Here is a 49,607-nt window from a genome sequence, read left to right as displayed (position 1 = left end):
GTGGAGTCGCCGAGAGTCGAACTCGGGTCCAAACAAGCAACTAAAGAGCTTTCTACACGTTTATTTTCTGATTGGGTTTTCGATATTTTGCTAGACCAGAAACAGCCACAAAACACTTAGCTTCTTAAATTTTCGTAACAGTCTCGTAGCGCAACTATTCTTAGGTTTATATTTACGATTTACCTATACCGACCGCCACAAACCAAAGCTTTCGAGGTAAATCCTGCTTTCCTACCTGGTAGGACGAGGCTAATCTTACTATTAATTCAGATTATGCAGCAAGAGCGTAGTTTCCTTCGCCGTTTATATTTTTGTACCTTTGGATTTACGAGCAAAAAGTACAATGCTCGACGTGCTTACTGTTCAATTCGACTTGCTGTCAAAACCAGTCGACCCCATTTTTCAGATTTTGATTTTCTGTTCTCAGTTTTCAAACAGAAAATCGAAACCTTACGGCAAAGATAAGCTATTTTAAAGCTGATGTCAAGAGTTTTATTCTTCCCCGTCCTCATGAAGTTTAAATGGATAATCACCAAAAAGTGAGGCTAACCTTTTCGTTTGATAGGTCTTTTTAGTAAACTTATTAGATAACGCAATAATGGATACTTTTTCTTTTCGCAGGGTTATGAATGAGGAAGTGTTGCCATGCCACCAACCATTATGATAATAGAAGGGTTCAACTTTTTCAAATTCAATCATCCGCACACCAAGACCATAATTGCGCAGTCCTTTACTTTCGTGGCTGTATCCTTGGTATACTTTTTTGAGTAACTTAGGGTTTAGGAAAAATGGGGAATAACGCGCTTTGTCAAATTTTAATAAATCTCTAGGCGTAGAATAAATATTTTTGTCGCCATATATGCCATCCAGATAATCTATACCGATTTCAACATTATTTCCTTTATAAGATGGCGCTATTATATCTTTATCTTTGGTGATATTAAATACAAAAGTATTGGTCATTTTTAGGGGATTAAATATCATCTCTTTCATGGCTTCTGGATATTTTAACCCAGTAATTTTTTCGATGATTAAAGCCAACATGGCATAGTTGGTATTGCAATAACTGAAACGAGTATCTGTTTTAGATTCTAAAGGAATTTGTTTATCTACCATCACCTTTACAATATCTTTATTAGTTAAGGTTTGTTTTTTATCCCAATTATTGTTTTCGTAAGTAAAATAAGAATAATTTTTCATTCCGCTTCTGTGGTTAAGTAGGGTTTGAATAGTAACATCAGGATAGGGAAAATTAGTAATAATGGTATTTACTTTTTGATTTAAGGATAGTCTTTTAGTATCTACCAACATCAAAATTGCAGTTGATGTTAAAACTTTACTTACAGAGGCAATATGAAGAGGGGTGTTTTTCGTTATGGATACATCTGTACTTCTATTAGCAAAGCCCAAATAGTTTTCATATATGATTTGACCATTTTTGGCTACCAAGAAGGCTACATTATCATTTTTCTCAGACCATGTTTTTTCAAAATATCGAGAAACTTCATATTTTTTTTCTTTGATGTAAGAATTGGATAATTTTGGTATTACTTCCTGTAGGGGTAGCATCACAGGTATTCCATTATTATTGACTTTAACAACGCTATTTTCATTTTTTTCTTGCTTTGTACAAGATGTTACTACTAATGTTGTGGCAAAAAATAATAATATGTAGCGGGTTATTTTGAAATACATTTTTAGTTTATTGGAAAACAAATATAAGTATTCAACAAGAGTATTAAACCATGTGGTTAGAAAGCTATCAACATGTTTTTCACAATTTATGGTATAGTTTTTTGTGACCTATTTAATGTCAATTAATGCTTTGTAAAAGATACTATTTTATTTTTTATAAAAAGTTTTGAAAACGTTTTCGTTACTACTACTTTTGATGCAAATAAAATACCTCATGAAGTTTGGAATTATAAAAGAAAGAAAGATACCGATTGACAGAAGAGTTGTTTTTACACCTCAGGAATTAGTAAGGTTACAACACAAATATCCAGATGCCGTGATAAAAGTAGAAAGCTCGGACATCCGTATTTTTAAAGATAAAGAATATACTGATTTAAATATTGAAGTTTCCGATGACATTATTGATTGTGATGTTTTCTTTGGCGTAAAAGAAATTCCGATAGATTACTTAATTCCCAATAAAAAGTATTTCTTCTTTTCGCATACTATCAAAAAACAACTGCATAATCGTGAATTGTTAAGGGCTATTTTAAAAAATAATATTGAATTATATGACCACGAAACCATAGTAGATTCAAGTAATAGAAGATTAATTGGTTTTGGTCGCTATGCCGGAATTGTGGGCGCTTATAATGGCTTTAGAGCATTTGGCATCAAATATGATTTATTCACTATTCCAAAAGCAGAAACATTACATAATAAAGAAGATCTGATTACACGATTGAAAAGACAAACCTTGCCCAATGTCAAAATTGTATTAACTGGGAATGGTAAAGTAGGAATGGGTGCTAAAGAAATCTTGGATGGCATGAAAGTAAAACAAGTTACCATTGATGATTTTCTAACAAAGATTTATTCGCAGCCAGTATATTGTCAAATAGATGTTTTAGACTATAATAAAAGATTTGAAGGACAAGTTTTAGATAATAATGATTTCTATAAAAATCCTAAAGACTACACTTCCAATTTTGAGCGTTTTACAAAAGTAGCCGATATCTTTATAGCAGGACATTTTCATGGTAATGACGCACCAGATATCCTAACACGTGACATGCTCAAAGCGCCAGATTGTAAAATAAAAGTAGTAGCAGATATTTCATGTGATGTTGATGGACCTATTGCTTGTACTATAAAAGCTTCTACTATTGTTGAACCATTTTTTGGTTATTTACCAAGTACAAATGAGGAAGTCCCTTTTACACATCCAGGTTCTATAATGGTTATGTCAGTAGATAATTTGCCATGTGAATTACCTAAAGACGCCAGCGAAGGATTTGGCGAAATGTTTATGGAACACGTTATCCCTGCTTTTTTTAATGGTGATAAGGATGGTATATTGCAGCGTGCCAAAATAAGTGAAAATGGAAAATTAACCCCACGATTTGCTTATCTTCAAGATTATGTTGATGGAAAATAATTCATGATTTGATAGTAAAGGATAACTATCTTTATTTTTGAATATTAATCTTTTAAGGATGTATATTAAATGAAACTAAAATTCACACTTTTACTTCTATTCTTTTTTGGAATGTTTTTGTCTTATTCTCAAAAGAAAAACAAACCCATAAATAATACTCCAAAAGAAATTTTTATTTCTGATTTGATTTCCAAAATGACGTTGGAAGAAAAATTAGGTCAGTTGAATTTGCCTACATCTGTTGATATTACAACTGGTCAAGTCAATAGTTCAAATGTTGCAAAAAATATCGAACAAGGAAAAGTGGGTGGATTATTCAACATCAAATCCATACAAAAAATAAAAGAAGTACAAAAAATTGCCGTAGAAAAAAGTCGATTAAAAATTCCATTACTTTTTGGAATGGATGTTATTCACGGATACGAAACTACATTCCCAATTCCGCTTGCATTATCGTGCACTTGGGATATGAACTTAATAAAAAGAAGTGCTCAAATTGCTGCTCAAGAAGCCAGTGCTGATGGTATCAATTGGACATTTTCGCCAATGGTCGATATTTCTCGTGATCCACGTTGGGGAAGAGTTTCAGAGGGTTCGGGCGAAGATCCTTATCTAGGAAGTCAAATAGCCAAAGCTATGGTTACTGGTTATCAAGGAGATGATTTATCTAAAAATAACACTATTTTATCGTGTGTAAAACATTTTGCCCTTTATGGTGCGCCAGAAGGTGGACGTGAGTACAATACGGTTGACATGAGCAAAATCAAAATGTACAACGATTATTTTCCTCCGTATAAAGCTGCAGTTGAAGCAGGAGCAGGTTCAGTAATGGCATCTTTCAATGAAGTTGATGGAATCCCAGCTTCAGCAAATAAATGGTTGATGACAGATGTTTTGAGAAAGCAATGGGGTTTTAAAGGATTTGTAGTTACTGATTATACTGCAATTATGGAAATGGAATATCATGGAATTGGCGATTTGCAAACTGTTTCTGCTTTAGCACTAAAGGCAGGAATTGAAATGGATATGGTAAGCGAGGGTTTTTTATATACATTACAAAAATCATTGAAAGAAGGAAAAGTTACTATCGAAGAAATAGACAATGCTGTTAAATTAATTTTAAACGCTAAATATGATTTAGGATTATTTCAAGATCCATTTAAATATTGTGATTTAAATAGAGCAAAAACAGAAATTTTCACACAATCAAATAGAGCGGAAGCTAGAAAAATTGCTTCTGAATCTATGGTTTTGTTAAAAAATAAAAATCAACTTTTACCTTTAAAAAAATCAGGAAAATTTGCTCTTATTGGTCCATTGGCTGATGCCAAAGAAAATATGGCTGGAACCTGGAGCGTAGCTACAAAACAAGAAAATTCGATATCAGTACTTGCTGGTCTCATAGAAGCCGTTGGAAATTCTGCTAAAATTTTATATGCTAAAGGCAGCAATCTTGACTATGATGCAGCTCTAGAAGAAAGAGCCACTATGTTCGGCAAAACCCTGCATAGAGACAAAAGGACTAAAGAAGAATTGTTGGATGAAGCTTTGACAATAGCTAATCAGTCAGATATTATTATTGCTGCACTTGGTGAATCTGCCGAATTAAGCGGTGAGTGTAGCAGCCGAACCAATCTCGAAATTCCGCAAGCTCAAAAATATTTATTACAAGCTTTATTAAAAACAGGAAAACCTGTTGTTTTAGTCTTATTTAACGGAAGACCATTAATTTTAAACCAAGAAAACGAAACAGTTCCTGCTATTCTAGACGTATGGTTTGCTGGGAGTGAAGCAGGTTTGGCTATTGCAGATGTTTTGTTTGGCAACGAAAATCCATCTGGAAAATTAACGACCACTTTTCCAAGAAGTATTGGTCAGGTGCCAATTTATTACAGCGCCAAAAACACAGGAAGACCACTAGGAAACAAAGAAGGTGTTTTTGAAAAATTCAAATCCAATTATATAGATGAACGCAACGAACCGCTATTTCCTTTCGGCTACGGATTGAGTTATACTACTTTTGAGTATTCAAATTTTAAAGTTTCTTCCACTAAAATGTTGGCATCAGAAACTTTAAAAGTAACTGTTGATATAACAAACACAGGAAATTTTGACGGAAAAGAAGTGGTACAGTTGTACATCAGAGATTTAGTTGGCACAGTTACACGTCCAATTAAAGAATTAAAAGGCTTTCAGAAAATAGCCCTTAAAAAAGGTAAAAAGGAAACCGTTACATTTGAAATTTCAGTTGAAGATTTAAAATTCTATAATTCAGATTTGGAGTTTGTTGCTGAACCTGGCGAATTTGAGATTTTTATTGGAAAAGATTCAAATGTGAGTACAAGCACAAAAATTGAGTTAGTTAAATAGATATTTTGATTATTTTTTAAAAACTCTTTAATTATTTAGCTAAATGAAAGCTTTTAATAATAATGGAGTAGGACCAAAAAGTGAAATTAAAAAGTAGAATAAATATCAAAATAAACATAAAAATTACATTTCAAATTACGACTTTTATAAATTAATTTAAAAACTAAAACAATTATAAATAACCAATACCAAACCAATCTATGAGTACATCAACAGCAAAGACCAATTGGGCACAATTTATTCCTTTAGTAACTGTTTTCTTCTTTTGGGGATTTGTTGCTGCCAGTAATGACATCTTAATTCCAGTTTTCAAAAAAGCATTTGATTTAACCCAAGGACAAAGTCAGTTGGTTTCAGTTGCTTTCTACGTTGCTTACACGGTAGGTTCAATCATTTATATGATTATTTCGTATTTGACAAAAGGAGATTTAATTAATAGAATTGGATATAAAAATTCTTTAGCTTTAGGATTAGTGATTTCGGCATTGGGAACATTATTATTTTATCCTGCAGCAAATATGCATTCATTTCCTTTAATGTTATCTGGATTGTTTACTGTGGCTTTAGGATTTTCTTTGCAACAAACGGTAGCCAACCCATTAGCAATTGCGTTAGGACCAATTACTACAGGTTCTCAACGATTAACATTAGCTGGCGGAATAAATAATTTAGGAACTACAATTGGACCGCTAATTGTGAGTTTTGCCATTTTCGGAGCTGCAACCTCTACCAATAACGAAATGAGTATTGAAAGTGTGAAAACACCTTATTTGGTATTAGGCGTTGCTTTTTTAATAGTAGCTGTTATGCTCAAAATGTCTTCAATTCCCGATAAGCCTGTAGCTGTTATTGAAGCTGAAGGTGATTCTAATGCAAGCCGCAGTTCGGCATTAAAATATCCTCAATTGATTTTAGGTATGATAGGAATCTTTGTTTATGTTGGGGTTGAAGTTTCTACAGCTGCAAATTTACCAGCTTATATGGAAAGTAAGTTAGGTTTTGCTATTGGCGATATTGCTCCTTACATATCTTTATATTGGGCGAGTTTAATGATTGGTCGTTGGACTGGTGCTGTTGAAGCTTTTACGGATGATATGAATAAACAAAAAGTACTTCGTTTTATTGCCCCTTATCTAGCATTTGGCGTTTTCTTATTTGTTAATGCTGTAGCAAAACATGATTTAACTTCTTTCTATATATACGGATTAATTATTTTAGTTTTAATTGCAGCTGATATGGCAAGCAAAGGAAATCCTGCTAGAATGTTACTTATATTTTCAGCTTTAGGAATTGTAGCTTTATTTACTGGGATGACAACAAGCGGCATGATAAGTGTTTATGCCTTTACTAGTGTTGGTTTATTTTGTAGCACACTTTGGCCTTGTATTTTTACTCTTGCCGTAAGCGGTTTAGGAAAAAATACTAGTCAAGGAAGTAGTTTTTTGATAATGATGATAATGGGTGGGGGTATTGTAGCCTGGCTACAAGGCGAAGTAGCTGGAAATATCGGTATTCAAAATAGCTATATTGTGGGTGTTTTTTGTTTTGCTTATTTAGTTTTCTATGCCTGGAAAGTGAACGCTATATTGAAAAAACAAGGAATCGATTTTGATAAAAAAGTTAGTAGCGGACATTAATCCTCTGATATTTATAAAATATAAAATCCCGCATCGTTTTTCACTTTGCGGGATTTTTTCATCAAAACCTAACCATTAATCTTTAACTAACCTAAATTATTTTCTTTCTTTATCATCTTCAACTTTTGCTTTCGTACCATCAGCTCTGTAATAGTAGAAATCGCTGTTATTATCATTATAGCTTGATGCTGCATAATTATAATCATCATAATGATTGTTATAGTTGTAGGTGTATCCAGAGTTATAATAACCTTTCACTCGTCCAATGGTATCAACAATTTCACCTCTTCGATTGTAGATAATTTGCATTCCTCCAATATGTGTTAATGCAAATCTGTTGTACCTCATATAAACACTTCCAATACGATTTACCCTATCTCTGCTATCATAATTGATAAATGTGTTACCAATACGTCTTACTCTACCAAAACTATCATATTCTATTCGAGTACCATAATTCATCGTTCTTCTTTCTTGACAATTTCCTCTTTTCCCGGTAGTTTTATAAAAGTAATAACCTTGACTGTCTTCCGGACGAGTATTAAAATCAAAATCTCCGTTAGGGAAAACGAAAAACTCAATACCTCTTTCCATAAATGAGATCGGTTCTTCAAACTTACAATTTGTTCTGAATTCTGATGCGTTTAGAATTCCACATGTAATTAAAACGCTTGCTACTAAAAAGGTAATTTTTTTCATGTTCTTTAAATTTATACGTTTCGCTTACAATTTCGATTTTCAGCTTCTTCGAACGGAAATCATTTCCGTTATTATCCCTATTTCAATTGGCGTGCCACAAAAGGTAAATTAGTTCTTAAGATTTGATTAAAAAGGTTTAAAGGCTTTGTTTTTTAAGTGTTTAGAAGAATGTTTTGTTTTATTGTAATTAATAAACAATTTCAAATATGTTATTTTATTGATTACATTTGTTATCTATTTTTGAATTTAAAAGAATTTGTAATATCAAATTATTAATGAAAAAACTACTCTTTTCATTTTTCTTATTGTTTTGCATTTCAAAGGGATATAGCCAAAATTATATTCCTTATTATGGTAGTATTGTTGATCAAGTCTCCTCCTTAAATATTCTCTCAAATTTAATTGAATTTGAAAATCTTGGTGTTAAGAGAAAAGGCACTATACCATTACAAAACACTCTAAATTGGCTTAAAGCTGAATACTTAAGTTACGGTTATACTGCAACACAAATGCAAGAATATAGTTTTATAAATGGTACGGCTACTTGTAAAAATTTGGTCGTTACAAAAGTTGGTACTCTTTATCCAAATACATTCATTATTATATGTGGTCATTATGATACCATAACCGGTAAAGGAACAAATGACAATGGGAGTGGAGTTGTTACTATTTTTGAAGTAGCAAGGTTGCTTCAAAATATCCCAACAGAATACTCTATAAAATTTATTAATTTCAGTGGAGAAGAAGATGGTTTAATTGGCAGTCAAAATTTTGTATCTAATGTTGTTAATGCTACTTCTCCAAAAATGGATATTAGACTTGTCTTTAATATTGATGAAGTTGGCGGAAGGGCTGATATGATCAATGATACAATTACTTGTGAAAGAGATACTGGTAGTCCAACTTCAAACAATGCTGACTCAAACACCATTACCAATGAATTAATAAAGTGTGTTGGATTATATTCTCCTTTGAATACTTTTTTATCTTATGCCTATGCTTCTGATTACATGCCTTTTGAAGATAACAGCGAAGTTATAACAGGTTTTTTTGAAAAAAATGAAACACCTCATAGACATACAGCAACTGATTTATTAATTAATATGGACCCAGTTTATGTTTATAATATTGCAAAAGCCGCAACTGGTGCCATGTTGCATTTTGCAAAAGCTAATACTTCAGAATTAAATAGTCAAATATTTGAAAATAATTATCAGGTAAGTTTTTATCCAAGTCCAGCGAAGGATTTTTTGAATATTAATTTAGGAAGTTTGACAGCTTTCAATTATTCTTTTTCTATTATAGATTTGCTAGGAAAAGTAGTTTTAAATAAACAATTTGAGGATCCTCATCAGATAGAAAAGGTTTCAATAGAAGGATTAGTTAAAGGAATGTATCTAGCTGTATTACAAACAAAAAATAAAAGAATTACTAAGAAAATTATAGTGGAGTGATTTGTGACTTTTATATCTTTTCTTTGAGATAAGTACCTGTAATTGATTTTTTGTTTTTTACAATATCTTCAGGAGTTCCCACAGCTAGTAATTGACCTCCGTTTTCACCGCCCTCTGGACCTAAATCAATAATCCAATCTGCACATTTTATTAAATCAAGGTTATGTTCAATTACTATAATTGAATGTCCTTTCTCAATTAGTGCGTCAAAAGAAGCTAAAAGTTTTTTGATATCATGAAAATGTAATCCTGTAGTTGGCTCATCAAAAACGAATAAAGCCTTTTCTTTTGTAACTCCTTTGACTAAAAAAGAGGCTAATTTTATACGTTGTGCTTCACCTCCAGAAAGGGTAGAAGAGGATTGTCCTAATTGGACATACCCTAAACCAACATCTTGCAATGGTTGTAATTTTTGAACGATTTTAGTTTGTTTGTTTTCCTTAAAAAAGGCTATGGCATCATCAATTATCATGGTTAGAATAGTATCAATATTCTTTCCTTCAAATGCTACTTCCAATACTTCTTTTTTGAAACGCTTTCCTCCACAAGTTTCACACGGCAATGAAACATCTGCCATGAAAACCATTTCTACATTAATAGAACCTTCTCCTTTACAGGTTTCACATCGTCCACCATCAACATTAAATGAAAAATGCTTGGCTTGATAGCCACGAACTTTTGATAGTTTTTCTTTAGCATATAAATCGCGAATATCATCATACGCTTTGATATAAGTAACAGGATTAGAACGTGAACTTCTTCCAATTGGGTTTTGATCGACATATTCGATATGTTTAATATGAGAAAAACTTCCAGTCATTTCAGTAAACTGCCCTGCTTTATCTCCAATTCCTTCGAGTTTTTTCTGCATGGCTGGAAAAAGAATTTTCTTTACTAACGTACTTTTACCACTTCCAGAAACTCCCGTTATTACGGTTAAACATTCTAAAGGAAATGATACATCTACATTTTGTAAATTATTTTCTCGTGCTCCTTTTATTTCGATAAAATTGTTAGATTTTCTTCTTTTTTTTGGAAAAGCAATTTCTAATTGACCGTTTAAATATTTTGCTGTTAATGATTCAGCTTGAAGTATTTCAGCATAATTACCTTCGGCAACTAGTTCACCACCAAAAGTTCCAGCTTCAGGACCAATATCTATAATTCTATCTGCCGCTTTCATAATATCTTCATCATGTTCAACTACTATGACTGTATTTCCTAAATCACGAAGATTTTTCAAAACTTTAATTAAACGTTCCGTGTCTTTCGGATGCAAACCAATACTAGGTTCATCAAGAATGTACATCGAACCTACCAAGCTACTTCCTAAAGATGTGGCTAAATTGATTCTTTGGGATTCTCCTCCAGACAGTGAAGCAGAATTTCTATTTAAGGTTAAATAATCTAATCCAACATCGCTTAGAAAGTTAAGTCTGTTTTTGATTTCAATTAAAAGTCGTTTGGCTACTTTCTGGTCATACTCAGAAAGTGATAGTTCATTAAAAAAAGGTAGTAATCGCTTTATAGACATATCCACTAATTCCGAAATGGTTTTACCATTTATAGTGATGTAATTAGCTTCTATACGTAGTCTTTTTCCTTTGCAGGTTGTACATTTTGTTTTGCCACGATAGCGCGACAACATTACACGATTTTGAATTTTATAGTTTTTTTCTTCTAGATCTTTAAAGAAATCATTTAAACCAGTAAAAAACTTATTTCCTTTCCAAGTAAGTTCTTTTTGCTCTTCTGAAAGCTCAAAATAAGGTTTATGAATTGGGAAATCAAATTTATAAGCATTGTTTACTAATTGATCTCTATACCAACTGATGCTTTCGCCTCTCCATGGAAAAATTGCATTTTCAAACACAGAAAGAGATGAATTTGGAATCACTAATTCGGTATCAATTCCTATTACATTACCATACCCTTCACAAGTTGGACAGGCACCATAAGGATTGTTAAAGCTAAACAGGTGAATATTTGGTTCTAAGAAAGTAATGCCATCTAATTCAAAGTTGGCACTGAAATTAAAACGTTTTTTAGTGTCTAATTCTTGTAAATAACAACTTCCTTTTCCTTCAAAAAAAGCAGTTTGAATTGCATCAGCTAATCGATTATAAAAGTCTTCTTCTTCTTTAACAATAATTCTGTCAATAATAAGTAAAATATCCTTTCCGTCTAGTGAATGTTGTTCAAGCTCATCCAAACGAACCACCTCGTTATTCATTAAAATACGTGAAAACCCTTGTTGCAATAGTACTTTTAGTTTGTCTTCAAGTTTTCGGCCAGTTTCTAGATGAATAGGCGATAGGAGTAACCATTTACTTTCTAAAGCAAATCCCTTTACCTTATTTATAACATCTGAAACCGTGTCTTTTTTAACTTCTTTACCAGAAACTGGAGAAAATGTTTTTCCTACACGAGCAAAAAGTAATTTTAAATAATCATAAATTTCAGTTGATGTTCCAACTGTTGAACGTGAATTAGTTGTATTCACTTTTTGTTCAATAGCAATAGCAGGTGCAATACCCTTGATGTATTCTACTTTGGGTTTGTCTAATCTACCTAAAAATTGTCTTGCGTAACTGGATAAGCTTTCAACATAGCGTCTTTGACCTTCGGCATACAATGTATCAAAAGCTAGACTCGATTTTCCTGAACCTGAAAGCCCTGTGATAACAACCAATTTATTTCTTGGTATGACTATGTCCAAATTCTTTAGATTATGGATTTGAGCACCTTTTATTAATATATTTTTTTTTGGTTCTAACGTAGCAATTTCTGAACTCTTCATAACAAAAAAATGATTGTTTGCAAATGTAATCAATTCTGTCTTTAATTATTTTGCTCTACATGGTAAACGCTTATGTATAATTGTTTATAAATTTTTTAAATAATTTAAAAAAAGCGTTCAATTTTTATGATTTATGTTATTTTTAATGGTTTATTGATTTATAATTTAAAGTGATTAAATATAATCACTACTGATTTTTATATTTTACCTCAACATTGACTTAACAAAAAAAAAATCCTTTAAATTTCTTTTGGCATCATTAATCTCTGAATAATACTAATATTAGATGCTATTATTTCTCATTTTTTATTTTTTCGTATTGTATAGTTTTTGTATGGTTAAAAATTAAAAATATTCAAGAATGATATTTTAAATTTGATTTAAACTTATTAAATTATATTATTATGAAAAAAATTATTTTCTTTTTATTATTAATGTTTTCTTCACTATCTTTTTCTCAGAATTTAGTAGTAAATGGTGATTTCCAAACAGGGTTAGTAGCTCCTTGGTATGGTAATGCTGCTAATGTTGTTGACTTGGATGTAGAGACTCTTAGTGGTGTTTATGTCAATCAAGCAAACGTAACTGCTACTGGACCTGCTTACAATGTTAACATAAGTCAAGAAATTCCTTTGGTTAATGGAAAAACTTACTTATTAACATTCGATGCATTTACTGATGCAGATACTAATTCAAGAACTATGATTGTAGGGCTTGGTCAAACTGGAGCACCTTATACTTCTTTGGAATCAACTCCATTATTAACAGCTACACTTCAAAGTTTTTCCTATCAATACACTATTAATTATGGTGAAGCTGTTCCTGATAGGGTAATTTTTGATATGGGTGCTGCTTTAGGATATGTGTTTATTGATAATGTTTCTGTAGTTGAAGTGGTTAATACTTGTAACAACGGTATTCTAGATGGAAATGAAACTGCTATAGATTGTGGTGGTTTTTGTCCTCCATGTGTTACACCTCCAACTGTGAATTCTCAGGTTCCACCAGCTAGGTTGCCTGCAGATGTTATTTCTATTTACAGTGACGCATACACAAGTATTTCTCCTATAAATTTAGATGCAGGATGGTGTAATGGTGGTAATCCTGGTGCTGTACAAGCTACAACAGCCGGTGGAGCTGCCAACAATGTGTTAGCCTACAAAGGTAATGCTTGTCAAGGAATTACTTTTCCTACAGCAACTCAAAATGTAGCGGGTTTTACTAATGTGCATGTTGACTTTTTTATTGCTTCTGGAACTAATTTAATTGGAAAGGTATTCAATTTAAAAATAATCCCTACTACAGGTGGTGGTCCAGCTGAAGTGGAAATTCCTATTGATATTAATGGTCTCTCTCCAGTTCCAGTTCCTGGTACATGGTATTCTTTCGATAGAGCTCTAACTCCTTCTCAACTTTCAAAGTTAGTGACTAATCCGATTATGCATGAATTTGGAGTTACAAGTAACTTGAATAATTTAGTATGGTACGATAATCTTTATATTTGGAAAGCTCCTTTGAGTACAAATGAGTTTGAAACAGGTTCTATTAAATTGTACCCTAATCCAGCAACCAATTTTTTAAATATTGAAGCAGCAATGTCTATTGAAAAAGTTTCAATTTACAACATTTTGGGTCAAGAAGTAATTTCAAAATCTTCAAATGCTGAATTAGTTACTCTTGATGTTTCTAGCTTACAAGCAGGAGTTTATATTGTAAAAACTTCTATAAGTGGAAACATTTCTTCAACAAGATTTATAAAAGAATAATATTAAGTTAACTAAGTTATGGAAAAAGGAATTTTCATATCATATGAATTTTCCTTTTTTTATTTTAAATAATAAATAAAAACGTTTTAATACATAAACATAAATAATAATCATGAAAAAAATTACTTCACTATTATTCCTATTGACTATTTCTCTAGGATTTGCTCAACAACAACAATACCTTTTTGATTTTGAACCAGGAACACCTTCTGGTGCTGCTACTAATTGGTTTACTTTTGACAATGGTTCACCCGCAGCTGAGATTGTTACAAATCCTGACCCTGACGGAGTAAACACTTCTGCAACAACTAAAGTTATGAAATGTGTCATGGGTCCTGAAAATGCCTTTTATGCTGGGGTTAATAACAGATGGCAAGATAGAGCATTTGGTACATGGAAAATTGATGCGGCAGTGTCAAGTAATTTAATTATTAGCATGGATATTAACAAAAATTATGTAGGAACTGTTGGTATCAAGATGGCAACAAATACTGGCGGTACGCCTTTTCAGATAACTGATCAAAATGTATCTAATAATGCTGTTAATGAGTGGGTAACGTTAACATGGACTATTCCTGCAATTCCACCTACTTTAGAGACTAATATTGCTCAATTTGTAGTTTTTGTCGATTGGAGAACTAATGATGCAGGTTCACTTTTAAGAGCTCCTGGTAGCACAATTTATATTGACAATATTAGATTTAATGCACAGAAACTTACTGATCCTCCAGTTCCAACCTGTACTGATGGTATTTTAAATGGGACTGAAACTGGTGTTGATTGTGGCGGTTCATGTCCAGCATGTATTCTAGACCCAATGGTTTCTGCACCAGCACCAAATATACCAGAAAGTGAAGTACTATCTGTATATAGTGACACATATTTAACTAATAAAGTTACTGGTTTTGTTTTCCAAGATTTCACTGGTAATGGACCAAATTCTCAAATTGATATAGAAAGTAATGGAAATCAAACAGCAAAGCTAACTAATCTAACTTTTTATGGTCCTCGTTTTGATTCTGTAAATTTAACTGAAGAAATTTCTGCCGGTGTTCCAAAATATAATTATGTACATTTTAATTACTATGCAACTACTACTAATAAAATCGAGTTTTTTGTTATAGATCCCCAAGCTCCTTGTTGCGGTAGTGCTAATGAACCAAGGTATACCATTAATAATACAGGTGGAAATGAGGTTTTGGTTCGTGGTCAGTGGAGAAGTGTATTTATTCCGCTATCTGTTTTTAGTAACTACCCTGTAGGAGGTGCTTCTTGGAATGGTACTCCTGTTACTCAAATACAGTATAAAGGAGGCATTTTGACTAGATAAATGCTATAATTTATTTTTAAAAAATAATTACTCTAAAAGTGTTGAGTACAAAACTATTTGATGTCAAAAGTGTTAAATTTTAAAATTTTATTTGTTTATAAAGAAAATATTATGCTATATTTGGCTATAATATAATCATATTTAACAGTCGCCTATACATTAAAACTACTTTTTAGAAAAAAAATCTCGTTTTTTAAATTAAACTAAAAGGTAATTTTATGGCAAAATTAGATCTCCCTGACGCTTTATTAGTTGATAAGTATGTTGCTGGTAACGAAGATGCACTTGCAATTTTGGTCAACAGACACCAATCAAAAATATATGGTTATATCTATTCCAAAGTATCTAATAGAGATATTACTGAAGATATATTTCAAGAAACTTTTTTTAAAGTAATTCATACTCTAAAATCAAAAAAATATTACAACGAAGAAGGTAAATTTTTATCATGGGTTTTGCGCATTGCAAGTAATCTAATTATTGATAAATTTCGTAACGACAAAAAAATGCCTTTAGATAGAGACACTGATGATTTGTCTGTTTTTTATAGAATTTCTGATAACTCACTAAATGTAGAGAAAAGATTAATTAAAGAACAAATAAATATTGACTTGAAAGCAATTATAGAAAAGCTTCCTCACGACCAAAAAGAGGTGATAATGATGCGTTATTTTTTAGATATGAGTTTTAAAGAAATAGCTGATTTTACGGGTGTTAGCGTTAATACAACTTTAGGAAGAATGCGTTATGCTATAACTAATTTAAGAAAAGTGATAGATAAAAATAAAATTTATTTACCAACTTAAACAATAAAACATTTTTTTTTGCGTTACTATATAAAGAATCAAACTAAATGGATTATTTATATGGCAAAACTTTACTCTAAAAAAAATTTAGCAAAAAAAACAATGTTACCAAAAAAAGAAACGATACGATTATTACTTCAATATTCTTGTGCATTGAGTATTATTAAAGTAGGTAGTATGAACTTCGAAACTTTTGCTAATTAGTAAATATCCCGATAAATCATCGGGATATTTTTTTATAATACTCATTTAAAACCGTTGTTCTTCCAATAGTTTTGGTGATAATATCTTTATCTAAATCCCAACCACGCGCTGGTGAATATTCTCTTCCATACCAAATAATTTGAAGATGCAAATTATTCCATAGTTCTTTTGGAAATATAGCTTTAGCATCTTTCTCGGTTTGTTTTACATTCTTGCCATTTGTTAAATTCCAACGATACATTAAACGATGAATATGAGTATCTACAGGAAATGCTGGCACACCAAATGCTTGTGACATGACTACACTTGCTGTTTTATGACCAACAGCTGGTAATCTTTCTAAAGCTTCAAAAGATTGGGGTACTTGGCCATTATGTTCATTTATTAAAATCTCAGATAAGCCATGTATTCCCTTCGACTTCATCGGTGATAATCCACAAGGGCGAATAATTTCCTTGATTTCCTCAATAGTCAGTTTTATCATATCATGCGGGTTATCAGCTTTAGCAAATAGGAGCGGAGTAATTTGATTAACACGAACATCAGTGCATTGAGCAGAGAGTAATACAGCTATCAATAAAGTATAGGGGTCTTTGTGATCAAGAGGTATAGGGATTTCTGGATAAAAATCTTTTAACGTATTTATAACAAATGTTGCACGTTCGTGTTTGGTCATTTTTGTATTTTTATATTTTGAAACAAATAACTTGATACAAAGTTAGACTTTAAACTATTTAAACAAAAATAAAATGAAAACATTAAAAAAAGGAGATAAAGCTCCTAGTTTTTCTGGAAAAGATCAAGACGGTAACATTCACACTTTAACTGATTATAAAGGTAAAAAGTTAGTGGTATTTTTTTATCCAAAAGCTAACACTCCAGGTTGTACTGCAGAGGCTTGTGATTTAAGAGATAATTTTGAAAGATTTAAGATCAATAATTATGCTCTACTAGGTGTAAGTGCAGATAATGCAAAGGCACAGGCTAATTTTAAAAATAAATTTGAGTTTCCTTTCCCTTTGTTAGCTGATGAAGACAAGTCAGTTATTCAAGCGTTTGGAGTTTGGGGACCAAAAAAATTCATGGGAAAAGAATATGATGGTATTCATAGAACAACATTTGTCATAAACGAAGAAGGTGTTATAGATGAAGTTATTACAGAGGTAAAAACAAAAAATCACGCTGCACAAATTTTGAAATAATTGTAATAAATAAGAAAAGCCAAGATATCTTGGCTTTTCTTATTATATTTTTTGCAGTACTTTATTAGGATCATAACCAAATAAATGGTGTTGTTTTATGATTTCACTAATACCATCGGGTAACAATTTTTCCCAACCAGGTGCACCGCTGCTAATCATTTTTAATACTTCTCTAGAGAAGATTTTTAGGTGTTCTTTATCAAAATCAGTTATATCAACTACTTTACCGTTATAAGCAAAGAATTTATACAATTCTTTCATACGTGGGTGTACTTTCAAGTTTTGAGAAGTGATGATATCGCCGTTTTCATCTTCCATTGGATACAAGAAAACTTTTAAATCACGATAGAATAATTTTCCAAACGCCTCTAATATTCCACCACTTAAGTGACGGTAATATTTTTCGTCAAAAATATCTACCAAATTATTTACTCCCATGGCTAATCCCATACGTGCTTTGGTATAACTAGAGAAATACTCAACTACTTTGTAGTATTCTTGGAAATTTGATATCATTACTGTTTGACCTAGGGAACATAAAAGTTCAGCTCTGTCCATAAAATCTCTTTCATCAATTTCTCCTTCAGAACGCAAGTTGGATAAGGTAATTTCAAAAATTACTAAAGCATTATCTTTTTCAACTTTACTTTCATCTAGAAACATCTTTAAAGATTTTTCATACATGTCCATATTCACCTGAGTTACTGGTCTAAAACTTCCTCTCAAGGCCAGTATGTTTTTCTTGTATAAAATGGCAGCAGGCAATATGTTCTTTCCATCTGGACCAAACATTACTGCATCGGTCATACCATTTTTAACTAATTGTAAACTCATCAATCGATTGTCCACATTTTCAAATCGTGGACCAGAAAAGTTTATGGTATCAATTTCTAATTGGTCTTTATCTAAATGATCATATAAATAACGAAGTAACTTTTTTGGGTCATTATACTTATAAAAGGCACCATAAATTAAGTTAACACCTAATATACCTAATGTTTCTTGTTGTAATTTAGCGTCGGTCTCTTTAAACCGAATGTGAAGTGTGATTTCATTATATTCTTCATCTGGTTCTACTTGGTATTTTATTCCAACCCAACCGTGACCTTTAAATTGTTTAGCAAAATCAATTGTAGCAACGGTATTAGCATAACTAAAAAATATTTTATTAGGATGTTTTTCTCGGTCTAAACGCTTTTCAATTAAATCAACTTCATGCGTCAGCATTTTTTTTAATCGACTTTCGGTTACATAACGACCATCTTCTTCTACACCATAAATGGCATCACTAAAATCTTTATCATAGGCTGACATTGCTTTTGCAATAGTTCCAGAAGAGCCGCCCGATCTAAAAAAATGTCTTACTGTTTCTTGACCAGCGCCAATCTCAGCAAAAGTTCCGTAAATATTATCATTTAGGTTTATACGCAAAGCTTTGTCCTTTATTGCAGGAATCTGTTCTATTGCTTTATCGCCTTTAATTTTGATGTTTGACACAATATTGTCCATTGTAGGATTAAGTATACTTTGCAAAGTTAACAAAATTGGCATTTTATTAAAAGATAATTTAACCTATTTTTGTAATTAATAAATTTTAAAGTTAATCTTTAGATTTATTCACTTTATAAACCATGCTACTATGCAAATATATTTTCTAGGAACTGGCACATCACAAGGTATTCCAGTTATAGGTAGCGATCATCCTGTCTGTAAAAGTTCTGACTCTAGAGATAAACGTTTGAGAGTTTCTGTATGGGTTACATGGGAGAATAATTCAGTGGTTATAGATTGTGGACCCGATTTTAGACAACAAATGTTGATTTCGGAATGCACAAAACTAGATGCTATCCTTTTTACTCATGAACATGCCGATCATACGTCAGGTCTAGATGATATAAGACCCTTTTTCTTTAAACAAAAAAAAGATATTCCAATTTATGCTCACACTAGAGTAATTGAGAATTTAAAAAAACGCTTTGACTATATTTTTGAATCTGAAAATAAATATCCAGGAGCTCCAGATGTAAAAGTTTTTGAGGTATATAATAATCAAGATTTTAGTATCAATAATACTACTATTATACCAATCAACGCTAATCATGGAAACCTACAAGTTTTCGGTTATAGAATTCAGAATTTTGCATATTTAACGGATGTAAAATTAATAGAAGTTACTGAATTAGAAAAGTTAAAAAACGTGAAGGTATTGGTAGTAAATGCTTTGCGGGAAGAACCACACCATTCTCATTTTAGTTTGCAAGAAGCATTAGATTTTATACATTTGGTAAAACCAGAGGTTGCCTATTTAACTCATATTAGTCATCTTCTAGGTTTTCACAAGGAAGTACAAAAAAAGTTGCCAGAGAATGTTTTTTTGGCCTATGACAATTTGAAAATTATAATTTAAAAATGAAAAAATCATTATTTCTTTACCTGTTCATTATTGCTCTTTTAATGAATATTTATACCTATAAATATTTCACTGCTAAAGAAGCGGGAGAACTAAAACCATTGACCGAATCAAATAAAAAGTTGAAGGATAGCATCACAAATTTATCGAACAAATTGTACGATGCAGATTATTTCTCTTTAGAATATAATGATAGAGCTCAAAACTATTTAAATCAAAATGATTTAAAAGCTTTTGATGAAAAAGTAAAACAAGCATTATTAACTTTCAACGATGATGTAGAAGGCAATAAATATACTGATCAAGTAAAAATGGGTGAACAAAAATTCATTATCAATAAAATAAAATTGCTCAACCATCGATGGATAATAGCTGACTATAGTAATGGTAAACTATGGGGAGAAGCGATACTTAAGTATTTTGTAAACGATGACCAAACCATTTCTTTTGAAGTAGTAAGTACTTATTTATACCCTGAAGAATTGAATTAATAATTTTATAAATTGTAATAAAAATAACCTTATAGTTTTAGTTTTTAGTATTTATTTTTTAAATAAATATCCTAAATAGTGTCTAACTTTTTTGACAGTTTTATTTAAAGAGCTTTCTTGTTTTATAATTGTAACCAATTTTTAAAATCAAAGAAATTCTGTGGTGCCACACCATGTCCTACAGGATATTCTTTATATACAATTTCGATACCTAAACTTTCAAAAACAGGAATTGATTTACGAGACCATGCTATAGGAATAACTTGATCTACAATGCCATGAGAAGCAAAGATTTTTAAAGAGCTAAAATCATTTTCTTTATAATCATCAACAGCAATTTCAGTGTTTAGATAGCCACTCATAGCAACCACTCTTTGAACTTTTTCAGGATATGACAAGGCTACGGCATAACTCAAAATACTTCCTTGACTGAAACCAATTAGTGTAACATTAGTAGCGTCAATATTATAATTTGAAACCAATTCATCTATGAAGTCGGCAATAATATCTCGAGAAGTTCTAGCTTGACTAATGTCTGAAAACTTATTTTCATCTGCATCAAAATTTATGGCATACCAAGCATAACAACCATGCATCATATCAAAGGGTGCACGAGCAGAAATAACATAAAATTCGTCAGGTAGTTCAGTAGTAAATGAAAACAAATCTTCTTCATTACTACCGTAGCCATGCAGCAATAGGAGTAAAGGGTTTTTGTCTTTCTTTATTTTCGGTTCTCTAACGATATGATGTAACGATAAATTCATTATAAACTTTTGAACGTTTTTTGAAAAAAATGACCTAATAAAGGTATAGGAGTAGTTTTTCCTGTAGCGGCAGTAAATAAACCGTACATTGAAAGTACTAAAATAAAAATCCACATCGATGAAGCCAAATAAATACTCTCAAAAAAGCTAATAGAAACACCTAGTAAAATGAAAGTTATTGTTAGTCCTATACCTTGTCTAATGTGAAATGAAGCAAATTTATTTTTATTTTCTGAATTCATCGAAAGCGCAATCAAAACTCCTATTAATAAAATATAACTAGTAATAGCTATTGATTTACCTTCGCTTATAGTTTTTTTATCCATTGATGATTAATTTTCCGTTACAATAAATTCCAATTACTTTTCCCTTCATTTTTTGTCCTAGGAAAGCAGAATTCTTCGATTTTGAGAGTATGTTATCTTTAGTAAAAGTCCAAGTATCTTCAGTAGAAAATAAAGTTATATTTGCTTTGTTTTTTTTATTAATGCTTTCATTTTTAATAGCAAAAATACTTTTACCTAAAGTTAATTTTTCTATAATTTTATCTAATGGCAAGACAGTTAACAACGCACCAAAAGCACTTTCTAATCCTATTGTTCCAGTCTTTGCCAAATCAAATTCCATTTTCTTATGTTCAATATCAATCGGATTATGATCACTAGTAATGCAATCAATGGTATTGTCCAAAACTCCTTCGAGCAAAGCTTTTCTATCTGTTTCTGTTCTTAAAGGAGGAGATGTCTTATAACGTGTATCAAAACCGTCTAGTTTTTCATCAGTCATCACTAAATGATGCACAGCAACACTACAAGTTACTTGCAAACCTTTAACTTTTGCTTCTCTTATCAAAGCAACCGATTTGGCTGAAGATATAGTAGGTATATGCATTTTACCTCCAGTATATTCCAATAAGAATAAATTACGGGCAACTATAAGTTCTTCGGCTAAATTAGGTATGCCTTTCAATCCTAATCTAGTAGAAACAAAACCTTCATTGGCAACACCATTCCCTTTGATGTTATCATCTTGACTAAAAGCCAAAACTAAGCCATCAAAATCTTGTACATATTGTAGTCCAATTTTTAACAAATTAGCATTTGCTATACTCTTACCATAATCACCAAAAGCCACAGCACCAGCATTTTTCATGTCAAATAGTTCGGCTAAATCTTTGCCTTCACTTTCTTTAGTTAGTGCGCCAATCGGATATAATTCAGTAGCAGAATTAGCAGCTTTTTGTTTAACAAAATGTATTTGCGATTGATTATCAATGATAGGATAGGAGTTGGGTTGTAATGCAATGCCTGTAAATCCGCTTTTGGCAGCAACTTCCAATCCATTTGCTATGGTTTCTCTATCTTCAAGTCCTGGTTCACCAAGTGAAACACTAGTATCAAACCAACCTTGTGACACATGTAAGCCATCCTTTCGGAACTCTTGGTGCGTTGTGTTGTTTGTGATTGATTTATCAATTGCCTCAATAATTCCATTGGTTATTTTAATATCAACAGTTTGCAGATGATAAAGACTCTGTGGGTCTATAATTGTGGCTTGTTTAATGATTATATTCATTTTACAAATTTTAGAATGAGTAGCTCTAGTAGTATAAAGAGTAAGGTTAGCATCACAAACCATTTCCAGATTTGTGTATCGGTTCTATCGGTTTGAATAGTGTTAAATACCGTTTCTATATCGTCAATTTTTTTGAAATTAGCAGCTATATCATTATTAACTAATCCAATATTACTTTCGGTTCTAATATAATTAAAACTTATGTTCTGCACTAAATTAGCTCCGTTAAAGATACCAAAATTTCCAGCATCAGTTGGGTTATCATTAAATGTCATTTTTACTTTGGTATTTAATAACTGTTGTACTGGAATAAAACTTTCTGTTTTGTTCTTTACACTAAGAATTTCATCTTTTGACAACAAAGCATCCACAACAAAAGGTTGATTTTCACCAATCACTAATGCATTAACTCCAGTCTTTTGAGAATTTTGTGCCATTTTGTAAAAGGTGGGCACAATTAAAGGCGAATTTTGGAAATTACTATTAGTTTTATTGATAGGTGCTGCAAAAAGATAAACTGAGGACAACGGATTTGCTACTGAAGTCAAAAAAGCACTAAGGTCTTCATAACTCAATATGGTAGGCGAGGAGCTATTGATGCCAAAAGAATTTTTAGTTGATGGATATTGAAAGTTATCTATTTTCTTTTCAAAAACGGTATTGAAGAGTGGATGATTAAAATTAATTTTAGTTACTTTCTTATCTCCAGTTGTAATTGCTTTTAATTGAATAGCGCCAAAATTAGCCAAGAATTCATTCGTTTTGGTAACATTAGTATTTTCTCCTGGAATAATAACCATGTTACCGCCTTTGGACACAAAGGACTTTAATGTGGTTTGTAACGCTTGAGGAATGTCTGACAGTTCATTCAAGACTATTGCATCTTGTTTTTCAATTAAGTTATAATCCAAGTTCGTTAAAGGGAAGTTGTTATAAGCAAACTCATCACTAGTATATATCTTAGCTAAGAAGTTACTTTTGTCAGTATTGCCAATGCTAATAATATTCGTTTTATTGGGTTTAGATATAGTAAAGAAATACGTATTATCATAAGCTAATCCTTTATCGTTCAAAGTAACATAGCCGTGAAAACTTTGCTTAGGAATAGTAAAGTTTACAGTTTTAGAATTGATCTCAAAGCTAAGCATTGTCTTTGCTGTTAGTTTATTGTTATTGTAAAGTGCTATCGGAATATCTTTGAAGTCCTCACCATTAGCAGAAATTTTCACTCCAATTTCATAAAAACTATCTAAGGTTTGTTTAATCAAAACGCTATCAATCGCAATGTTGTTCTTTTGCTCCGCTTTTGGAATAACAAAATATACATTGTCTTCTTTTCTGAAACTTTTGCTATGATTGGTTTTTAGTCCCACGGCATCAGTTATGACAACTATGTCCTTATTGAAAGCCGATTTTCTAGCATTCACTTTAGCAATCAAATTATCTAATCTAAAGGGTGTGGCGCTATATTTCAGGTCTTGCAAATCCTTTTGTAAAGTTTTGATATCCGTATTCCAGTAGTTATCGGAAATGGTGATTAGAGAAAAGTTCTGTGCTTCGGGTGTGTGTTCTAGTAAGTCTTGCACTGCTCGTTTCAGCAATTCTCCTTTCTTACCTTTGGCTTGCATACTAAAGGAATTGTCCAATATGATATACATTTCATTTGAGTTTTTCTTGCTTTCCTTAGCAGAGAAAATAGGTTGGGCAAAGGCAAAAACCAGACAGGCTAGGAGTAATAAACGAGTGAAAAGCAACAACCATTTTTTGATGGTTGAGCTCTTTCGGGTTTGAATTGATAATTCTTTAAGGAATTGTACGTTGGTAAAATATTCTTTCTTAAAACGTCGTAATTGAAATAAATGCACCAAAATTGGTAGTACCAATAAAAATAAGAAATATAGAATTTCTGGATGTTTAAATTGCATTTATTTAAAATTTATCAAAAATAGCAATCAATTGTCAATTATCAATTATCAATTATCAATTATTTCTTCTTTCGCTTCGCTGCTCTATTTTTTAAGATGTTTCTATTGACAGAAGTCCCAGTCTTTTTTTTAGTTTTCGATGGACCACCAAGATTCACTTTCTTGTTCTTTTCTATCTTTTCATGAAACGAAGCACCACCTTCCAGTTTAGGCTTTTTCAGTAAGAACTTCATTTGTTGTTTTTTGTCTTTTTCAAATTCTAACAAACGTATTGCCACTTCTACAGTAGCTGGTAGAGGCAGAAACGTAAGCTCTTTTTCCATTAGTAATTCTGCCTCAATCATTATTTCTTCCTCTCTTGGACTAATTAAACTAATCGCAATCCCTGATTTGTCAGCACGACCGGTTCTACCGATACGGTGAATGTATTGTTCTGGAATTTCAGAAAACTCTACATTGATTACATGTGTAATGTCAGAAATGTCTAACCCTCTCGCCATAACATCTGTAGTCACTATACCTCTGATTTCTCCTGCTTGAAACGAGGACATAGTTTGCAAACGATAGTTTTGCGATTTGTTAGAGTGTATTGTTCCAAATTGCTCTGGATAGAACTCTTCAATCTTATCCGCTAGTAAATCGGCTGTCTTTTTATTGTTGACAAAAAGTAATACTCTTTCAAAATCTTCTTGTTTAAGCAAGTCAAGAATAAGGTTTACTTTCGTCAAGAAGTTAGGAACTTTATAGCCCAATTGTTCTATTTGATTAAGAGGCGTTCCACTTGGTGCTAAAGAAACTTCTTCAGGGAAATCAAAATACTCTTCGAGCATTTCATCTACTTCATCAGTCATAGTAGCTGAGAAAAGAATGTTCTGTCGCTTATTTTTAAGCATAGTCAATATAGAAGTCACTTGGGTACGAAATCCAAGGTTCAGTATCTCGTCAAATTCGTCTATTACCAGTTTCTGTAAACTATCAAACCGAATAACATTATCGAGTGTTAAGTCCATCACACGTCCAGGTGTTCCTACTAGTACATCTATCCCTTCATAAACGGCTTTCTTTTGAGTATTTATGTTTACACCGCCATAGACTCCTAAGGTTCGTACCGACATGAATTCCGTAAGTTTTTCAACCTCAGCAGCTACTTGTACAACTAATTCTCTTGTTGGTACTAGTATCATAACACGTGGCGTGTCTGTAGCGACAAACTTCCATTGTTTTAGGATTGGTAATAAGTAGGCAAAGGTTTTACCCGTTCCTGTTTGTGCAATCCCCATCATATCGCGACCCGACATAATCACCGAAAAGGATTTCTCCTGTATCGGAGTTGGGGTGGTAAGCCCAAGGTTATCAATGGCTTTTTGTAATGATTTTGGAAGGTTAAACTGCTCGAAAGTGCCCATTAAATTCTTTAATTTGCCCCAAAGGTAATGAATTCAAAATTAGGATTTGATTGGTCTACAAATCCTATTTCAGCAGAGCTATAATAGTTATAGTAACACTAAGCAGACAACGAACCAATGCCAAAACCCGTAGTAGAAAATAAATATGAAATCTGTTATAGATAACATTTTATGCGATTATCAATTAGTAATATTGATATTAAAAGAGGAGGAATTTTAGTTAAATTATCTGTGTATTATATAACTCTAATTACTAATTGTGAAAGCCAAATGGGGTAAAATTTTCTATATTACTTAATCTAATTGTCATTTCTATATTAATTTGGGACAAATGTTTACATTAAGATAGGGTGAAATCATTAAATTATATCTTATTATCGATTTCATACTATTAGGAATTAATATTTTATAATTCTACGATAAAAATTATATATTTGCAATCCAAACAACATTACTATGAGTCAAAAAGTATTGCTCACTTCCAAAGAAGTCAATATCATACTCCATCGTTTGGCTTGTCAGTTAATCGAAAATCATCTCGATTTTTCTAACACTGTTTTAATTGGTATACAGCCTCGAGGCACTTATCTTGCTAATCGAATTAAGGCTTTACTAGAAAACGATTATCATATTAAAGAAGTGAAATTGGGATTTTTAGATATTACTTTTTTTCGTGATGATTTCCGTCGTGGCGAAAAACAATTGGAAGCTCACGAAACACAAATAGATTTTTTAATTGAAGACAAAAAAGTTGTTTTTATTGATGATGTTCTTTTCACAGGAAGAAGTATCAATGCAGCATTAACTGCCATTCAATCTTTTGGAAGAGCCTCTGAAGTAGAATTATTAGTATTAATTGACAGAAGATTTAGCCGTCATTTACCCATACAACCAGATTATCGTGGAAGACAAGTCGATGCTATTAATGATGAAAAAGTAATAGTTTCTTGGAATGAAAAAGAGGGAGAAGATGCCGTATATTTAATTTAAGGGAAAAAGGAAATGAAAATAAAACATAAAAAGATACAACACACAACTTACCATTAAAATGTCCGAACTATCAGTTAACCATTTATTAGGCATTAAATATCTCAAAAAGGAAGACATCAACTTAATTTTTGAAACCGCTGATTATTTCAAAGAAGTCATTAATAGACCCATTAAAAAAGTGCCTTCTTTGCGAGATGTCACTATTGCCAATATCTTTTTTGAAAATAGTACAAGAACAAAACTTTCCTTTGAATTAGCTCAAAAACGTCTTTCTGCCGATATAATTAGTTTTTCAGCATCACAATCATCTGTTAAAAAAGGGGAGACTTTAATTGATACGGTTAACAATATTTTAGCTATGAAAGTTGATATGGTTGTCATGCGTCATGCTAATCCTGGAGCAGCTTATTTTTTATCACAAAATGTAAAAGCATGCATCATAAATGCAGGGGATGGATCACACGAACATCCATCTCAAGGCTTACTCGACTGCTATTCTATAAAAGAAAAATTAGGTGAAGTAGGAGGAAAGAAGGTTGTTATTGTGGGTGATATTTTACATTCACGTGTAGCGCTCTCAAATATTTATGCACTTCAGTTGCAAGGTGCAGAAGTTAAAGTATGTGGTCCAAAAACATTAATTCCAAGATACATTGAAAGTATTGGAGTTTCAGTAGAACCAAATTTAAGAAAAGCTCTTGAATGGTGTGATGCTGCAAATATGTTACGCGTTCAAAACGAAAGAATGGATGTGAATTATTTTCCTTCTACTAGAGAATATACAATGCAATATGGGGTTGATAAAGCATTATTAGATTCTCTTAAAAAAGAGATTGTAATTATGCATCCAGGTCCAATTAATCGTGGAGTAGAAATTACCTCAGATGTGGCGGACTCTCAACAATCAGTAATACTTGATCAAGTTGAAAATGGAGTGGCTATTAGAATGGCAGTAATTTATCTCTTAGCTTCTAAATTACTAAAGTAAAAAAGTCCCGATTATTCAGGACTTTTTTATTTATTCAGATTGTAAGTTTCTCAGTTGTTTTAGCTTGTCTTTTAGTATAACTAATTCTTCTTTTTTAAGTTCAATATTCTTTAATACTTCTTTTACCATAGGATTATCTGCTTTGGCTTTAGCAAAAAATTGAATATTATTCTCTAATTGGAATATTTCAGCTTGTACTTCATCAACTTTACGAATTATAAATACTTTTTCATTATCTAATTTCCTGCTATCTGTACTAGCTAAATGATCAAGTTTGTTAGCATAACGCACCATTTCATTGTCTTTTTTGCTCAAGCTAAGTTTTTCAAAAAAGGCGTCTAAAATTTTATTGAATTTTCCTTCGATGTGTCTACGAGCAAAAGGAACTTTGCCAAAACTTTTCCATGTTTCTATGTGTAACTTGATAGCATCTAAATCAGCTTTATGATCTCCAACAAGTTCAAATGACTTTAAAGTTTCTATATAAGTTTTTTTCTTATCAAAAGCTTCAACTTCTTCAGCGTTAGCTTCATTCTTTTGTTCTTTTAATTTGTCAAAATATTCGTTACATGCTGCACGAAAATCTGTCCAAAGTTTATCAGAAAATTTTCTAGGAATATGTCCAATAGACTTCCATTCTTCTTGAATTTGTTTGAACAATGGTGTTGTATTAGCAAAGTCTGTACTTACTTTTAATTCATTGGCTTTTGCTACTAATGCTTCTTTCTTAAAAAGATTGTCATTTTGTTCTTTCTTAATGTCTTTATAGAATGAATTTTTTAATGAATTAAAGTTTCTAACGGCGTTTTTGAAATCTGTCCAAGTTTGTTCATTAACTTCTGAAGGTACTTTTCCGGTTTTTAAAAATTCATTTCGTAAAACTTCAACTTTTTCCATTTGACCTAACCAAGCAGAGTGAGAGTTTACTTTTTCTTGCGCTAAAATTTCTATTTTTGCAATAATATCTTTTTTCTTCTCTAGGTTTGCAGTTTCAACCTCTCGAAGTTGCTCAAATAAAACCTCACGTTTATCGTGCATTTTTTTTGTCAATTCACTGAATTTATTCCAAATTTCTTCACGATTTTCTCTTGAAACAGGTCCAATTTCTTCTTTCCAAATGCGGTGTAAATCTTGTAATTCACGAAAAGCTTTATTGATATCTTCTTCATGTATTAATTCTTCAACACGCTCAATTATTTTTAGTTTTTGAACTAAATTATGTTTGAAATCTAAATCTCTTATTTCTCTGTCCAAATGAAGAATATCGTAGAAATTTTCTAAATGGAAATGATAATTGTTCCAAACATGATTATATTTATCCTTCGGTATAGGACCAGCTACTTTCCATCTATCTCTAATATCATTAAATTTCTTTAAGGTAACTGGAATGTTATCTTGACTTTGAATAAGACTTTTTAATTCTTCAACTATGGCTAATCTATTTTCTAAATTAGCTTTTAAATCATTTTGAAGACTTTTGAAATGTGTGTTTTTGTTATCTCTATATTGAGAATAGAGTTGATCAAATTTCCCTTTTAAAGGAAAATTATAATGAAAATCTTCAGTATTATCTGGATTTTCTGTATGGAATTCTTCTTTCTTCTCATCAATGAAAAGATAATATTTAGATAAGAATGATTTTTTAAGTTCTTCTATATGGTCTTTAACAGACATTAACTTTTCTACAGCAACTAAAGTAGTCAACTCTTTTACTAGTTGTTCCATTGAAAGAGTTTCATACTCCAACATTGGAATATCATGACGTTCTTTTAATGATTCGTCTTCGCTTTCTTCCGCATTTGCGTCCTCAATGGCACTTATCACGGATTCATTTTCAGTTTGTTCTACTTCTTCTATTCTTTCAGATTCTGCTTCAGGTAAAATATCATCAACATCTTCCTCAATCTTTTCAATTGTTTTTGATATAGTAAATTCTTCAATAGTTTCTTCAACTAGTTCACGTTTTTCTGTGGCTAATTCAATTTCATCTTCTGTAAGTTCTTCTGTTAAAACAGCTACCTTGGCTTCAACAACTTCCTCATTTTGAATTTGTTGTATCTGTTCGCTAATGCTCGAGTCTTTTTCAACATCAGCAAAATTTTCAAGTACTTCCTTTACAGGAGTTTCTACTACTTGTTCTTGTTCGCTTTCATCAATTGTGTCGGCTATTTTTTCTTGAACAAGGTCAATAATTTCTTGATTTTCAGTAGGAATCACATTATGTGACTCGTTTTCTAAGCTTCCATCTGCATTAAGCAGGTTATCATTCTTTTCTTCTAACATTTTATAAATGTTTTAAGGGTTACACTTTATGAGGGCGAAAGATAGTAAAGAAGCACTAAAAATTCAAAGAAAATCAATGTTTTTCAATTCTTTTTATCACTTTTAATTATTAGAACTTTATTAAATAAAAAACTCTATTGAATTTCAATAGAGTTTAAAGTACTAATTTTTTGATTTATAATTTTAGTTAATAAATACCTTTTTGGTTATCGAAGTTTTGTTTGATGACAATTTTAAAAAATAGAATCCTTTAGGTAAATTACTAATTGAGTAGTTGTTATTGTCAAAAATAGGGTTTTTAATTTGCTGGATAACTTGCCCATTAATAGTGATTAAATCTATTTCCTCCAATGAAATAACAGATTGAATATTTAGTATACTATTAGATGGATTTGGATAAATTGAAATACTATTTTCTAAATCATAGGCTGATGAAGATAGAGGAGTATTTGGCCATCTGTTTTGTGCTATTGGGCCGCCCCAAATTAAAGTAGCCAAATAAGGATTGTCAATAAATGGATTTCTATTTCCTTGCTTATAATTATTGGGATTAGGTGTTCCGCCTAAATAATCGTTTCTGTTATCTTCATATTGTGAAACTGGATCTTCAGCATTCCATTGTAGCAAAAGGTTAACCATGTTAGCATCACTTGAAGTAGTTGTTCCCGCAGCAACATAAGTAGGAAGGCATTGATCTCCATAATGTAAATACATATACATTATAATTCTAGCAACATCCCCTTTCCATTCGTCTCCAGGATACCAATGATTACCTACATCGCCTGAGTTTCCTGTGCCAGCAGCATAGAGTTTATTTCCTCTATTGCTATTTCTTTGAACATCACAAGCTCTAAGCATATGTGCATCTGCACCCGGTTCAAACTGTCCTAAATCTGGATTTCCAAGTGATTGTGCAAAAATGTGTTCTCTATTCCAATCGCCGTTATTTCCACTATTACTATCTTTATTTCTGGAATGATCATTTGTTATATCAGCATCCGTTCCGTTTTCCCATCCATACATCAAAAGTACATTTGAAGAATTTGAAGGGTCTAAATCTACTTGTTTGAGCGCATTCCAAACATCTGGTGTATAAATCAAATAATTGGAATGTGTATCGATAATCTTTGTCTCTAAAGCAACTTTTAAATTTGTACCAGTTAAAGTCCAATTAAATCCATTATAGTAAGGACTTTTAGGAGCGCCAGACTGGGAAAAAGCAATCGCTATATTTAGGACTAATAGAAATGTAAATATTTTTTTCATTTGTTGTTTATTAATTATCTTGTTTTCGTTCTAATAACGCCATATAAAACCCATCAAATCCTGTGTCTTGGGCAAGAATCTTGGTATCTTTAATGAAGGTAAAACTTTTACCTATTTCTGTAGTTAAGAACTTCTTGATTTGTTCTTGATTTTCAGAAGGCAAAACAGAACAGGTAGCATAAACTAGTTTTCCACCAGGTTTTACAATTTTAGAATAATTTTCTAGAACTTCCGCTTGTACTTTCTTTATATTATCAATAAATTCAGGTTGCAATTTCCACTTTGCATCTGGATTTCTTTTCAAAACTCCCAATCCACTACAAGGTGCGTCAATTAATACTCTATCTGCTTTTTCATGGAGTTTTTTAATGACTTTCGTACTATCAATAATTCTATATTCAATATTAAAAGCACCGTTTCTTTTGGCTCTTAATTTTAATTGTTTCAATTTACTTTCATATAAATCCATAGCAATTAATTGACCTTTGTTCTGCATTAATGAAGCCATATGTAATGTTTTTCCGCCTGCGCCTGCACATGTATCTACCACTCTCATTCCTGGTTGAACATCCAAAAATGCAGCTACTAATTGAGAAGAAGCGTCTTGTACTTCAAATAATCCTTCTTTGAAAGCATCGGTTAAGAAAACATTGGCTCTTTCTTTTAAAACCAGTGCATCGGGTTGGTCTTTTAAAAACTCGGTTTCAATATTCAAATCCATTAAAATGGCACGTAGTTGTTCTTTATTGGTTTTTAATGTATTGACACGAAGAATAACTTGCGCTTGTTTGTTTTGAGCAGCGATTTCTTTAGTCCAAGCTTCTTCACCCAGTTCTTTTGTACCCATTTCATCCATCCAATCTGGAATAGATTCTCGCATTTTTCTGATTTTAGATAACTCATCAAATCGGCCTTTAATTTTGCGTTCCGGTGTTCCTTCCAATTGTCTCCAGTCTGGAATGGTATAACCACGTAATACAGCCCAAACCGCAAATATTCTCCACAATTGATCGCGATTTAAAGGTTCTTTTACATCAGCAATTTCCATGTAAAGTCTTTTCCAACGAACTATTTCATAGATGGTTTCAGCAACAAATTTTCTATCGGAACTTCCCCAGCGTTTGTCTTTCTTTAAGGCGCGAGCTACCACTTTATCGGCATATTCTCCTTCGTTGAAGATTGCGTTCAAAGAGTCAATGGTAGTGTAAACTAAATTTCGATGTAATCGCATGATATTAAAAAAAGATAAGCCTGCAAAGATATTGCTTTTTAATTAGCAACTTCAATAGTTAGACTTAATTATTAAAAATTGTAGTTCTGGTTTCTTTTCTGCAGTAAACAAGAAATACAAAATGTGTTGATTTTTTTCTATTTATAGCTACTCGAATTGATTATAAATATACATCACAAACTAATTAAACGAAAGAACATATTAATTTGAATTTCAGTATGTTTATAAAAATCATTCCGTGTTAATTATTTTAAAAAAAACATATCCAACATATTTTTTTAATTTATAATAAATATTTTTTGTTAATTTGAAAAATATTTATTCGCATGAAAAAAATTTTACTTCTATTTTTAATAACATCTTCAAATATTCAAGCTCAGAAACTTCACCATCAAATGCTCTCTTCACAAGGAACTAGTAAAGAGGTATCCAGCGGTATTTTTGTAAGTCAAACTATTGGTCAGCAAAGTGTTATTGGCAACTATAACAGAGAGGGTAAAATCTACGGTCAAGGATTTCAACAAAGTTTCTGGCGCAAATACATCAACAATAACTCTTCTATTGCAATAAATACAGTTACTTATCCTAATCCTTTTGTATCTAATATTAATTTCCAGTTTTCACAAGCTGTAAAAGAAACTATAACTTTTAGTTTATTTGATATTCGCGGCAGACTTATCTTGACCCAAGAAAAAGAAGCTACAGAAAATATATTATCAATTGATTTGCCCAATTTGTCTTCAAGCAATTACCTAGTGCGTTTAACAGCACCCAACTTTTTATACTACACACAAATCCTAAAAAAATAATGAGAAAACTACTTATTTTAGTTATAATTTTCTGCTCTTTTCAGAAAATTCAATCCCAGGAAGTTTACCTGCAAACAGGTAAAAATTTTACAAATTATGATTATAAAAGTAATAGTAGCAATACATCTGTTTTACAAGCCGGCACTGGTGATTTCTATGAGATTGGTTATGTAATGACCCTAAAAAACGAAAAATTAAAATATGCTTTTGGATTAAATTTAAACGAATACAATGCTATTGCTGGTAACACTGTGAGTTCTTATTCATGGAATACTCAATATCTTGGAGTTCAAAATTCTTTCTCTGTATCGCTTGTTAAAAAAAGAGGATTTGAGGCTTCTGCTAATGGTGGATTTGGTATTTCAACACTCATCTATGGAAAACAAGTCATTAATGGTGAGTATTTTGATCTTTCTTCACAAAAAGAATTCTCAGGATTTTGGATAACAAACAAGTTAGGTATTTCGGCTAGTTATAATATTGATAATGATATATACTTGAGCCTAGGATATGCCTATTCTAAAAGCTTCAATCTATCCAACAACACAGATGAGAAACTATCTTTCAACAACAATCAAATTCAATTTGGTGTTCATTTTACGTTCAAATAATATTAAATAGTTATGAAAAAAATATACCTTTTATTAGTTCTTCTTTTAAGTTCAGTTATTTATGCACAAACTAATGGTATAACATACCAAGCAGTTATATTAAATCCTGAAGGTGACCATATCCCTGGTTATAATAACGAAAGAGCACCACTTATTAATACACAAGTTTGTTTACGATTTATAATCTATTCAGGAACAACACTTGAATATCAGGAGGACTTACAAACTACCACAGATGAATTTGGAATGGTGAATGCAATAATAGGAATGGGTATTCCGAGTGGTGGTTCTGCATCAAATTTTGGAAGTATTATATGGAATGGTAGTCCAAAAAGCTTAGCTGTTGAAATAGATTTTAAAGCATTATGTACCACTTTCATAGGAATAAGTAATCAACCTTTTACGGCTGTGCCTTATGCTCTATATTCTGCTAGTTCTGGAACAAATGGTGCAGCAGGACCACAAGGACCAATTGGATTAACTGGTGAACAGGGTGCAGCAGGACCACAAGGGCCAATTGGATTAACTGGTGCACAAGGTGTAGCAGGTCCACAAGGGCCAATTGGATTAACTGGTACACAAGGTGCAGCAGGACCACAAGGACCAATTGGATTAACTGGTGAACAGGGTGCAGCAGGACCACAAGGGCCAATTGGATTAACTGGTGCACAAGGTGTAGCAGGTCCACAAGGGCCAATTGGATTAACTGGTACACAAGGTGCAGCAGGACCACAAGGACCAATTGGATTAACTGGTCCACAGGGTGCAGATGGCCCTCAAGGAATCCAGGGAGTTTCTGGGTTAAGTACTATTGGTGCTATTAGTAGTATAGCAAATTTAAATGGTGCCTCAATAACTGCTGGCGAATTAAACTTAGCTCCAGCAGATGAAAATAATGGAGGTGTTGTAACAACTGCTGACCAAACATTTTCAGGGACTAAAACTTTTACCGATACAGTTACTACAAACACTATTAATACAACTACATTAACTGCAACAAGTGTTACATCGCCTTTTTATGCATCTATACCGCAAGTTTTAGTTTCTGGTTCAGACATAATTTGGGATCCTATTAATGGATTAAATGCATCTGTAACATTAGACCAAAACAGTACTTTAAGTTTCTCTGCCACACCAAGTGCTGGTACTTATGGAACTTTAGTGATCACACAAGATGCTACTGGCGGAAGAACAATCACATTGCCTTCACTAATTAATAAAGTTCTGGGATCAGCTTCTAGTACAACTATTGCTTTATCAACAGCTGCAGGTGCTCAAGATATTTTAAATTTTTATTATGATGGAACAAATTGTTATTGGAATATAGGCCAAGGATATGGACAAGCAGCAACTGCTCCTGCAACAGATCTTACATCAGGTGTTTCAGGAACTTTATCAGTGAATAATGGTGGAACAGGTTCATCAACTCAAAACTTTGTTGATTTAACGACAGCACAAACTGTTGCAGGTGCTAAATCATTTACATCAGAAGTAACCGCTAGTTCCTTTATCAAATCAGGAGGTACTGCTACAGAATTTTTAATGGCTGATGGTTCTACTTCTAATGGTAGTTCCACATCTGTAGGTGCTATTAGTACTTCATCAACAGCAAATGGTGCTTCTATTACTGCAGGCGAATTAAACCTTGCTCCAGCCGATGAAAATAATGGGGGTGTAGTGACTACTGGTAATCAATTATTCGCAGGTAATAAGGCTTTTAACTCTGATCTAAATGTTAATGGAGTAACTATTGGTAAGGGTGCTGGGCCTGGAAACTACAATACTGCACTTGGTACGGGTGCGCTAAGAGGCAATATAGGATCTAATAATACAGCTGTTGGGTCTGAGTCTCTGTATGCTGCTGCTGGTATGTCAGGTAATGACAACACGTCTGTAGGTTCATCTGCACTTTATTATAATCAGTCGGGTAGTTCTAATACGGCCATTGGATATCAGTCCTTATTTTATAATGAAAACTCAAATAATACAGCTATTGGAAATCGGACTTTGGTCGCTAATGTTAGTGGAAGTGGAAATACTGCTTTAGGAAATGGAGCAAATGTAGGCTCAGATAATTTGACAAATGCTACGGCAATTGGTAATGGAGCAACCGTTTATTCTAACGACACCATCCAATTAGGAAATTCATCAGTAACTAACGTAAATACAAGCGGTTCAATTACTGCAAATGCAGCAATCAGTTCAGAAATAATAGCAAGCTTAACTATTGACAGTTCTAATGCAGAGGAGTTCAAAGGAAAAGTAATGATTTGTAATCCAAATAATGAAATTACAATTACTTTCAGTAATGATTTGCCATTAGGATTCAATTGTATGGTACTACAAAAAAGCACCGACTCTAATAAAATTAACTTTGCAGGAGGTTCTGGAGTGACCATGAAAAACAGAAATAATTTTACCGCTACAGCAGGTAATTATGCTATTGCCACTATTGTAAATATCGGCGGTGGAATTATTGTTACCGCTGGAGACATGCAATAAATATATAAATTTAATACTAATAACATATCCAATAAATCAATACTAAAATGAAAAAAACAACTTTAATTACGCTTCTATTTCTAGCTTTCACTTTTCAAAGTCATGCAAATAATTTAATTGTGGGAACACCAGTAATTAGTGGAAACACGCTTACTTTTACTATTAAATGGGACAATAGTTGGTACGTTACAACAGGACCATCAAATTGGGATGCTGTTTGGATTTTCGTAAAAAGACAAACTTGTATAAGTGGTGCTTCAAGCCCATGGATACATGCTCAATTAGCAACAAGTGGACAATCAGTAACAGGTACAGTTCTTCAAGTGGATACTGTTTCTGATAATGCGGGTGTCTTCGTAAGAAGAATCTCAGCTGGAATTGGTAATATTACTCAAGAAACAATTACATTAACATTGGATGCTCCTGTGGGTGCAGATAATATTGGTGTATATGGAATGGAAATGGTAAATGTACCAACTGGTAATTTCTTTATTGGGGATGGTAATTATAATAATTATCAAGTTTTTGGTGATGCTAATAACCAGCCATTACAAATTACAAGTTCAACTACAAGTTTGACTAATGCTCAATATGGTAATCAACAACAATTAGGATCGTCAGTTACTTTACCAAGTACCTATCCTTTTGGTTACAATAGTTTTTATTGTATGAAATATGAAATTACTTGTGCTCAGTACGTATCTTTCCTTAATACTTTGTCTTATGATCAGCAACTACATAAACAACAAGATATGAACTGGAATACGACTCCACCAACATCTCCTGAAGGTACAGGTTATATGTGTAATTGGGGTTATAGAATAGAGATTAAAACACCAGGTGTTTCTACAACTTCTTTAACTCCTGCTGTTTATGCATGTGATGCAAATGATAATGGAATATATGATGAAGATTGTGATGGTTTAGGTTTACCCGTTCCCTTAAGACAAGAGCATTGGTTAAGCTATTTAGAGTGGTCAGCTTTGAGACCTATGTCAGAATTTGAATATGAAAAAGCTTGTAGAGGTCCACTCGATCCAGTTAAAGCTGAATATTCCTGGGGAAGCACCGATATTGCACAAATGCAATATACTGGTGCGGATTGGGGTTGTTCCACAGATATTCAAAATTATTTTGCATTAGGTCTTTGTAATTATTATACGTCTAGAATGTATAGAGCAGGAAGTTCAGCTAATGCAAATACAGATAGAGTTCATGCTGGTGCAACTTATTATGGTATTCTTGATATGACAGGAAGTACTATGGAGCGTTGCGTAGGTGGTTGGGGTTATGATTATTCAACTTTTACAACTGCTAATGGAGATGGAAATATAAATAATGATGGTGCTTGTGGCAATACAATATGGAATAATTTGCAATATTGGAATAGAGGCGGTTCTGCTGTAAACTTCAATGCAGGTCAAACTTCTAATAGAAATTATGGCAACGATGCAAGTTATGGTTCGGCTCAAGCTGGTAGAGGAGTTAGATCTAATTAATCCTATTTAAGTGATAAAAAAAATAATTATATTAGTTTTAATTTGTTTGGGGCAAAACTCATTTGGACAAATTGTGCTTCCTTCTATGCGTGGGATATTCAATTCTAAAAAAACTACTACCATGTATTCAGGTGGTAAAGGATTTGGTTCATTTCAGCAAAGTTTGTTTCAAAACGTTTGTGCACCACTTCAAGTTGAATCTATTTTTTATGGAGGAATAGGTTATGGAGATCAACAGCATGTAATTGTTCAAAATACTTGTACTCCTATATCCGTGGAATCTATTTTCTATGGAGGAATCGGATATGGCGATCAACAGAAGGTCATAGTGCAGCTTGCTTGTACTGAACCTACAATTGAGTCTATTTTCTTCGGAGGAAAAGGTTACGGAGACCAACAAAAATCTGTTATTCAAAGTTTTTGTATAGCCCCTTCAGTTGAATCAATATTTATTGGTGGTACTGGTTATGGTTTTCAAAATCAATCTGTAATACAAAATGCTTGTTACTGATATTATTATGAGATAATATATTTACCTTATTTTATTGCAAACGGAATTTTTTTCGCACGAACAACATGGTTTTTTTATGCATAATAATTATATGTCACTGGCAACAGCCCTAATAGGTGAGATGTATCATATTTAAACATACTAAATTTATTCAAAACTAATAGTAAATAAGTTTTTTACAACTGATGTTTTAATAATTAAAATTCTTGAAATAGAATTTATATATTTTATTAAAACATATAACGAAAAACCGCTATAATTCTAAGTTTATAAAGTAGAAACGTCACTATTTATTCTATGCAACTCTATTTTCTCTGGAGCATGAAGGACTAATGGGAATTGTTCAATTTTTACGGAACTACTATCTAAACCAAATCCTTTTTCTTCAGACAAACTGAATTTTTTCATTAAAAAATAGGTATTCATAACAATCTTTTCAAAGAATGTTAAATCACTATCATTTGAAAGAAATTTTTCAGAAAGAACAAATTTAAAGTCGCCAAGTATATTGTTTTTATTTAACGATTCATATCTACTAGTGATATCAACTTCTCCACGATCAACCATGTCTTTTATAACTTGTTTGAACATTAAATTGATTTTTGTTGGTTCTCTAAATCCAAGATAAAAATCAATTCTATAGATATCTTCCTTAATTATTTCAATAACTTTATATTCTTTTTTGTAAGGTTCGCTCAAAACATTAACATGTATAAACCAATACAAATCGGCACGTTTCGGCCTTTTTTGAAGAATGGAATACATTACTTTTTCTTCTATTTCATCACTTCTGTTGCAGTTAGTCATATAAACTAAATGTGTTGCATATTTAGGTATTGATAAATCAACACTCAATTCTGCAAGTACTTTTTTGTAATCTTCTATTTTAACGATTTTAGTGTAATTTTTACTAATTTGTTTTGCCAAATACCACGTTGCCATGATAGCAATTAATCCAACTGCTATTATTAAAGTTACAAAACCACCATGAAGAAATTTTACAATATTAGCATACAAAAAACTAAATTCAATGGTTAAATAAATTAGTATAAGAGGAACAATTAAATATAGTTTTACTCTTTTGATTATCAAATAAAAGTTGAGTAAAATGGTTGTCATAATCATACATAAAATGATTGCTAAACCATATGCGTGTTCCATATTTGAAGATTCTCTGAAATAAAGAACAATTCCTATACAACCTAATAAAAGCAACCAGTTTATAGATGGAATATACAATTGACCCTTTAAATCTGAAGGGTATTTTATTTTTACTTTTGGCCAAAAATTCAAGCGCATAGCTTCATTAATTAGCGTAAACGACCCACTAATCAAAGCTTGAGAAGCAATAACTGCTGCCAAGGTAGCAATGACAATTCCTATAGGTTGAAACCAATTTGCCATTATCAAATAAAAAGGATTACCAGCTGTTCCACCAAGCTGTTTTAATGTTTTTCCTTCCTGTGAAATTAAATAGGCACCTTGTCCAAAATAGTTTAACAAGAGCATTGATTTAACAAAAATCCAACTTACTCTAATGTTTTTTCTTCCACAGTGGCCCATATCAGAATATAAAGCTTCAGCTCCAGTTGTACATAGAAATACAGCACCAAGAACAAAAAAGCCTTCAGGATGAATATTCAATAATTCATAGGCATAATAGGGATTAATAGCACTAAATACAGAGAAATCTTTTAGTATTTGAATAGAGCCTAAAACGCCCAACATAGTAAACCAAATCAACATCATTGGTGCAAAAAACTTACCTACTAACTTAGACCCAAATTGTTGTATAGTAAACAATACTATCAGGATGCTAATTACAATAGGTATTGTATTTATTTCTGGATTGAAAAGTCTTAATCCTTCAACTGCTGAAGAAACAGATATAGGGGGAGTTATAACTCCATCAGCGAGCAGTGCACTTCCTCCAATTATTGCAGGTACAATTAACCATTTTATTTTGGTTCTTTTAACCAAGGCAAACAAAGCAAATATTCCACCCTCACCATGGTTATCAGCACTAAGGGTGATAAGTACATATTTTAAAGTTGTTTGAAGTGTAAGTGTCCAAAAGATGCAAGATATACCTCCTAAAACGATATCTCTTGAAATGGCATGAACACCAAGTATGGCTTTCATAACATATAATGGAGAAGTACCAATATCACCGTAAATTATTCCTAATGTAACAAGTAATCCACCGGTGGTAAGTTTGCTGTGAAGCTGATGATTATGAGCGCTCATGAAATTTTATTAAACGATGCAAATTTATACCTTTTTCATACAACTGAATATTTTATACCAATTATTTTTAATAGAAAAAAAGATTGTTCTAAGATTTCAACTAAATGTGAATTAGAATGAACAAATTTCTATATTAGCTCATAATCTAATGATTTCAGATGAAAAATTTATTTAGACAAATTACGATTTATATGTTTTTTGGTTTTAGTAATTTAATAGCTCAAGAATATAAGTATGTAAAAATCGATACTTTATTGAAAGAAAAAATAAGTATTAGAGCTATTATTGTTGATTCTGATAAACTTTGGTATGCAGGAGATAACGGTCAAGTTGGCTTTATAGATATTCGTACAACATTCAATAGTAATAAGCAAATAGTAAAGGATAATTTAAAATTAGAATTTAGAAGTATTGCGAAAACTTCAAAAAATATTTTTTTAAATAATATAGGAAGTCCAGCTTATGTATTTAAAATAAATAAAAGAAGTCTAAAGGAAGAAATAGTTTATACAGAAACTAATGAAAAAACTTTCTACGACAGTATGCAATTCTGGAATGGGCAAGAAGGTATTGCTATTGGTGACCCAACAGAAGATTGCTTTTCTATTCTTTTAACTCGTGATGGAGGTAATTCTTGGAATAAATTATCATGTGAAAGTTTACCAAAATTAGTAGAAGGTGAAGCTGCTTTTGCAGCAAGTAATACTAATATCGTTGTTAAAGGAAATAATACTTGGGTAGTTTCTGGAGGTAAAAAAGCTAGAGTGTTTTTTTCTTCTGATAAAGGACATACTTGGAATGTTTATGATACACCAATAGTTCAAGGAAAAGATATGACAGGTATTTTTTCGGCAGATTTTTATAACCATAACATTGGAATCATTGCTGGTGGCGATTATGAATTGCCTGAACAAAATTTTCAAAACAAAGCTATTACTACTAATGGTGGAAAAACCTGGAAGCTACTTGCTGAAAATTCAGGATTTGGTTATGCCTCTTGTATTCAATTTATGCCTAACTCAAACGGAAAAGGAATAGTTTCTGTAGGTTTAACCGGGTTACACTATTCCTCTGATGGAGGTAGCACTTGGAAACAATTATTATCAGATCCTACATTATATACGATACGCTTTTTAAATCAAGTTACTGCTTTTGCTGCAGGAAAGAATAAAATTATCAAAATAGAATTCAAAAAATAAGAGAGAAAAGCAATCTTGTTTTTATTTTACTAATTTTTTATCGCGATATTGTTGTAGTAATTTTTTATTGAAGTTTTCTTCTGCTTTTTTAAGTTTTAAAATCTTAATAGGTGAAATAACCCCTTTTATGCTTGTTATAAATTTCTTTTTTGCTTTGTATAATTCATCTTCAGTACTTTCCATTTGTGCTAAAATAGTAACAGCTTCTTTTTCGGATAAATTTTCAAAAGCATTATCATCTAATCGGTCAAGGTAGTTTTTTAATTTTTCTCTTCTAATTTCATGTTGCTTTTCTTCAAAAGCATTAAATAAAGGCCAAAATTTTGTTGCCTCCTCCGGATTTAAATTTAGTTCGTTAGTGATAAAGGCAACTTTCATTGCTTTTACTTGTTCCTTTTTTCTTTTTAATACTTTCCCGTTTTGAGCAAAAACGCTAAAAGATAATAGCAATAAAAGTATTGTTGTGATATTAATTTTTTTCATAATATTAATTTATAATGTATTGTTCTAAATTAGAATTTGTTGATAAAATGGTTTCTAAATCTTCGTCTTGTAGATTAAATTCAATTTTCATTTTTACTAAATCTTCTTTGTCTAACAAATCAACAATTTCATCTTCGGAAATTGAGGAATCATAAGCAATGTAGTTTTCTATTGTTGTGGCATCTAACTCTTGATTTTTTATTGAATACTTTAAATATAAAGGAATGGATAACATTACAATCACTATAGCCGCAGCCACAAAATACCAAGTTTTTGTAATATTAAATATTGAAATAACTTTAGGTTCGTGTATAGGTATTTGTGCTAATATCTTTTCTGAAAATGTATCAAAATAACCATCGGGAATTGTAAATCCAGATGTGATTTTGGGTTCATTATCTAATTTAAAATCATTCATAATTATTTGACAAGTTTTGAAATAAAAGGTTTAATTGGTTATCATATATTCTTCAATTTTTTTTACAGCATGATGATAAGATGCTTTTAATGCTCCAACAGATGTTCCTAAAACATCCGACATATCTTTATATTTTATTTCTTCATAATATTTCATTTTAAAGACCAATTGTTGTTTTTCTGGAAGTATAGCAATGGCTTTTTGCAGTTTTAATTGAATTTCGTTTCCATCAAAATAAGTATCCGCTTTTAAGTTGTCTACAATTTTACTCTGTAATGCTTCACTTGTAGTTCCGTTTCGTTTAGCTTTGTTATTAATAAAAGTGATGGCTTCGTTAGTAGCAATCCTGTACATCCAAGAGAAAAGTTTGCTTTCACCTTTAAAGTCTTTTAAATATTGAAAAACCTTAACAAAAGTATTTTGTAACACATCATTCGCATCATCATGATTTAAAACTATATTTCTTATCTGATTGTATAAAGGTCTTTGATAATTGCGCAAGAGTTTTTGAAACGCTTGATTTTGCGTTTTCGGATTTAATAATTCCTGTATAAAATCCTTTTCTTCTTGCAAATCTATAGTTTAGCTTTTGGAATAAATATAAATGAAAAGGTTTAATCTTTAATAAAAAATTATGGAGTTTCTGTTGGAATATTATCCGATGGAACAGGTTCTACTGCTGATTGAGCAATTTCAGCTTTTGGAAAAACAGGAATATAAATTTCTGTAATCCATTTAGAGGGTTGTTTTATATCGTCAATAGTTTTAACATATACTTCGCTATAATTTCCTGCAAAATTCTCTTTAAAACCATTAGCAGTAATATATTTTTTTGCTTTTGACCATGCTTCTTGTGTGTGTGAATAATCACCAACTAAAGTTGTTTTTAAACATGTAAAAGGAATTATTTCACCAGAAATTACATCACTTTCTGGTGAAACGAATATTTGTTTTTGGGTTGGAACACATACAGAAAATGTTACAAAATCATTAGTAATGTCATAACGATTATATAGTACGAATGGTTTTCCTGTCATTGGTAATTTGTTCTTTTTAAAGAAATGAACCATTCTTGTCATAATAATTTTAATGTTTTTTGACACACTTTTCACTTTGCAAGAAACAGTTTGTTGCAAACAAAATCCAGAATTTCTTTGCACAACTCCATTCACATTTATGGAATAGGTTTTCATTTGATAGTTTAGTGTTTTGTCTAAATTAGATAAACTTTTTTCACAAACATCATTTAGAACGGATGAAATCCCTCCTTGAAAAAAGATAGCGATTTTGGTAAAAACATCCATTTTACCTTTATTATAAACAGTAACTTTTGTTCCTCCTATAGTATCTTTCAATTTCCAAGAAACTAAAGCAAAAGTTCCATTAAATTTTACTTTTTGTGAAATACTATCATTTTCTTTTACAAAAACAGTTTTTACTGTTCCATCGTTTGATCCGTTTTCCCAAGAGCAATAAGCTCCTGAACCCATTGTTTTTGATGGATAATTAAATTTAATTCCTTCATCATTCTCCATCCAAGAACCAAAACTTTCCCAGTTTTTTAAATCATTTACATAATCAAATACAGAGATTTTCTGTGCTTTAATAACTTTTGATCTTGATACTTTGAAGTCTCCTTTTTGAGTAGCTACGTATACAGTAACACCCATAAATGCTAACAATAAAAGCAAGAATATATATTTTAGAATTTGCATAAACTATCTTGATAAAGAGTAACAAAGTTAAGAATTTATTGGATGTAAAATAATCAGTGTTTAATTGTTACTTTTATCACAAAAAGCAGTAGAATAAAAAATAAAAAAGCAATCAAAACTTTATAACTTCCTTTGTATACTTTTTGATGAAGAGATTTGTCTCTTCCATAGGCAAAATACATTGCAATTACAAACCCTATAAAAAACAAAGCGGCGAATATCCATTGACCAGTTGTGAACATTTATTTTAAATTTTCAACAAATTTACTCAAATGTATGCTAAAGTTGTATTTTGCATCATCAATTAATTTATAATAATATGCAAAAACAACTCAACGCAGTAAAAGAATTTCACACCTCATTCGGACTCGGTGTAAGCCACGAAATGAAAGCTCATTTGGGTGAACAAAAAAATGTACTTCGTTTTAATTTAATGAAGGAAGAAAACGAAGAATATCTAGAAGCAGTTCAAAATAATGATTTAATAGAAATTGCTGATGCACTTGGTGATATGCTGTATATTCTTTGCGGAACTATTTTGGAACATGGATTGCAACACAAAATAGAAGAAGTTTTTGATGAAATTCAACGTAGTAATATGAGTAAACTGGGTGAAGATGGAAAACCTATTTATCGAGAAGATGGCAAAGTAATGAAAGGGCCAAATTATTTTAAACCAAGTTTTGAAGCCATACTAAAATAATAAATCCTCCATTTGGAGGATTTATTATGAACTATATTTTTACTGACCAACCAAAAGTATCTTCAGTTAGTTTGTATTGTATTTTGGTTAATTTATCTTTTAATTGAATGGCAAAAGAGTTTTCAATTTTTGGTAACTCATAATAATCTCCTTTAAATTGAAATCCTACAATAGGACTAACAACAGCAGCTGTTCCTGCACCAAATATTTCTTTAAGACTTCCGTCTTTAGCAGCATTAACTATTTCATCAACTAAAACCGTACGTTCAACAATTTCAATATCATCTCGTTTAGCTATTGCAATTAGACTTTTTCTGGTCACACCATCTAAAATTCTTTCGCTAACTGGTGCAGTGTATAATGTATCGTTAATTCTAAAGAAAACATTCATAGTTCCAGCTTCTTCTAATTTCGTGTGTGTTGCATCATCAGTCCATATAATTTGCTGGAAACCTTTTTCTTGAGCCAATTTTTGTGGGTAAAATTGAGCAGAATAATTTCCTGCAGCTTTTGCGGCACCAATTCCTCCATTTGCAGCACGACTATAATGTTCAGCTATAATTACTTTCACTTCACCCGAGTAATAAGAACGAGCAGGAGAAAGTATTATCATAAAACGATATTGTGAAGATGGTTGGGCAATTACACCTGAGCCTATAGCAATCATAAAAGGTCTTATGTAAAGTGTATTTCCTAATCCTTTTTTAACCCAATTTCTATCTAAATCAACTATAGTTTTTAAACCACCAATAAAAATTTCTTCAGGAACTTCTGGCATTGCCATTCTAACTGCAGATTTATTAAATCGCTCTAAATTTTGATCAGGTCTAAAAAGCCAAACATCATCATTTTCATCTTTGTAAGCTTTCATTCCTTCAAAAATAGCTTGGCCATAGTGAAATACTTTTGCTGATGGATCAATCAAAAAAGGCTCATATGGTTTAATAATAGGCTTATTCCATTTCCCTTCTCTGAAATCACAAATCAACATATGGTCTGTAAATGTATTTCCGAAGGCTAAGTTTTCGAAATCAACTTCATTAATTTTAGTAGAAGAAGCTCTAACTATATCGATTTCGTTTGTTGTTTTTAACATCATTAACAATAAGTTTAGTTTAGAAAAAATACGTATAAATTTGGTAATTAGTTAGTTATAAATATTTTCTAAAAATTATAATTGAGTTGGTAGATTTTGTAAAACTAATAAAAATATGTTTGAATTATGCAATCAATAAAAATAATATATGCTTTTTAGAAAATTAATAATTTTAAGTCCTTTTTTTGTGCTAATTATTAATATCTATAAAATATATTGTCAATTTGACTTATTAAACTGTTAATCTTTTTTACTTTTGCAATTATTAAATTTTATGTTATGAAAAAAATAAATGCTTTACTAATTTTAACCTTATTATTAATTGGATTTAATTCGATAGCCCAAAAAAATGCAAAGATAAAATCTTTTAGTAGTAATGATTATGCTTTGTTTGGTGAAAAATTTAAAGTTTCCAAGATTTTAAACCAAAGAGAAATGTTAAAAAAATATAAATCACTAAAAAAAGGAGATACAATAACGGTTCAATTTCAATCGAACATTAAATCGGTTTGTAAAAAGAAAGGTTGTTGGATGAAAATGCAATTAGCTAGTGATAATGATTCTTTTGTGAAGTTTAAAGATTATTCATTTTTTGTTCCACTAAATGCAGATGACAGTCAAGCTATAGTTAATGGGAAAGCATTTGTAGATGTTGTTTCTGTAGATGAATTAAAGCATTATGCAAAAGACGGCGGAAAATCAACATCAGAAATTGCTAAAATTACCAAACCTGAAATAACATATTCCTTTTTAGCATCGGGTGTTTATATCAAAAAATAACTAAAATGAAGAAATCACTTTTGGCTATTTTTTGCTTAGTATTGTTTTCTTGTCAAAAAAAAGTTGATAAAATAGCAACTAATCAATGCTCAATTAAGAAAGAGAAGAAATTAGAAATGTATCAAATGTCTGAAATGGCAACTTTAATGGAACAGATGTATGTTGATAATCAAAGATTGAAAGAACGTATTCAAAAAGGTGATACGATAGGTCAATTTCCACAACATTTTTTGGAAATTCATAAAGCTGTCATGACTGATGAAACAGATAATGATGCTTTTTTTAAAGAAAACGCAGCTAAATTTATCAAGGCTCAAGAACTGATATATAAAGACCCAAAAAACGCTATTAAACATTTTAATACTGGAGTTGATGCATGCATTCAATGTCACCAACAAAAATGTGGCGGACCCATCCCGAGAATAAAAAAACTTTATATTAAAGAGTAATATTGAAAAGAGAAATTATTCAAACAAATGATGGTTCAACCACAATTCATTTGCCAGAATGGAATGAAAGTTATCATTCTAAGCACGGTGCCATACAAGAAGCATATCATGTATTCATAAAAAATGGGCTTTCCCTTTTTCAAGGAAAGCCCATTGCTATTTTAGAAATTGGATTTGGAACTGGGTTGAATGCTTTTATTACTCATTTAGAAGCAAACAAGAATAATCAAATTATAGATTATGTTGGAGTAGAAGCATATCCAGTAGCTATTGAGGAAGCATTGAAAATGAATTTTGCAAATGAAATTGACACTACAAAAGCCACTTTTTTCAATCAAATGCATGAATGTGAATGGGAGATTAAAAATACTATTTCTATAAATTTCACTTTAATAAAACGAAAACAATTTTTTCAAGATATAAATGATATAGAAAGTTTTGATTTAATTTATTTTGACGCTTTTGGCTACAGAGTGCAACCAGAATTATGGTCTGAAGAAATCTTTTTAAAGATGTATAAAGCTTTGAAATTAAATGGTGTTTTGGTTACTTACGCTTGTAGAACTTCCATAAAAAACGCTATGTTATTAGCAGGATTTTCTGTTGAAAAATTACCTGGTGCACCTGGAAAGAGAGAGATGTTACGAGCTACTAAAGGAATTTAAAAATGATTATTCAAACTTATTAAAGAAAGCCCTGGAAATAAATAATATATTTAAACTATTTATTGATAAAATACTATTGAAGCCTAAAAGGCTTCTTTTATTATTATTTCATTGATTAAAAATCCTATTAAAATAGAGCTTGAATTTTATTTTATCGATAAAGAATGATTAAACCATTATTTTTTATTATTTTTTTGTCAAATTTAAACATGGAGTTGTAAAAACATCTCCTTATTTTTTTTGTAGTGGACTAATGATCTGCACATTTTGAAAAGCTATTGCTCCTCTAACTACGCCAGAAATAGTATTTCTTAGCGCATCTATGATATGAATTTTCAATTCATTTTTAGGAAAAATTAAACTTACTTCTCTGGCTGGTTTAGGCTCTACAAAATGCTTCAGTTTTAATTTATCTTTTTCATTTAAGTTTAACGTATGAAGATAGGGAAGAAGCGTAGTTCCTAAACCTTCATCTGCTAATTTAACTAATGTTTCAAAGCTACCGCTTTCTATTTGAAAATGATTTTTATCGTTTTTATTTTGATTTTTGCATAAATTTAAAATCCCATCTCTAAAGCAATGTCCATCTTGCAATAATAAAATTTCATCAATATTCAAATCATCAATCTCAATTTCTGATTTATGAAAAGAGCTATGATTTTCTGGAATGTAAGCAACAAAAGGTTCAAAGTATAGCACAACTTCTTTTATCTTTTCTTCTTCCAAAGGCGTTGATGCAATGGCGGCATCAAGGTGACCATTTTTTAATTTTTCTATAATTTCATTGGTATTCAACTCCTCAATAATGAGTTTCACTTTTGGGTATTTTTTGATAAAATTATTTAAAAACATTGGCAAAAGAGTAGGCATAATTGTTGGTATAATTCCTAAACGAAATTCCCCTCCAATAAAACCTTTCTGTTGGTCAACTATGTCTTGAATTCTATCGGCTTCGTTGACAATATTCTTTGATTGATTTACAATTTTTTGACCTATTTCTGTTAGTTGAATAGGCTTTTTAGTTCTATCAAATATCTGAATTTCTAGCTCTTCTTCAATTTTTTGAATTTGCATACTTAAAGTAGGTTGAGTAACGAAACACTTTTCTGCAGCTTGAGTGAAGTTTTTATATTCAGCAACTGCAAGAACATATTTAAGTTGTGTAATAGTCATTGCATAGTATTTAATTATGCAAATATAAAAACTAT

Annotated in this window: 44 protein-coding genes and 1 other RNA gene; 23 read left to right on the top strand and 22 right to left on the bottom strand. The window is 31.5% G+C overall.

Features of this window, described 5'->3' with window-relative positions; all coding sequences use genetic code 11:
- Positions 1 to 397: a transfer-messenger RNA gene (gene ssrA, locus ACOYLT_RS00975) on the bottom strand; the annotation flags it as partial.
- Between the two features lie 95 nt (positions 398 to 492).
- Positions 493 to 1,695 carry a serine hydrolase domain-containing protein gene (locus ACOYLT_RS00970; protein ID WP_422851964.1) on the bottom strand — a complete coding sequence of 401 codons (1,203 nt, stop codon included), beginning with the start codon at positions 1,693 to 1,695 and terminating at the stop codon, positions 493 to 495.
- Between the two features lie 214 nt (positions 1,696 to 1,909).
- On the opposite strand from ACOYLT_RS00970, the gene ACOYLT_RS00965 reads away from it, so the two are divergent.
- The 3 genes from ACOYLT_RS00965 (at position 1,910) to ACOYLT_RS00955 (ending at position 7,119) form a co-directional block, all read left to right on the top strand.
- Positions 1,910 to 3,112 (top strand): NAD(P)-dependent oxidoreductase, encoded by a 1,203-nt coding sequence (locus ACOYLT_RS00965; RefSeq protein WP_422851963.1) that lies wholly within the window; start codon positions 1,910 to 1,912, stop codon positions 3,110 to 3,112.
- A gap of 69 nt (positions 3,113 to 3,181) precedes the next feature.
- The gene (bglX, locus tag ACOYLT_RS00960) at positions 3,182 to 5,482 is read left to right on the top strand and encodes a beta-glucosidase BglX (RefSeq protein ID WP_422851962.1); all 2,301 of its coding nucleotides are present in this window, start codon (positions 3,182 to 3,184) and stop codon (positions 5,480 to 5,482) included.
- Positions 5,483 to 5,682: 200 nt separating this feature from the next.
- Complete coding sequence (locus ACOYLT_RS00955) at positions 5,683 to 7,119, top strand: MFS transporter (protein ID WP_422851961.1); 1,437 nt, start codon at positions 5,683 to 5,685, stop codon at positions 7,117 to 7,119.
- Between the two features lie 96 nt (positions 7,120 to 7,215).
- Here ACOYLT_RS00955 and ACOYLT_RS00950 read toward each other — a convergent pair whose 3' ends face one another.
- Positions 7,216 to 7,818 (bottom strand): hypothetical protein, encoded by a 603-nt coding sequence (locus tag ACOYLT_RS00950; RefSeq protein WP_422851960.1) that lies wholly within the window; start codon positions 7,816 to 7,818, stop codon positions 7,216 to 7,218.
- 275 nt (positions 7,819 to 8,093) lie between these two features.
- Between ACOYLT_RS00950 and ACOYLT_RS00945 the strand changes: the two genes are divergently transcribed.
- Positions 8,094 to 9,272, top strand: coding sequence for a M28 family peptidase (locus tag ACOYLT_RS00945; RefSeq protein WP_422851959.1), 1,179 nt, complete (start codon positions 8,094 to 8,096; stop codon positions 9,270 to 9,272).
- A 10-nt stretch (positions 9,273 to 9,282) separates the two neighbouring features.
- On the opposite strand, the gene uvrA is transcribed toward ACOYLT_RS00945, so the two are convergent.
- Positions 9,283 to 12,072: an excinuclease ABC subunit UvrA gene (gene uvrA, locus ACOYLT_RS00940; RefSeq protein ID WP_422851958.1), complete on the bottom strand. Its 2,790-nt coding sequence runs from the start codon at positions 12,070 to 12,072 to the stop codon at positions 9,283 to 9,285.
- 404 nt (positions 12,073 to 12,476) lie between these two features.
- Between uvrA and ACOYLT_RS00935 the strand changes: the two genes are divergently transcribed.
- The 4 genes from ACOYLT_RS00935 to ACOYLT_RS00920 all read left to right on the top strand — a co-directional run bounded on the left by ACOYLT_RS00935 (position 12,477) and on the right by ACOYLT_RS00920 (position 16,178).
- Complete coding sequence (locus tag ACOYLT_RS00935) at positions 12,477 to 13,838, top strand: T9SS type A sorting domain-containing protein (protein ID WP_422851957.1); 1,362 nt, start codon at positions 12,477 to 12,479, stop codon at positions 13,836 to 13,838.
- 112 nt (positions 13,839 to 13,950) lie between these two features.
- Positions 13,951 to 15,168 carry a hypothetical protein gene (locus ACOYLT_RS00930; protein ID WP_422851956.1) on the top strand — a complete coding sequence of 406 codons (1,218 nt, stop codon included), beginning with the start codon at positions 13,951 to 13,953 and terminating at the stop codon, positions 15,166 to 15,168.
- Positions 15,169 to 15,386: 218 nt separating this feature from the next.
- Positions 15,387 to 15,974 carry an RNA polymerase sigma factor gene (locus tag ACOYLT_RS00925; protein WP_422851955.1) on the top strand — a complete coding sequence of 196 codons (588 nt, stop codon included), beginning with the start codon at positions 15,387 to 15,389 and terminating at the stop codon, positions 15,972 to 15,974.
- A 60-nt stretch (positions 15,975 to 16,034) separates the two neighbouring features.
- Entirely contained in the window at positions 16,035 to 16,178 is a 144-nt protein-coding gene (locus tag ACOYLT_RS00920; RefSeq protein WP_422851954.1) for a hypothetical protein, read from the top strand.
- Between the two features lie 16 nt (positions 16,179 to 16,194).
- On the opposite strand, the gene ACOYLT_RS00915 is transcribed toward ACOYLT_RS00920, so the two are convergent.
- On the bottom strand, positions 16,195 to 16,854 hold the full coding sequence (locus tag ACOYLT_RS00915) for an endonuclease III domain-containing protein (RefSeq protein ID WP_422851953.1): 660 nt from the start codon (positions 16,852 to 16,854) through the stop codon (positions 16,195 to 16,197).
- A 73-nt stretch (positions 16,855 to 16,927) separates the two neighbouring features.
- Here ACOYLT_RS00915 and bcp point away from each other — a divergent pair, with 73 nt between their 5' ends.
- The gene (gene bcp / locus ACOYLT_RS00910) at positions 16,928 to 17,380 is read left to right on the top strand and encodes a thioredoxin-dependent thiol peroxidase (RefSeq protein ID WP_422851952.1); all 453 of its coding nucleotides are present in this window, start codon (positions 16,928 to 16,930) and stop codon (positions 17,378 to 17,380) included.
- 42 nt (positions 17,381 to 17,422) lie between these two features.
- On the opposite strand, the gene ACOYLT_RS00905 is transcribed toward bcp, so the two are convergent.
- Positions 17,423 to 18,889: a TonB-dependent receptor gene (locus tag ACOYLT_RS00905; RefSeq protein WP_422851966.1), complete on the bottom strand. Its 1,467-nt coding sequence runs from the start codon at positions 18,887 to 18,889 to the stop codon at positions 17,423 to 17,425.
- Between the two features lie 130 nt (positions 18,890 to 19,019).
- On the opposite strand from ACOYLT_RS00905, the gene ACOYLT_RS00900 reads away from it, so the two are divergent.
- Both ACOYLT_RS00900 and ACOYLT_RS00895 read left to right on the top strand, forming a co-directional pair.
- Positions 19,020 to 19,787, top strand: a complete 768-nt coding sequence (locus ACOYLT_RS00900; protein ID WP_422851951.1) for an MBL fold metallo-hydrolase — start codon at positions 19,020 to 19,022, stop codon at positions 19,785 to 19,787.
- Positions 19,788 to 19,789: 2 nt separating this feature from the next.
- The gene (locus tag ACOYLT_RS00895; protein ID WP_422851950.1) at positions 19,790 to 20,281 is read left to right on the top strand and encodes a hypothetical protein; all 492 of its coding nucleotides are present in this window, start codon (positions 19,790 to 19,792) and stop codon (positions 20,279 to 20,281) included.
- A gap of 122 nt (positions 20,282 to 20,403) precedes the next feature.
- Here ACOYLT_RS00895 and ACOYLT_RS00890 read toward each other — a convergent pair whose 3' ends face one another.
- Genes ACOYLT_RS00890 through ACOYLT_RS00870 form a run of 5 tightly spaced genes read right to left on the bottom strand, consistent with a single transcriptional unit; the run spans position 20,404 to position 25,954 of the window.
- Positions 20,404 to 21,048: an alpha/beta hydrolase gene (locus ACOYLT_RS00890; RefSeq protein WP_422851949.1), complete on the bottom strand. Its 645-nt coding sequence runs from the start codon at positions 21,046 to 21,048 to the stop codon at positions 20,404 to 20,406.
- A complete protein-coding gene (locus ACOYLT_RS00885; protein ID WP_422851948.1) occupies positions 21,048 to 21,374 on the bottom strand; it encodes a hypothetical protein in 327 nt (108 codons plus the stop codon). Before ACOYLT_RS00885 ends, ACOYLT_RS00890 begins: the two co-directional genes overlap by 1 nt.
- The gene (locus ACOYLT_RS00880; protein ID WP_422851947.1) at positions 21,367 to 22,623 is read right to left on the bottom strand and encodes a dihydroorotase; all 1,257 of its coding nucleotides are present in this window, start codon (positions 22,621 to 22,623) and stop codon (positions 21,367 to 21,369) included. Before ACOYLT_RS00880 ends, ACOYLT_RS00885 begins: the two co-directional genes overlap by 8 nt.
- Positions 22,620 to 24,548, bottom strand: coding sequence for a vWA domain-containing protein (locus tag ACOYLT_RS00875; protein ID WP_422851946.1), 1,929 nt, complete (start codon positions 24,546 to 24,548; stop codon positions 22,620 to 22,622). Before ACOYLT_RS00875 ends, ACOYLT_RS00880 begins: the two co-directional genes overlap by 4 nt.
- Positions 24,549 to 24,607: 59 nt before the next feature.
- Complete coding sequence (locus tag ACOYLT_RS00870; protein WP_422851945.1) at positions 24,608 to 25,954, bottom strand: DEAD/DEAH box helicase; 1,347 nt, start codon at positions 25,952 to 25,954, stop codon at positions 24,608 to 24,610.
- Positions 25,955 to 26,410: 456 nt separating this feature from the next.
- Here ACOYLT_RS00870 and pyrR point away from each other — a divergent pair, with 456 nt between their 5' ends.
- Together pyrR and ACOYLT_RS00860 are read left to right on the top strand one after the other, a co-directional pair.
- Positions 26,411 to 26,944, top strand: coding sequence for a bifunctional pyr operon transcriptional regulator/uracil phosphoribosyltransferase PyrR (gene pyrR, locus ACOYLT_RS00865; RefSeq protein ID WP_422851944.1), 534 nt, complete (start codon positions 26,411 to 26,413; stop codon positions 26,942 to 26,944).
- Positions 26,945 to 27,002: 58 nt separating this feature from the next.
- A complete protein-coding gene (locus tag ACOYLT_RS00860) occupies positions 27,003 to 27,932 on the top strand; it encodes an aspartate carbamoyltransferase catalytic subunit (RefSeq protein ID WP_422851943.1) in 930 nt (309 codons plus the stop codon).
- Between the two features lie 30 nt (positions 27,933 to 27,962).
- Here the strand turns inward: ACOYLT_RS00860 and ACOYLT_RS00855 are convergent, their stop codons facing one another.
- The 3 genes from ACOYLT_RS00855 to ACOYLT_RS00845 all read right to left on the bottom strand — a co-directional run bounded on the left by ACOYLT_RS00855 (position 27,963) and on the right by ACOYLT_RS00845 (position 32,712).
- A complete protein-coding gene (locus ACOYLT_RS00855; protein WP_422851942.1) occupies positions 27,963 to 30,215 on the bottom strand; it encodes a DUF349 domain-containing protein in 2,253 nt (750 codons plus the stop codon).
- A 183-nt stretch (positions 30,216 to 30,398) separates the two neighbouring features.
- A complete protein-coding gene (locus ACOYLT_RS00850; RefSeq protein ID WP_422851941.1) occupies positions 30,399 to 31,481 on the bottom strand; it encodes an endonuclease in 1,083 nt (360 codons plus the stop codon).
- A gap of 10 nt (positions 31,482 to 31,491) precedes the next feature.
- Positions 31,492 to 32,712 carry an RsmB/NOP family class I SAM-dependent RNA methyltransferase gene (locus tag ACOYLT_RS00845; RefSeq protein ID WP_422851940.1) on the bottom strand — a complete coding sequence of 407 codons (1,221 nt, stop codon included), beginning with the start codon at positions 32,710 to 32,712 and terminating at the stop codon, positions 31,492 to 31,494.
- A 326-nt stretch (positions 32,713 to 33,038) separates the two neighbouring features.
- Between ACOYLT_RS00845 and ACOYLT_RS00840 the strand changes: the two genes are divergently transcribed.
- The 5 genes from ACOYLT_RS00840 (at position 33,039) to ACOYLT_RS00820 (ending at position 38,644) form a co-directional block, all read left to right on the top strand.
- Positions 33,039 to 33,521: a T9SS type A sorting domain-containing protein gene (locus tag ACOYLT_RS00840; protein ID WP_422851939.1), complete on the top strand. Its 483-nt coding sequence runs from the start codon at positions 33,039 to 33,041 to the stop codon at positions 33,519 to 33,521.
- Entirely contained in the window at positions 33,521 to 34,132 is a 612-nt protein-coding gene (locus tag ACOYLT_RS00835) for a hypothetical protein (RefSeq protein WP_422851938.1), read from the top strand. Before ACOYLT_RS00840 ends, ACOYLT_RS00835 begins: the two co-directional genes overlap by 1 nt.
- Before the next feature lie 12 nt (positions 34,133 to 34,144).
- On the top strand, positions 34,145 to 36,634 hold the full coding sequence (locus tag ACOYLT_RS00830) for a hypothetical protein (protein ID WP_422851937.1): 2,490 nt from the start codon (positions 34,145 to 34,147) through the stop codon (positions 36,632 to 36,634).
- A gap of 47 nt (positions 36,635 to 36,681) precedes the next feature.
- Positions 36,682 to 38,133 carry a hypothetical protein gene (locus ACOYLT_RS00825; RefSeq protein ID WP_422851936.1) on the top strand — a complete coding sequence of 484 codons (1,452 nt, stop codon included), beginning with the start codon at positions 36,682 to 36,684 and terminating at the stop codon, positions 38,131 to 38,133.
- An 85-nt stretch (positions 38,134 to 38,218) separates the two neighbouring features.
- Positions 38,219 to 38,644 (top strand): hypothetical protein, encoded by a 426-nt coding sequence (locus tag ACOYLT_RS00820; protein ID WP_422851935.1) that lies wholly within the window; start codon positions 38,219 to 38,221, stop codon positions 38,642 to 38,644.
- A gap of 267 nt (positions 38,645 to 38,911) precedes the next feature.
- On the opposite strand, the gene ACOYLT_RS00815 is transcribed toward ACOYLT_RS00820, so the two are convergent.
- A complete protein-coding gene (locus ACOYLT_RS00815) occupies positions 38,912 to 40,891 on the bottom strand; it encodes a KUP/HAK/KT family potassium transporter (RefSeq protein ID WP_422851934.1) in 1,980 nt (659 codons plus the stop codon).
- Positions 40,892 to 41,049: 158 nt separating this feature from the next.
- On the opposite strand from ACOYLT_RS00815, the gene ACOYLT_RS00810 reads away from it, so the two are divergent.
- Positions 41,050 to 42,090 (top strand): WD40/YVTN/BNR-like repeat-containing protein, encoded by a 1,041-nt coding sequence (locus ACOYLT_RS00810; RefSeq protein ID WP_422851933.1) that lies wholly within the window; start codon positions 41,050 to 41,052, stop codon positions 42,088 to 42,090.
- A 21-nt stretch (positions 42,091 to 42,111) separates the two neighbouring features.
- Here the strand turns inward: ACOYLT_RS00810 and ACOYLT_RS00805 are convergent, their stop codons facing one another.
- The 5 genes from ACOYLT_RS00805 to ACOYLT_RS00785 are packed head-to-tail and all read right to left on the bottom strand — an operon-like array spanning position 42,112 to position 44,948.
- Positions 42,112 to 42,573 (bottom strand): sensor of ECF-type sigma factor, encoded by a 462-nt coding sequence (locus ACOYLT_RS00805; protein ID WP_422851932.1) that lies wholly within the window; start codon positions 42,571 to 42,573, stop codon positions 42,112 to 42,114.
- A gap of 4 nt (positions 42,574 to 42,577) precedes the next feature.
- Positions 42,578 to 42,991, bottom strand: a complete 414-nt coding sequence (locus ACOYLT_RS00800; RefSeq protein WP_422851931.1) for a hypothetical protein — start codon at positions 42,989 to 42,991, stop codon at positions 42,578 to 42,580.
- A gap of 30 nt (positions 42,992 to 43,021) precedes the next feature.
- On the bottom strand, positions 43,022 to 43,564 hold the full coding sequence (locus ACOYLT_RS00795; RefSeq protein WP_422851930.1) for an RNA polymerase sigma factor: 543 nt from the start codon (positions 43,562 to 43,564) through the stop codon (positions 43,022 to 43,024).
- A gap of 59 nt (positions 43,565 to 43,623) precedes the next feature.
- Positions 43,624 to 44,706 (bottom strand): GyrI-like domain-containing protein, encoded by a 1,083-nt coding sequence (locus tag ACOYLT_RS00790; protein WP_422851929.1) that lies wholly within the window; start codon positions 44,704 to 44,706, stop codon positions 43,624 to 43,626.
- Between the two features lie 53 nt (positions 44,707 to 44,759).
- Positions 44,760 to 44,948 (bottom strand): hypothetical protein, encoded by a 189-nt coding sequence (locus ACOYLT_RS00785; protein WP_422851928.1) that lies wholly within the window; start codon positions 44,946 to 44,948, stop codon positions 44,760 to 44,762.
- Between the two features lie 77 nt (positions 44,949 to 45,025).
- Between ACOYLT_RS00785 and ACOYLT_RS00780 the strand changes: the two genes are divergently transcribed.
- Positions 45,026 to 45,409 carry a hypothetical protein gene (locus tag ACOYLT_RS00780; protein ID WP_422851927.1) on the top strand — a complete coding sequence of 128 codons (384 nt, stop codon included), beginning with the start codon at positions 45,026 to 45,028 and terminating at the stop codon, positions 45,407 to 45,409.
- Positions 45,410 to 45,440: 31 nt separating this feature from the next.
- Here the strand turns inward: ACOYLT_RS00780 and ACOYLT_RS00775 are convergent, their stop codons facing one another.
- Positions 45,441 to 46,508 (bottom strand): branched-chain amino acid aminotransferase, encoded by a 1,068-nt coding sequence (locus ACOYLT_RS00775; RefSeq protein WP_422851926.1) that lies wholly within the window; start codon positions 46,506 to 46,508, stop codon positions 45,441 to 45,443.
- Positions 46,509 to 46,784: 276 nt separating this feature from the next.
- Here ACOYLT_RS00775 and ACOYLT_RS00770 point away from each other — a divergent pair, with 276 nt between their 5' ends.
- From ACOYLT_RS00770 to mnmD, 3 genes are read left to right on the top strand one after another with little or no spacing between them, the layout of a single operon-like run.
- Complete coding sequence (locus ACOYLT_RS00770) at positions 46,785 to 47,285, top strand: DUF4920 domain-containing protein (RefSeq protein WP_422851925.1); 501 nt, start codon at positions 46,785 to 46,787, stop codon at positions 47,283 to 47,285.
- 5 nt (positions 47,286 to 47,290) lie between these two features.
- Positions 47,291 to 47,734 (top strand): hypothetical protein, encoded by a 444-nt coding sequence (locus tag ACOYLT_RS00765; RefSeq protein WP_422851924.1) that lies wholly within the window; start codon positions 47,291 to 47,293, stop codon positions 47,732 to 47,734.
- 2 nt (positions 47,735 to 47,736) lie between these two features.
- Positions 47,737 to 48,399, top strand: a complete 663-nt coding sequence (mnmD, locus tag ACOYLT_RS00760) for a tRNA (5-methylaminomethyl-2-thiouridine)(34)-methyltransferase MnmD (RefSeq protein ID WP_422851923.1) — start codon at positions 47,737 to 47,739, stop codon at positions 48,397 to 48,399.
- A gap of 231 nt (positions 48,400 to 48,630) precedes the next feature.
- Here the strand turns inward: mnmD and ACOYLT_RS00755 are convergent, their stop codons facing one another.
- Positions 48,631 to 49,572 carry a LysR substrate-binding domain-containing protein gene (locus ACOYLT_RS00755; RefSeq protein ID WP_422851965.1) on the bottom strand — a complete coding sequence of 314 codons (942 nt, stop codon included), beginning with the start codon at positions 49,570 to 49,572 and terminating at the stop codon, positions 48,631 to 48,633.
- Positions 49,573 to 49,607 lie beyond the last annotated feature (35 nt).

The sequence above is a fragment of the Flavobacterium sp. genome (assembly GCF_049318185.1).
In the GTDB taxonomy this organism is placed as follows: domain Bacteria; phylum Bacteroidota; class Bacteroidia; order Flavobacteriales; family Flavobacteriaceae; genus Flavobacterium.
Note: the sequence above shows the minus strand (reverse complement) of the source record. Positions and strands in the feature narration are given on the sequence as shown.

Excerpts from the sequence above, each read along its gene's own strand:
- ACOYLT_RS00780 (WP_422851927.1), top strand. The coding sequence starts at position 45,026 with ATGCAAAAACAACTCAACGCAGTAAAAGAATTTCACACCTCATTCGGA.
- ACOYLT_RS00885 (WP_422851948.1), bottom strand. The coding sequence starts at position 21,374 with ATGGATAAAAAAACTATAAGCGAAGGTAAATCAATAGCTATTACTAGT.
- ACOYLT_RS00835 (WP_422851938.1), top strand. The coding sequence starts at position 33,521 with ATGAGAAAACTACTTATTTTAGTTATAATTTTCTGCTCTTTTCAGAAA.
- ACOYLT_RS00970 (WP_422851964.1), bottom strand. The coding sequence starts at position 1,695 with ATGTATTTCAAAATAACCCGCTACATATTATTATTTTTTGCCACAACA.
- ACOYLT_RS00775 (WP_422851926.1), bottom strand. The coding sequence starts at position 46,508 with ATGATGTTAAAAACAACAAACGAAATCGATATAGTTAGAGCTTCTTCT.
- ACOYLT_RS00800 (WP_422851931.1), bottom strand. The coding sequence starts at position 42,991 with ATGAATGATTTTAAATTAGATAATGAACCCAAAATCACATCTGGATTT.
- ACOYLT_RS00915 (WP_422851953.1), bottom strand. The coding sequence starts at position 16,854 with ATGACCAAACACGAACGTGCAACATTTGTTATAAATACGTTAAAAGAT.
- ACOYLT_RS00820 (WP_422851935.1), top strand. The coding sequence starts at position 38,219 with ATGCGTGGGATATTCAATTCTAAAAAAACTACTACCATGTATTCAGGT.
- ACOYLT_RS00755 (WP_422851965.1), bottom strand. The coding sequence starts at position 49,572 with ATGACTATTACACAACTTAAATATGTTCTTGCAGTTGCTGAATATAAA.
- ACOYLT_RS00855 (WP_422851942.1), bottom strand. The coding sequence starts at position 30,215 with ATGTTAGAAGAAAAGAATGATAACCTGCTTAATGCAGATGGAAGCTTA.
- ACOYLT_RS00945 (WP_422851959.1), top strand. The coding sequence starts at position 8,094 with ATGAAAAAACTACTCTTTTCATTTTTCTTATTGTTTTGCATTTCAAAG.
- bcp (WP_422851952.1), top strand. The coding sequence starts at position 16,928 with ATGAAAACATTAAAAAAAGGAGATAAAGCTCCTAGTTTTTCTGGAAAA.
- ACOYLT_RS00870 (WP_422851945.1), bottom strand. The coding sequence starts at position 25,954 with ATGGGCACTTTCGAGCAGTTTAACCTTCCAAAATCATTACAAAAAGCC.
- ACOYLT_RS00805 (WP_422851932.1), bottom strand. The coding sequence starts at position 42,573 with ATGAAAAAAATTAATATCACAACAATACTTTTATTGCTATTATCTTTT.
- ACOYLT_RS00890 (WP_422851949.1), bottom strand. The coding sequence starts at position 21,048 with ATGAATTTATCGTTACATCATATCGTTAGAGAACCGAAAATAAAGAAA.
- pyrR (WP_422851944.1), top strand. The coding sequence starts at position 26,411 with ATGAGTCAAAAAGTATTGCTCACTTCCAAAGAAGTCAATATCATACTC.
- ACOYLT_RS00935 (WP_422851957.1), top strand. The coding sequence starts at position 12,477 with ATGAAAAAAATTATTTTCTTTTTATTATTAATGTTTTCTTCACTATCT.
- ACOYLT_RS00950 (WP_422851960.1), bottom strand. The coding sequence starts at position 7,818 with ATGAAAAAAATTACCTTTTTAGTAGCAAGCGTTTTAATTACATGTGGA.
- ACOYLT_RS00925 (WP_422851955.1), top strand. The coding sequence starts at position 15,387 with ATGGCAAAATTAGATCTCCCTGACGCTTTATTAGTTGATAAGTATGTT.
- ACOYLT_RS00860 (WP_422851943.1), top strand. The coding sequence starts at position 27,003 with ATGTCCGAACTATCAGTTAACCATTTATTAGGCATTAAATATCTCAAA.
- ACOYLT_RS00825 (WP_422851936.1), top strand. The coding sequence starts at position 36,682 with ATGAAAAAAACAACTTTAATTACGCTTCTATTTCTAGCTTTCACTTTT.
- ACOYLT_RS00765 (WP_422851924.1), top strand. The coding sequence starts at position 47,291 with ATGAAGAAATCACTTTTGGCTATTTTTTGCTTAGTATTGTTTTCTTGT.
- ACOYLT_RS00880 (WP_422851947.1), bottom strand. The coding sequence starts at position 22,623 with ATGAATATAATCATTAAACAAGCCACAATTATAGACCCACAGAGTCTT.
- ACOYLT_RS00770 (WP_422851925.1), top strand. The coding sequence starts at position 46,785 with ATGAAAAAAATAAATGCTTTACTAATTTTAACCTTATTATTAATTGGA.
- ACOYLT_RS00830 (WP_422851937.1), top strand. The coding sequence starts at position 34,145 with ATGAAAAAAATATACCTTTTATTAGTTCTTCTTTTAAGTTCAGTTATT.
- bglX (WP_422851962.1), top strand. The coding sequence starts at position 3,182 with ATGAAACTAAAATTCACACTTTTACTTCTATTCTTTTTTGGAATGTTT.
- ACOYLT_RS00905 (WP_422851966.1), bottom strand. The coding sequence starts at position 18,889 with ATGGACAATATTGTGTCAAACATCAAAATTAAAGGCGATAAAGCAATA.
- ACOYLT_RS00850 (WP_422851941.1), bottom strand. The coding sequence starts at position 31,481 with ATGAAAAAAATATTTACATTTCTATTAGTCCTAAATATAGCGATTGCT.
- ACOYLT_RS00895 (WP_422851950.1), top strand. The coding sequence starts at position 19,790 with ATGAAAAAATCATTATTTCTTTACCTGTTCATTATTGCTCTTTTAATG.
- ACOYLT_RS00955 (WP_422851961.1), top strand. The coding sequence starts at position 5,683 with ATGAGTACATCAACAGCAAAGACCAATTGGGCACAATTTATTCCTTTA.
- ACOYLT_RS00815 (WP_422851934.1), bottom strand. The coding sequence starts at position 40,891 with ATGAGCGCTCATAATCATCAGCTTCACAGCAAACTTACCACCGGTGGA.
- ACOYLT_RS00840 (WP_422851939.1), top strand. The coding sequence starts at position 33,039 with ATGAAAAAAATTTTACTTCTATTTTTAATAACATCTTCAAATATTCAA.
- ACOYLT_RS00790 (WP_422851929.1), bottom strand. The coding sequence starts at position 44,706 with ATGCAAATTCTAAAATATATATTCTTGCTTTTATTGTTAGCATTTATG.
- ACOYLT_RS00930 (WP_422851956.1), top strand. The coding sequence starts at position 13,951 with ATGAAAAAAATTACTTCACTATTATTCCTATTGACTATTTCTCTAGGA.
- ACOYLT_RS00920 (WP_422851954.1), top strand. The coding sequence starts at position 16,035 with ATGGCAAAACTTTACTCTAAAAAAAATTTAGCAAAAAAAACAATGTTA.
- ACOYLT_RS00900 (WP_422851951.1), top strand. The coding sequence starts at position 19,020 with ATGCAAATATATTTTCTAGGAACTGGCACATCACAAGGTATTCCAGTT.
- ACOYLT_RS00810 (WP_422851933.1), top strand. The coding sequence starts at position 41,050 with ATGAAAAATTTATTTAGACAAATTACGATTTATATGTTTTTTGGTTTT.
- ACOYLT_RS00845 (WP_422851940.1), bottom strand. The coding sequence starts at position 32,712 with ATGCGATTACATCGAAATTTAGTTTACACTACCATTGACTCTTTGAAC.
- ACOYLT_RS00875 (WP_422851946.1), bottom strand. The coding sequence starts at position 24,548 with ATGCAATTTAAACATCCAGAAATTCTATATTTCTTATTTTTATTGGTA.
- ACOYLT_RS00785 (WP_422851928.1), bottom strand. The coding sequence starts at position 44,948 with ATGTTCACAACTGGTCAATGGATATTCGCCGCTTTGTTTTTTATAGGG.
- uvrA (WP_422851958.1), bottom strand. The coding sequence starts at position 12,072 with ATGAAGAGTTCAGAAATTGCTACGTTAGAACCAAAAAAAAATATATTA.
- ACOYLT_RS00965 (WP_422851963.1), top strand. The coding sequence starts at position 1,910 with ATGAAGTTTGGAATTATAAAAGAAAGAAAGATACCGATTGACAGAAGA.